Source organism: Roseovarius sp. CAU 1744, from assembly GCF_039839345.1.
GTDB lineage: Bacteria > Pseudomonadota > Alphaproteobacteria > Rhodobacterales > Rhodobacteraceae > Roseovarius.
Window position 1 is genome coordinate 113,011 of the sequence record NZ_JBDOQV010000012.1, and the last position, 56,151, is coordinate 169,161.

Below are 56,151 nucleotides of genomic sequence, written 5' to 3' on the forward strand. Positions count from 1 at the left end.
GAAAAAAACGACACCGAGGTATAGCCGATACGCAGTAGGCCTTCGCCGCCCTCACGGATGCGCGCCGCCATGACGGCAAGGTCGTCGCATTGGCGTAGCAGCGCCTGGGCATGGGGCAGGAACTGCGCGCCGGCGCGGGTCAGGCTTGTTTCACTTGAATGTCTTTCGAACAGCGCAAAGCCCAGCAGATCCTCCAGCCGGGCGATGCGCTGGCTGAAGGTGGGCTGGGCAAGATGCACCACCTCTGCGGCACGGCTGAAGCTGCGGATTTCTGCCAGCGCGATGAAGCATTGCAGGCTACGCAGGTCGAATTGCATCTGTCGCCCTTTCCAGCGGATGGCTATTGGTTTTTCCAATACGAGACAAGGTAGTTGAAATTGGAAGGTTTCGGCCTGGACCCGCATATCTGCGAGGCGCGGATAACCCCGTATCGTAGCTAGAGGATCCCATGATGCAAAGAACCATCTTACCCGTTCTGTCGATTGCACTATTTTCGCTTCCGGCGCTTGCTGCAGAGACGGCGCTGCTCGACGCGCTGGACGCCAGCAGGATCGTTGCAATCTCGGATGGTGATTTCGTCAGCAGCACCTATTCGGATGGCGCCCTCGCACCCGAGGGGGCAGGATACCGTGATCTGTTAACAGTGCTGACACGCGGGTCCGAAGGTTGGACGCGGGCCGAGGTCGAGATATCGAACTCGGTCACGGCGGCACCGGAAATCCTGGTGCTTGACCCGTCGGGCCGATGGGCTTTTGTCGCCGAACGTCTTGAGGGCAGGACTGCGAATGCCAGCGTCGCGGCGGATCTGGCACCGGGTAGCCGGGTCCTTGCCATCGACCTGTCGGATCCGTTTACGCCGCGCCTGGCCTTCGAGACCCGGGTGATGGATCTGCCGGACGCGCTGGCGCTAAGCCCGGATGGTCGTTTCCTGGCGGTTGTCGGAGGAACCGGGGCCAATGCGCGGATCGACATCCTTCCCTTCGGCGCGGCGGGGTTTGGCACGCCACAGCAGTTTCCGCTCGGCGGGCTTGGACTTGATGACGTAGCGGGCCCCCTTTCGGCCACCAATGTTCATTGGCATCCGCGCGGTGACCGTCTGGCGGTCAACCTCAACCGGCAGAACCGCGTGGCTTTGCTGTCCTTTTCGGAGGTCGAAGGATTGCGCCTGGTCGGCACACCGGAAATGGTCGGAACCGACCCGTTCGTCGGCCGGTTCAGCGCGGACGGGCGATATTACTTCACCTCAGACTGGGGGCGGAATTTCGAGGCCACCAGCCTTGAGGCCCGGTTGCCTGACCGGCCCTCGACGCTTTCTGTCCTGAGTGTCGGACAAGATGGGCTCAGCAATCTCGGCAGCGTTGACAGTGGTGAATCCGCGGAAGGGTTGGCCGTAAGTCCCGCAGGTGGCCTTGTCGCGACGGTCAACATGGATGGCACGGTTCTTGCCGGCGACAGGTTCAGCCGGCACGCAACAGTAGCGCTTTTTCAACTGGATGATACCGGCGGGCTGAACAGGCTGGGCCTCTACCCGCTTGAAGGTGTCCTGCCCGAAGGCGGCAGCTTCGACGCGTCGGGCCGGCATTTCCTGGCCACGGTGTTTGAGGGCCATGACGGAGCGGAACCCGGAAAGGGCGCGGGCCTTGAGGTATTTGCCGTGACCCCCGAATCCGGCCACGGTTCTGCACTGAAACCGCTGGGGCGCATTCCGATGCCGCACGGTGTGCATCACGTGGTCATCCATCCCTGAACAACCGTATCCCGGTCGGGCTTGGTCTGCCCTGCCGTTCTTCTGGTCCTGCGAAGTGGGACCGTACTCTCCTGATCCAAGAAAGGAAATTCAGCATGACTCGTCTTCGCATTGGTGCCACATTCCTGAGTGCCGCGCTTCTGGCCTTGGGCCTTCCGTTGGTGCAGGCCAATGCCCATCACGGGTTTTCCGGCGCCTATGATGCAACGGCCCCACTTTATATCGAAGGTAGGGTGCAGAACGTAATCCTGTCCTATCCGCACGTGGAAATGACAGTCGAGGTCGCCGAGACGGCAGAGATACCGGCCGATCTTCCAGATATCGAAAATCTGGGGATCGACGACGTACCCGGTATCATCACCGTGGTCGAGCCAGGATCATACGAACTGCAGATCGCGGGGACGGAATTCGTATCGCTGCTGGATGGCCGGATCGCCCAGGGCGATCGCATCGCCCTGGTCGCCCTGCGCAACTGTCTGCCGCCGCATGAATACCGCAGCCGCTGGATTCGTCTGGCGTCCGGTGATGTCGTCAGCAATTCCGGTCCGACCCAGGCCGAAGTTCAGGGCTGCGAAGGGGAATGAACCTGCTGGCCGAGATCGCGGGGCAACTGCCTCTGGCCGGATCCCTGCGCCGGAGCCTGCCGCTCTATGCGTTCGTCAATGCCAGCCACGTGCTGGGGCTTGGCATGCTGTTGGGGTCTGTCCTGCCGCTCGATCTCGGGATTCTGCGCGTGCCCGGCTTCGGCTGGGCGCGCGATGTTTCAGACCCGCTGCGACGGCTTGCTCTTGCCGGCTTTGCGCTGGCTGCTGTATCCGGGCTGTTGCTCTTTGCGGTTCGGCCTGAGGATTACCTGGACAACCGGGCATTTACCTGGAAGGTGGCACTGCTTGCGGCAGCGGGTATCAACGCGGTGACCTACGTGCTTCTGGCCAGGTGGCGGTTGCGTTCTGCATTGGCGGGCATGTCGGTGGGCCTCTGGCTCTCGGTGCTCCTAGCCGGCCGTTGGATCGGCTTTTCATGATCTTTCCCCGGACTGATCGGAGGTAACATGTGGCGTCTCTACGCAACAGCTGGCCTGCTTGTCTTACTCGTTCCTCTCTTCGTGATGGCACAGGACGCGCCGGTGCCCCTGCATCGCGCCGGTTTCGATACCTATGCCCGTGTGACGCGCAGCGATGGTACATGGCGGGATATCCTCATCCGCCCCGAAGATCGCCGGCGCTTTGCGTCCAGCGGAACATTCGCCACGGGCACGATCCTGATGATGGAGAGCTTCCGAAGTTCCGGCGCTCTTGGAGCCGTCTTTCTGGCCGAAAAGAAGGTGGAGGGGTGGCGTTACGCGTCACTGCCAGCAGGAGGAACGCTGGACGATGCGCGCCCAGCGCATAGCTGTTCCGCCTGCCACCGGCTTTCGACCTCCGGCAGTCCTGTTTTTACCCTTCCGCTCCTGCGCCGAAACCTGACCGACGCAGACGTCCAGTTTGTCCACTGTCCGCGCAGCGGGCGCGCGCCCTGCAGGCCGGAGGTCTATGACTAAACGGGTCGACGTGCTTACCGAGCCGCAGAGCGCCAATCATTAGCCGGGCTGGCTAAAGTTGATGGCAGATGAATGCGCTTTGCCTTGAGCTTCGGTTGGCAAAGCGTTGCGGGCAAGGCGGCCACAAGGCTCTCTTCTTCGCGACATGCCATGTAAGAGCCCGGCATTACAGCGCTGCCCACGTGATCCAAGCTCCCCAGACCAAGAGCACGATGCCGGATACAAGGTCCAACCATCGTGTGGCACGCGGCGTGATGCGTGATCGTACCGATGCCGCAGCCGTCACCAGGAACAACCACCAAAGTGCGGATCCGAAAAAGACACCCGCCACAAGAATGAACGGGGCGCTTGGTGACGAGGCGGCCGAGGCGCCAAGTCCCGCGACCAGAGCGACAAAGGCAAGGATGGTCATCGGGTTGGAAATTGTCAGCGCAAAGGTTGTCGCGTAGGCCGAAATCATGCCACGCACCTCTTTTGCGTCTGCGGCTTTTGCCCTTGCATCTCCGCTCTTCAGAAACGCGCGGATGGACATCAAGCCCAAAATGGCGATCAAGGTTCCGCCAAAGATCTGCATCGGTCCGGCATAACTGACCAGAAGACCAGTGGCCGCAAGGCCAGCGGCAACCATGAAACCATAGACTGCATCGGCGCTTGCTGCCCCGAGGCCAGACGCCAGGCCGGTCGCGCGACCATCTGCCAATGTGCGCTTTATGCACAACAGGCCGATCGGCCCGACCGGGGCGGCGACGGCAACTCCGACACCGACCCCTTTTAGAAGTACCTCTATCATCTCAACCTCCATCCGCACCGGGTGCCACCGGGACCTCCGCCGTTTCCTTGAGTGTTCTGATCGCAAAGATCGTCTCGGTGCTCTGGACCGCAGGGAGCGGCTTGATCACCTCGGCCAGAAGGGTCTCGAGGACCGCCATGTCGCGAACCCGGATTTTGGCCAGGTACGAATGTGCCCCCGAAATGTGATGTACCTCCATCACCTCGGGGCGTGCGCAGATTGTGGTAACCGCGCTTTCTTCGCCTTCGTAGCCCATGTCGATCAGGACAAAGCAGGCAAGGCCTGCACCCACGCGTTCCGCATCCAGCCTGGCGTGCCACCCCTGGATCGCTCCGGTCGATGACAGCCGGCGCAACCTGTCGTTGGCCGTGGATGTCGGCACTCCGACAGCCTTGGCAATTGCTGCGCTTGATGCGCGCCCGTCGCGCTGTACAATCTCGCAAATTTTTCGATCAAACTCATCCATAATCGGCGATTCTCCGGAAACTATCAGAATATTCGTACACTGTACGATTTAACTTGGCAATACCGTATGACCCGACATATGACTTTCCTGTCTGCTCGCCCGTGTTGCAGCGTGCAGCTTTGTTCTTTGTCTCGCAGGGGAAGGAAAACCGCCAAGGAACGAGGTCACGCGCTGAAAAACAACCGGCGCCATAGGCGGATTGGCATCACGCGCCAGTCGCGGTCAATTGGGCAATGACCGCCCGCAGCGTGACGGGCGCCGACCCGGGGATATACCGGCTGTTAACCCACCGGCAGTGCGAGGCCGCTCAAATGGGCGTGTTTGCAACAAGCACGCATCGCCCTTGGAATCGTGGCGCATCGCGTCCGACCAAGATACCGTGGTAAGTGCGGACGTTCAGACCATTCCCAGATTGGTCGCCCAGTCCGGATGCTCCATGATCGACCGTGCCCGCATCTTCTTCCACATTCCATATTTGTGGAAATCGAATTCCAGGCGCGACATCTTCAACTGGACCATCGACCATAGGCACCATTTCACATCCGCCAGCGCCCTGTACACCATGACACGGGACACGATGTCCGGTCGAATTTCGCCGAAATATTCCTCGATCAGTTCAAGCTCCCGCTGCCGGGAAAAGAACATTTCGCCAAACCAGATGCCAAGATCATAACAGCGATCGTTCATCGAGGCGTATTCATAGTCGATCAACATGATCGAGCCATCGTCGCCGATCATGAAATTGCCCGGCATCGGATCGTTGAAAGATGTCACCAGATCATAACCAGACGCCTCGATCGCCTGTTTCGCCAGCTGCGTGTTCAACATCAGCCATTCTGCGTCGTTGTACATCGGCGCCCCGAGATCGCGCACTTGATCCAGATGCTCGTCGATCATGTCGAATACGGTTTTCCTCAGGGATATCGCGGGCAATGCGTGCAAGGTGCGATAACCGGCAATTGCGGATTTGCAGATCTCGATATTTTCGAAATCCGCATTGTTCGACGGACGTCGATCCGACAGGAAATCGTTGATCTCAATCCCCTGGTCGGCAAGATCGTCGTAGACGTTCGGCCCCAGTCCGGCCGCCGCCGCCTTCTTGGATGCCTCAAGGGCTGCCACACGGTCGATGAACATCTCTGTACCCGCGCCCGGGACCTTGACGAACCAATCTCCGTGGCCATTGGTGGCCCTGACGCGCCAGTTCTCGTTCGAAATGCCTCCTGTAACGGGACCGTATTCCAACCCGTCACCGCCATCGAACAATGGCGCAGACCGGATCGCGGCCTCGATCGTTTCTTCCATCGGGTGTGTTGCGCTGCCCAGTGGTTTCATGATCATTGCGCCTCTCTGGTCATGCGAATTTTCTCTTCGTAGAGCGGGTGACTCAGGGACAGCCGTAGCCGAAGGAGCCGCCATTCGCCGTATTTGATCCATTCCACGGACTTGCGTTCCGACCGCTTGGCATTTAGCCGCGACCACAACGCGTGCAACATGTCATCGACATGCGACCAGAGGCGCGCGCGGACAAAACCGATCTGGTCGAACGTGCCGGCATACGCTTCATATCCTGCCCGCATGTCGGCCTCATGGTCCGTGATTTCGGCAAGAAGACAGCCCACATCATAAAGCGGGTCGTTCATACCGGCGCGGTCGAAATCAACCAGAAGCACCTTGCCCTTCGGACCGATCATCAGGTTCGAGGAAGACCCATCGTTACGGCATGGGGCAAGATCGGCCTTGTCCATCAGGGATTCGGCCAAGCCGATCACCCGGCGCAACCAAAGGATATCGTCAGGCAGCGCAACACCCTCGGCTTCATGCGCCTCAATCAGCCGGTCGATTTCCGCAAACGGATCAAAGCGCACGGCAAGGTCGGCGGTTCCGTGGAACTGTTTCAGCGCCTGCATCGCGCATGTGACGATCGCCGGATGCTGAAGGTCGTGCTGGCGGGCGCAGGTCCACCCGTCTCCGAGATACTCCATCAAGAGGGCGCCGGTTTCGGCATCGCTCCACAGAACGCGCGGACCTGCACCTGCGTCACCGGCCTGCCGGGCGGCCTGAATCGCCGTGACCACGTCAAAATAGTCCAACATCTCGGGGTGCATCCGCTTGACGAACCCCCCCTCGGCTATCGCCGACCTGCTTTCCAGTGCCTGATAGCTGGGCGAGGCCAAAGCCGCGGGCCCAGGCCGGGTCTTGCCCATCGCCTGACCGGCCGCTCCGAGAGTTTCCGCCAGCATCTGATCTGTCACCAATCCGTTCATGTGCCACCAACCGCTTTGTCAAGGGATCCACCGGCGCGGTCGATCCGCCGCACCATGTCCAAGAGAACATCACCGCCCGCCGTCAGATCCTCTGGGCTTGTGTATTCGTCATGCCTGTGGATCACGCCGTTCACCGACGGCACGGCGAACACAATCGATGGCACGATCGCACTGAGCGCAACCGCGTCATGCCCGGCAATGGTGTCAAGCCGCATCGTCGGATAGCCGAACGCAGTCGCCGCGGTCTCGCACAGCGATACGAGACGGCTGTCGAACCGGCCGGCCGGACGATGCTCGACGGCGATGATCTCGATGCCGACATCGGCCTTCTGCGCCAGTTGCGGCAGGGAATGACGCAACTCGGCTTCGGCCCATTCAAGCGTTTCCGGTTCGGGGGCGCGCAACTCGGCGAAAAGCTCTGCCCGGCCCGGCACGATATTGGGCGAGTTCGGAGAGATATCCATGCGTCCGACGGATGTATGCAACGTGTCCTTGGCCGTACCGGCCAGTTCGCGAAGCCGCGTCACAACGAGAGCCGCCCCAAACACCGCGTCGCGGCGTTCTGACATCGGCGTCGGACCCGTGTGATTTTGTTCGCCCGTCACTTCGATGCGCAGTTTCGCTGCGCCCCAGAACCGGATGAAAGGCGCGATCCGGGCACCGCTTTTTTCCATCTTGCTGTCGCCCTCGATATGCACTTCCAGGTAACAATCGGGGCGTGGCGCTGTATCGCCGCCCATGACACCGCAGCGGGTCAGTTCGTCGCGCACGCGCCTGCCATCGCGGTCACATCGTCCATGGGCAAAATCGCGGTCAAGCAAGCCCGCAAACACCGACGATCCCATGAGAGAGGGCTGGAACCGCGCGCCCTCCTCATTCATCCAGTCGGCGATGATGTAGTTACAGGCCGGCATTTCGCCTTGCCTCGACGCCTGAGCGCGCAGCGTCTCCACCGCGGCCAGGGCGGCCACCACCCCGTAGGCACCGTCAAAACGGCCGCCTTTGGGCTGGCTGTCAAGGTGAGAGCCCAACATGACAAGCGGCGCCTCTGGCCCGGCACAGTCGATGTGGCCGAAAACATTGCCGATATCGTCGATCAGCACCCGATAGCCCCGGTTTTCCAACTCTGCGCGGAACCAGTTTCGGGCAGCGGCGTGATCGTCGGTCAGTGCCGGACGATCCACGCCGCCATCGCCGGTGCAGCCAAATGCAGACACTTGCTCCATGAATGACTGCAGCAACTGCGCATCAATCCCCTCGGGTTTCCGGTAATCCATCATGCCGTGTCCTTTCTGGCGATTGCGCCATCAACGAGAAAACAGGCCGCAGATGAAGCGTCGCCGCGCTCGGTCAATGCCGGGTTTTCTGAGCGACAGCGATCGAAGGCGCGGGGGCAACGGCTGGCAAAGGCACAGCCGGGAGGCAGATCTATCGGAGAGGGTGGTTCTCCCTCAAGCAAACACTCCTCCGGCGCGTAGCGGCGCGCCTCCAGGGTGGGTGCGGCCGACAGTAACGCGCGGCTATAGGGATGACCCGGATCAAAGAACAACCTGTCGTTCGGGGCGACCTCGACGGTTTCCCCAAGATACATCACTGCGATCCGTGAACAGACCTTCCGAACCATCGTAAGATCGTGAGAAATGAAGATATAGGTAAAACCGTGTTTCGCCTGAAGCCGTTCGAACAGGTCCAGAAGCTTGCCCTGTTCTGTCTGGTCAAGCGCCGAAAGCGTTTCGTCCATGATCAGCAGGCGCGGCTCCAGAATCATCGCACGCGCAACATTCAGACGCTGACGCTGCCCTGCCGAGAGCCCCGTCGGAAGATGGTCATAAAGGCTGTCTGCCAGCCCCACTTCATTCAATACGCCACGGCCAAGTTCGCGCCGCCGCCTGCGGTCGCCGATGCCATGAATCTTGAGCGGCTCCTCGACGATCGAGCCGATCGTCGCCTGAGGGGGCAACGAGCCATACGGGTCCTGCAATACCAGTTGAAAACGGCGCCGCAGCGCGCGCAGCCGTTTCGAACTGGCTTCGCCCACGTTTTCGCCCTCGAAGAGAACCTGGCCGGCGTCCGGCCGCTCCAACCCAGTGAGCAGGCGCATCAACGAAGATTTCCCGCAGCCGGACTCACCCACGATGCCGAAATTGTCGCCGGGAAAGACGTCGAAATCCACGTTCCGAACCGCCTGAACAATCGCATGGCCCTGCTTGCCGCGGGTCACGTAGTGCTTGGCCACGCCGCGTACCGACATGAGAGCCGCCTGATCCTGAGCATGAGCTTGTTGCCCGTCACCCACGGGGCCGTCGGCCCAAAGCGACGGGAGTTCGTCAATCATTCCGCGCGTGTAGGCATGCTGCGGACGGGCAACCAGCGCCTCGGGCTCCTGGCGTTCGACCACGCGGCCCGAATGCAGCACCATAACTTCGTCCCCCGCATCGGAAGCCACCGGCAGCGATGAACAAATGAACAGGATCGCTGTGGAAAAGTTCTCATTCAGCTCGCGCATCAGCTTGAGGATCTGAGCCGCCACTGTGACATCGAGCGGCTGTGTGATGTTGTCGGCGATCAGCAGTTCCGGATCCGAGATAAGCGCATCGACGATCATTGCCCGCTGCATCATCCCGCCTGAATACTGGAACGGAAATTCGTGAAAACGTCTGTGGGCCGACGGAATCTTCACCGCCTCCAGCAACCGGATCGCCTTGGCCCTTGCGTCGGCGCCGGAGATTTGTGGCCGCACCGCCCGCAGCTTCTCAACCAGCTGCGCGCCGACGGTCATCGTCGGATCCAGCGCTCCTGCCGGGTTCCCGCCGACATACGCGATTTCGCGACCGGCAAGATGTCTTGCATGGGACCGGTCCGCGATCAGGTCGCGCCCTCCGAACAAGATCTCGCCTTTCGCAATTTCAAGCGGCGGAGATAGCCAGCTGGCAAGCGCCTTGGCCAGCACGGTCTTGCCGGAACCGCTTTCACCGATCACCGACAAGACCTGCCGCGGCTTGAGATCGAAACTGACCTCATCCAATACCGTGCGCGATCCGTGATCGTTTTTCACAACGACGGTGAGATCGCGCACTGACAAAAGCGTTTCGGTCGTATTTTGCAGATCAAGCGACATGTCACACCCCGCCGTAAATCTTGTTGCGCGCGCGTTCGAAGGCCGCCCCCATCAGGTTGATGGATGTCAGCGTAACCACCAGGAATACGCCGGGCATTGTTGCGATCCACCAGGCGTTCAGCAGGTATTTCCGCCCGTCCGCGATAATGTTGCCGAATGTGGGGGTCGGCGGCTGAACACCCAACCCGAGGAAGCCGAGCACGGATTCGAAAATCATCATGCGGGCGATATCCAGCACCGCGACCAGGGCCATTGGGGGCAGGACAAGCGGCAGGATCAGCGTGAACATTATCCGCCAGTCGGTGGCACCCAGAACCATCGCACCGCGGATATATTCCTTTTTGCGTTCGGACATGACACTGGATCGCATGACACGGGCGTAAACCGGCCATCCTGCAAGCCCCAACACAAGAATTATCGATGGAATTGTCGGTCGTGAAACGCCCAGGATCGTGATGGCCAGAATGATCATCGGCAGTGACAGCTGCGCATCGGTAAGGCGCATCAGCACGGTATCGACCCAGCCGCCGAAGTAGCCGGCAAACAGCCCGATCAACGCACCAAGCGCAACCATCAGAACCGTGGTGGATACGCCGATCAACAGCGAATAGCGAAGCCCCACAAGCGAGCGCGAAAGCATGTCCCGGCCAAGCTGATCGGTGCCCAGAGGGTGCATCCAGCTCCATTCTTCGCCCACGAAAACCGGCGGGGTCAGTTTGGCCGAGATGTTCATCTTGGTCGGTTCAATACCCGAGAACATCGGATAGAAAACAGCAGCCAGCACGAGCAGGATGAAAACGGCAAAGCCGAACCTGAATTCCTGCGAGCGGAATGCCTCGCTCCAGATACGAGCCGGGATGCTGAGTTCCTTGCGCGTCTCAGGAATATCGGAGTAAGTGTTCGCACGGGTCATCAGTAGTCCAATCTTGGGTCGATAGCCGTCGCACACAGATCAACGGCAATGTTGATCAGTACGAACGCGGCGGCGGTTACGATTGCGATGCCCTGGATCAGCGGGAAATCCCGTTGCATGACCGCATTGATGGTCAACAGACCAAGCCCGGGGTAATCGAAGATGAATTCGATGACGAGAACGCCACCCAGCAACATGGAAAACTGCACACCCAGCAGGTTGAGAAGAGGTACAGATGAGTTCTTGAGCGCGTGCCGAAATATGATCTGATTGCGAGTCAGACCGCGCACCGAGGCGATATCGATGAAATTCTGGCTCATTACCCCGGCGACCGAAACGGATAGTGTCCTGATGATGAAGGGGGCAATTTCGACGGCCAGAACCAGTGCCGGCAGGATCGTATAGGAAAATCCATTATACCCTATCGCAGGCAGCAGTTTCAGTTTCACGGACAGAAGCAGCGCCAGTACGATGCCGAGCCAGAAATTTGGCAAACCCACAAAGAATGACGACAAATACAATGCGAACTTGTCGGGCAGGCGGCCCGGGTTCAACCCGGCCCACACGCCTATCGGAGTGGCGATGACCAATGCGAAAACCATCGCCAAGACCGCAAGCATGAGCGTCTTTGGAGCGGTTTGCGCGATCAGGTCCCATACCTTGGCACGTTCGCCGCGGGTGCTGTCGTCAAAACTGGCGCCGCCAACTGCGGCACCATTGGCCGGGCGTACGAAGCTTTGGCCAAGATCCCCCTTGGCGATCCCCCCGACATATCGCGCGAACTGCTGATAGATGGGATCCCGCAAGCCCATATCTTCTGCAATCTGTTCGATCAGCGCCTCGGGCGCCATCCCGCCCGCCATCAGCCGCACTGGATCGCCGGGAACGACGCGCAGCAACGAGAAAATAAGCGCCGATACAAGGAAGATGATCAGGACGCCCTGTAGCAGGCGGCGGGCAAGAAATCTTGCAAGAAACATCCGGATACTCCCCTTGAATGTGGAAAAGGCGTGGGGCCCGCAGGCAAGTGAGGGCCCCACCCGAGTGACGGGAGGACGATCAGCCGAAGAACGCCTTGGAAGCGTCGGCCGTGCCGTCCGGGTAGATGAACAGGTCTTTCACGTTGGCGCGCACGCCGTGCATCAGCACCGATGTGAAGAGGCTGTAGGCCGGAACCTTTTCCGCCAGCAGCGGCATGAGATTGGTCTGCAGGCTTTCGCGGCGGGCTTCCAGCGAGGCTGCGTCGCGTTCTTCGTCCAGCGCGGCGTCGATCTCCGGGTCCACGATGCCGCAGATACGTTTGGACGTGGAATGGAAATGGGTCCGCAGGACCAGATCAGGCTCGGGCGAGGCCGATGTCCAGCCGCAGTCGATCATGTGGCCCGGTCCGCCACCCGGCCGGTCATAGAGCCGCTCGTTCCATGCCGCCGTCTCCATGACATTCAGCGTCACCGGGAACCCCTGTTCCTGCAGCAGGGCCGTGATCACCTCGCCATATTCCTTGGTTTTCGGGTAGAAACCGGTTGAGGTGATGTATTCCAGTTCCGGCAATTCCTCACCATTGGGAAAGCCCGCTTCGGCCAACAGGCGCTGACATTCTGCGGGATCGTATGCCGGATAGTTGTCCAGCTCGGTATACCCGAACTTGATCGGCGAAACGAAGTTGGAAGACGGTTCGCCCGCGGCCCCCATGATCTCGTTGATAAGTGACCGGTCGATGGCGTGGCAGGCTGCCTTGCGCACCAGCGGGTTGTCAAACGGCGGCTTGGAGCAACGGAACCACAGGTATTTGTTTTCCACCGAAACGGCGCGGTTGATGACGATATCGTCCTCGTTCATCAGTGTGTCCACCTGTTCCGGTTCCAGCCGCTCGATGACATCGGCCTGCCCGTTCAGCAGGGACAGCATGCGCGTGGTGGCATCTCCGACATAGGAAAAGACCACACCTGGAATTTTTGGCGCGCCGCGGAAGTAATCCGGGTTCGCCGCCATCACGGTGTCGTTGCCGCGCTGTTCGACGAACTTGAATGGTCCGGTACCGTTCAGGCGCTGGTTGATCACCCCGTTGGGACCGCCGGCAATGTCCTTTGCGGACAACATCGGCAGATAGGACGCGAGGAAAATGAACATCGCCGCGCCATAGCCGCCCTTGGTGGTGTCGACGACAACGGTGTAGTCGTCGGGTGTGGTCACCTCGAACGTATCGGCAAAGCCGGGATAGACCTGACGGGCGCGTTCGGGTTGGGCGCCGTACTCGAACGTCGCCTTGACATCCTTCGCCGAGAACGGCTCCCCATCATGAAAGGTTACGCCCTCGCGCAATTTGATCTCAAGATGCGTCGCATCCAGCAGATTGATCTCGGTGGCCAACTCATAGACCACCTCATCGGGGTTCTCGGGCAACATCGGCGATCGCGTCAGGAACCCCATGACGAAACCTTCGATGTTGAATTGGGACAGCGTCGTGTGCGCCATCGGGTCCCAGTTGCCGGTAATATTCTCGGCCGACAGGAAGGTCAGAGGACGCCCTTCATCCGCAAAAGCGGAACTGACAAAGAACTCGGGATTTATGAGCGGTGCAGATACCGCTGCCCCAGACATCATTCCGTAATGAAGAAACTTTCTTCTATCCATTTTCACTCTCCTGTTGCGGCCGGTTGGGCCTTTGGTTGTGCGGCGGCGGACTAAGCGCCGACGGGGTCGCGCAGGGCGTGCATCTCGGCAAGTAACTGCGCATGTAATTCCGGTGTGGCGGCCGCTAGGACATCGCCGCTGGAGGTCATGCTCAAGGCATTGCCCTCCCAATCCGTGACCACCCCTCCGGCGCCGCGAACAATCTGAACCACGGGCAGGTAGTCGTAAGGCTCAAGGTTGGTTTCCACGACCAGGTCGCAATAACCCGACGCCAGCAAGGCGTAGCTGTAGCAATCGCCGCCGAACCTGAGCAGCCGAGCGCGATCGCGTATCATTTCGAAAACCCGCTGTTTCGGGCCTGAAAACAACAAGGGATCGGTTGTGTAGGCGTAGGCGTGGGACAGGCTGCGGCAGTCGCTGGTCGTAACGTGTTCACCGTTCATAGTTGTCGGCAGGCCGGCAGACCCGCACCAGCGCTCGCCGGTGATTGGCATGTCGATCTGGCCCAGCTTGGGCTCGCCATTCTCCAACAGAGCGATCAGCCCACCAAAAAGCGGATGGCCTGTAACGAAACTCTTGGTGCCGTCGATCGGGTCGAGTACCCACACAAACCGGTTGTCCAGGTTTTCGCAGCCGTGTTCTTCGCCAAAAATCCCGTGATCGGGATAAGCGGTTCCGATCATCGCGCGCAGACGCAATTCAATCTCGCGATCAGCGACCGTAACCGGGCTGTCATCGGGTTTGTGGGCCACGTCAAGCGAGCGCCGGAAGTAGTGACGAGAGATCGGGCCGGCCTCATCCGCGATCCGGTTGGCGAATTCGAGTGCTTTGGTCAGATCGGTCATCAGAATCTCGTGATAGTGGGGCTCAGCACCAGCAAGCTCACGAAGACGCTTCTACGACCAAATCCACAAATCCACATTGTTCTTCAAAAAACACACACTTTAGCGGGAGTAGTGCAAATTTTTTGTGCTAATTTGCATAATTGAGTAGATTTTTTGCACAGAATGGTGATTAAATCCACACGATCTTAATTGAGGTGTGGATTTGTGCGAATCGACTTATGGTTTCGAAGACGAAGCAGGGACAGGGTCCATGAAGGTGCATGAACGACAGATACGCATTCTTGATGAGCTTGCGGCGCACAAGAAGGTTCACACGAATGAACTCGCCGATCTCCTCGTCGTTTCGCGGGAAACGATTCGCCGGGATCTTCTTGATCTCGAAGAGTGCGGCAGCGTAACGCGCATCCACGGCGGTGCAGTCCTTCCGAAACACGCGATCATACCAGAGCCACGGTTCTCTGACCGCCTTGAAACCCACGCCGCCGGCAAGCACGATATCGGGCGCGTTGCTTCAACGCTGGTCGAGCCGGGCTCGACGCTCTACATCGACGCGGGCACGACCACGCTGGCCTTTGCAAGAGTCCTGGCCGATCTTCAGATCAGCCTCCGGATCATCACCAATTCGATAGAGATTGCGCAACTTGTTGCCAGGAGCGAGCAATTCGAGGTCTTGCTTCTGGGCGGGGTTCCCCACATGGACGTGCCTGCGACCTACGGCGAACTGACTTTTTCCGAGATCGACCGCTTTCTTGCAGACTCTGCCGTCATTTCACCTGTCGCCTATCATTCGGTTCGAGGTGCCTCCGATTACGAGCTTCACGAGGCTGAGGTGGCACGTCAGATGATCCGCAGATCCAAATCCTGCATCATGCTGTGCAACAAAGACAAAATCGAGCAGCAAAGCCGCGTGACCATTTGCCGGCCTGAGGAAATCGATCATCTGGTTACGGATGCCGATGCCGATGCAGCAATAACGCTGCCGCGCGGGACGGTGCATTTTGCCTGACATTGCTTGCTGTCCGGCGTCGGCACCTGCAGGGCCGGGATGTTGATTGTCAACGGAGCGATGTTGAACCGGATGCCCGCAAGGCACCCCACCCTGAGCGTACTGAACAGTGGACCCGCATCTTTCCGACAGGGCCCCCCGGCGAGAAGAGCGCCTGCTTGCGGTCGATCGGCACCAAAAAGTGCATGCGGCCTCTCTTGCGAGCGTGACTTTGGGGGCCGAGTTCGGCGTGATCTGTTCGAACGCGATTTGCACCGTTTTCGGTACGGACTTTCTCTTTCGCCTTGATCGCCGTAGTAACAAAATCATGTCTGACCAGATCAAAGACCTTCATCACGCCGTCACCACGCTCATGCGGGTGTTGAAAATTGCCGAAACGGATTTGCAGGTCGAGCATCGCGCGCTGAACTTTCTTCCTGTGGATATTCAGAGCCTGCGCTTTGTCGCCGAGCATCCGGAATGCCGTTTGTCGGACCTTGCCAAGTATCTGGGCGTGGTCCCGACCACCGCAAGCAGCGTGGTCGATCGGCTGGTCGAACGCGGATTCATCGAGCGACGAAGACCCGCAAGCGACAGGCGGTCCATCGCCCTTTCGCTCACTGACCTCGGGCGGGAGGTTTTTGATCGGCTGGAAGCTGAGGAGCGCATGACGATGCTTCTCATGCTGGAGGCGCTGCCAGAGGAGGAGCGGGCTGATTTTGTGCGTCAGATGATGCGGATTGCCGAGACAGTTTTAAATTAACGATACTTGTATTATACGAAGATCGTATTATCTTCCATTCTGAAAAAATGGAGGTAGGTAGCATGCGGTTGGCTAAGTGGGTGGGTGGAACGGTTTCCGCGGTAATAGCGGTATCGTTTCTGGGCATCGCCGGGTGGAATTTTCTTGACGGGACACCGTCAGCTGCCCCGATCGATGGCGAACAAGAAGCCTTTGATCTGTCGCGACTGCTTGTGCTCGTGGATGGCGACATGGCGGCCACCGGATATGCAGACGGAAAGCTGCATCCCATCGCGGGTGCCCGCGACATGATGGTTGCTATAGACGGGCTGGGCACGGACGCACCGCAGATCACGGAGGTGCCTGCCTCCAACACGGTAATGGGCTGGCCAGGGGCCATGACGGCCGGTTCCGCGGGCCGATATGCCTATGTGGTCGAAAGTCGAAAAAACGCACCAGAGGGCGTGGCCGCGATGAACAACGTCTTTGCCGAGATGCCCGTGGGTACCTTGCTGACGACCATAGAGCTTTCGTCTGGTGAGGTTGTTGCGACAACCGAGATTTGCACACGTCCCAACAACGTAGACATCTCGCCAAGCGAGGATTGGTTGCTGATTTCCTGCGGAACGCATGAAGGAGAATTGGCGGTGGTGCCGCTGGTTGACGGACAGCCACAGACACCGCGGATCCTTGACCTTGATCTGCCCGATATTGCCACGCGGCCTGGGGTCAATGACGGGCTGACCTACGCGATGATCCACCCCGAGGGTGCCGCGGCAGGGTATATCGCTTCGGACGTCGGTGTGGGCTTGATACGGTTCAAGCTGGATGCAGACGGCGTGCCGATGGCGGCAATGGCAGAGCCACCGCTGCAAGAGGGCGACTGGTTGTCCGTGGGTCGCTGGACAAGGGCGGGTGACCATTTCCTTGTCGCCGATGTGGCCTGGGGCGCTGCCCCGACGGATGCGCTCTTTAACGGAAAAGGACAGATCCTGTCTTTCGCGCTTTCGCCAGACGACGATGTCCGTGGCGTTGTCTCGGCGGCAAAGGTCTCGAAATCGCCCGAAGCTTTCGAGTTGAACCGTGCGGGCGATCGTCTTGTGGCGGTCAACATGGAGCGCACCTATCTGCCTGGCGGCGTGTTCGGCTTGGTGCCGGGGCGCGGCGCGTCGTCCCTGTCGCTGGTGGCAATCGACGACGCGACTGGACATCTTGAAACCCTGGGCGACCCTGTCGGTTTCGAAGGCGTGCTGCCGGAAGATGCCGTCTTTGATACGGATGGCAACCAAATTGCAGTTGTGGTTTTCCAGGACCATGACGCCCCGCGCAGCGATGGCTGGATCGAGACGTTCACACTCGAAGGCGACCAAATTCGCCGAACCGGAGAACGAGTCAAGCTGCCGCGCGGTGCACATGATCTCTTTGCGCTGGACAGAAGCAATGCGGTTTCGAGAGATTGACAAAGGGCTGTTTCGCGCGACCCGCCGTGCCACAAATGTTTATCTGGCCGATCGCGGCGGGCATGGTGTCCTGATCGATACGGGAGAGCCCGACTTTGCACCCTTGATTGAACAGGCGCTTGGGCCACATCCACCTGTTCGACAGATCCTTCTGACCCATGCACATTACGACCATGCCGGCAGCGCCGCTGTTCTGTCGGAAATTCTGGGCGCGGATGTTTTCGCTGCGCCGGCAGACGCAGAACTTCTCAGATCCGGTGCCTGGCGCAGGGTTGCTGCTCCGGCACCTGACTTGATCGGGCGCCTCGCGACCCGCTTTGTTGCCGATCGTTTTCCTGACCGAGTCCAGGCGGTAAAGGACATCCGTTCCATCGTTAGCCCTGAAGACATAGCATGGGCCGATGCGCGGCTGATCACATTGCCTGGTCACTCGGCGGGGCAATCAGGGTTCGGTTTGCCCATAACCGGCGGGAAAGTCGCTTGGATGATCGGCGATGCGATTATGACGGTGCCGTGGATCCGCGAACCCGTACTTTACGAAGACCGCCAGCGTGGATTGGTCTCCATCCGTCTGCTGGCGGATTTGGTCAGGCCGGGCGATCTCATTTGTCCGGGGCACGGCATGCCAGCACGGGTTACTAACAAGATCATTGACCGCCTTCGCAAGATATCTGCCCGTTAAGAGTAACCGTCAAACAATCGCCGGAGAATTGCAAAGCTACCGGTCACAAAACACTGGCCCTCGTGCAGCGCTACACCGGGGCCGCAGGCCGCGAAGGCATGGCCGATTCCGCGATTGAGAAACTGATCCCCCGCCCAAATGGCGAGCGCAATTTGGCGAACCTTCCCAAGAGGTCCGTCAAACCCGACGACAACCCCGAGAAGGGAAGGGAAAATTTATGAGAAGTGGTGAGCCGTGCAGGATTCGAACCTGCGACCCACTGATTAAAAGTCAGTTGCTCTACCAACTGAGCTAACGGCCCACTAGGCGGCCTATCTAGAAAGACCGGCCCCAAGGGTCAAGCCCGAAAATCCAAGTAAACACGACGTAGTGCTGGATTCATCAATTCGGCGGGTTTATATGCGCCACGATGGCCGCAAACAGCGATAACACGTTGCCCTTTATGAAGATGCACGGGCTGGGAAACGACTTTGTCGTGCTGGATTCGCGTGTGCATCCGGTAGAGATGACGCCGGCACGGGTCATCGCGATCGGGGATCGGCGATTCGGCGTGGGATTCGACCAGCTTGCGGTGATCGAGCCGGGCAGGGCGGATGCGCATCTGACTTTCTACAACGCCGATGGAACCAAGTCCGACGCCTGCGGCAACGCGACCCGCTGTATCGCGCGCTATCTCATGGACGAGGCAGGGAAGGACCGCCTGCACCTGACCACCGCAAGGGGTGATATCCTCGCGCGGGATGCTGGCGGCGGGCTGACCTCGGTCAATATGGGGCAGCCACAACTGGAATGGACGGAAATCCCCCTGTCCGAGGCGATGGATACGCTGGAACTGCCGATCGAGGGGCATCCGACCGCCACCGGCATGGGCAACCCGCATTGCACGTTCTTTGTCGAAGATGCCGAAGCCATCCCGCTGGAGCAATTCGGCCCCCGCTACGAGACACATGCGCTTTATCCGCAAAAGACAAACGTGCAGGTCGCCAGCGTCATCGGTCCCGATTATATCCGGATGCGGGTCTGGGAACGGGGCGTCGGCATCACGCTGGCGTCGGGATCATCGTCCTGTGCCACGGCGGTGGCGGCGGCGCGCAAGGGGCTGACCGGCCGCAAGGTGCGGATCGATCTTGATGGCGGCAGGCTCGACATAGACTGGCGCGAGGATGGCGTGTGGATGACCGGGCCGACGATGCATGTTTGCGACGGCGTGCTGACCGCAGATTTCCTCGGGGCGGTCTGATGGGCGCCCCGCCGATCTTTGCCACGCTCGGCTGTCGCCTGAACGCCTATGAAACCGAGGCGATGAAGGAATTGTCGGACGCGGCGGGCGTGGAAAATGCCGTCGTGGTGAACACCTGCGCGGTGACGTCCGAGGCGGTGCGCAAGGCGCGGCAGGAAATCCGCAAGCTGCGGCGCGAGAACCCCGGCGCGCGGCTGATCGTCACCGGTTGCGCCGCCCAGACCGAGCCCGAAACCTTCGCCGCCATGACAGAGGTGGATGCCGTCATCGGCAATACCGAAAAGATGCAGCCTGACACCTGGAAGGGGCTTGCCGCCGATTTCATCGGCCAGACCGAGGCGGTTCAGGTGGATGACATCATGTCGGTGACTGAAACTGCGGGGCATCTGATCGATGGGTTCGGCACCCGGTCGCGCGCCTATGTGCAGGTCCAGAACGGCTGTGATCATCGCTGTACCTTCTGCATCATCCCCTTCGGCCGGGGCAACTCGCGCAGCGTACCGGCCGGTGTGGTTGTCGATCAGATCAAGCGGCTGGTTGACCGCGGCTATAACGAGGTGGTCCTGACAGGCGTTGACCTGACAAGCTGGGGTGCAGACCTTCCGGCGCAGCCCAGGCTGGGCGACCTGGTCATGCGCATCCTGAAACTGGTGCCGGATCTGCCGCGCCTGCGAATCTCGTCCATCGACTCGATCGAGGTGGACGAAAACCTGATGCAGGCCATTGCGACCGAACCGCGCCTGATGCCGCATCTGCATCTGAGCCTGCAACACGGCGATGATCTGATCCTCAAACGGATGAAGCGGCGCCACCTGCGCGACGACGCGATCCGCTTTGCCGAGGAGGCGCGCAGGCTGAGGCCCGAGATGACCTTCGGCGCCGACATCATCGCCGGTTTCCCGACCGAGACCGACGCGCATTTCGAGAATTCCCTGAAGCTGGTGGCAGAGTGCGATCTGACCTGGCTGCACGTCTTTCCCTATTCGCCCCGCCCGGGAACACCCGCCGCAAGGATGCCGCAGGTGAACGGCAGCGCGATCAAGGAACGGGCGGCGCGTCTGCGTGCCACAGGGGCGCGGCAGGTCCTGACCCATTTGCAGGGGCAGGTAGGCAAGAGCCACCGCATCCTGATGGAAAACCCGCGCATGGGCCGGACCGAGCAGTTTACCGAGGTCGATTTCACCACCGACCAAGCCGAGGGTCAGATCGTCACCGCAACGATCCAAGGTCAGAACGGGCAACGGCTTGTCGCCTGAGCCGGGGATGCGCCCGATCCTGTGGTCCTTTCGCCGCTGCCCCTATGCAATGCGGGCGCGGCTGGCGCTCGCGGCGGCAGGGGCACAGGTCGAACTGCGCGAGGTCATCCTGCGCGACAAGCCGCAGGCCTTTCTGGAAACCTCACCCACGGCGACAGTTCCCTGTCTGGATACCGGCGAGGAGATCATCGACGAAAGCCTCGACATCATGCTCTGGGCGCTGAGGAACAATGATCCGGAGCGGTGGCTGGAAATGCCGCCGCAGGGCCACGACCTGATCGACGAGAATGATGGCCCGTTCAAGACGGCGCTCGACCGGTACAAATATGCCTCGCGGCACCCAGAGGCAGACAGCGAGGCCGAGCGCGGGAACGCCAGCGCGTTCTTGATGCAGCTCGATGGGCTTCTGCGGGGGCGGGCTTTCCTGTTCGGATCGCGCGTCAGCCTGGCGGATATGGCGATCTTGCCCTTTGTCCGACAATTCGCCCATGTCGACCTGGACTGGTTCAGCGATCAGCCCTGGCCAGAGGCGCGCCGATGGCTTGAGGCGTTCAAATCATCCCAAAGCTTCACCGCGATCATGAAGAAATACCCGCAATGGCATCCCGGTGCGCCTGGGATCGCGTTTCCCTGATCTGCCCTGCCCGCCGGGCCGCAAAACGGATCAAACTGCCTCTTGCATCGGACGGGCTGATCGCCATGATGCGCGCGACCATCATCCGAGGCCCCGCAAGATGCACCCCAACACCATGTTCCGCAAGGCGACCGATGCGCAGAATATCGACTTTGCGCGCGAACAGGGTTTTGGCGTTCTGGCGGTCACCATGCCAGAGGCACCGCTTGTCAGCCATGTACCGTTTCTATTGTCCGGGGACGGTGCGACTGCCGAGTTCCACCTTGTCCGCTCGAACCCGATTGCGCGGGCGCTGAAGGCCCCGCTCAGGGCGCGGCTGGCGGTGCAGGGCGCGCATTCCTATGTCTCGCCAGACTGGTACGAAGTGGATGACCAGGTTCCGACCTGGAACTATGTGGCCGTGCATCTGGTGGGCGAGATCGAGCCACGCCCGGCCGAAGAACTGCGCGACCTGCTGGATCGTCAGTCGGCAGGCTATGAAACCCGCCTGATGCCGAAAGAGCCCTGGACGACGGCCAAGATGACACCTGACGTGCTGGAACGGATGATGCGCCAGATCGTCCCCTGCCGGATGCGCGTCGACAAGATCGAAGGGACCTGGAAGCTCAGTCAGAACAAACCCGATGCCGTCCGGCTGAATGCCGCCCGCCAAATGGAGGGCTATGGTTTTGGCAGCGAGGTACGTATCCTGTCGGCGCTGATGCGCGGTGTTGCCCCCTCTGACTGATACCTGTCATCATCGCAGTGAGCTTGATCGCACGATCAGGCCAACAATCAGGAGATTGCGCCATGAAACTTCTATCTGCCGACACTTCGCCCTTCGCCCGCAAGGTGCGGGTGTTGTTGCACGAGGCAAATCTGACCGACGATGTCGAAGTGATCTCGGCTGCGACGACGCCGTTTGACACCAATGCGGCCGTGGCCGCCGCCAACCCGATGGGCAAGGTTCCGACGCTTCTCCGCAGCGACGCGCCGGCGCTTTATGACAGCCGGGTGATCACGCGTTTCCTGGATGATTACGCAGTCTCGGGCCTCTATCCCGTCAGCCGCCTGTGGGACACGCTGACGCTGGAGGCGACAGCGGACGGGATCATGGATGCGGCCGTGGCGATGGCCTATGAAAAACGTCTGCGCCCGCCCGAGATGCAATCCGAGGATTGGCTGGATGCGCAGTGGAAGAAGGTCGCAGGCGCCACGGCGGTCATCAACCAGCGGTGGATGAGTCACCTGTCCGGGCCAATGGACATCAGCCATATCGCTATCGGCTGTGCGCTTGCCTATCTTGATCTTCGCCATGATGACCGCGGGTGGCGCAAGGGCAATGACGCGCTGGATGACTGGTTTGCGGTCTTCGCCGAGCGCGACAGCATGAAAGCCACCGCGCCCGCTTAGTGTCGCCGATCAGAAGCTGTAGCTGACGCCGACGTTGATCGCGTGAGTCAGCAGATCGGTGCTGACCCGACCGGGAAGCTGACCAATGACCGTCGGGTCGGGGTCGATCGTGATGTCGTTATCGGACCAGGTGAACTGATATTCGCTGAAAATCGCCCAACGGTCGTTGATATTGTATTTCAGACCGGCGATCCCGCGCACCGCCATGCCGGTGTTTTCATAGCCGAAGGTGCGGCCAGCGGATCCGTTCAGGGTCACGTCGACATGCGGAATCGCAACGCCAAGACCGCCACCGATATAGGGGGTGAATTTCTGATAGTTCTTGAACGCGCCGGGCCAGCGTTTCATGACATTCGCGGTGATGATGTTGTGCCCGTCCGACAGCTCGAAGCTGCTGGCGCCGATCGCGACCAGATCCGCGGTCGAGGCATAGGCCTTGGCATGTGTGCCCTCGATGCCGAAACCAATGTTGCTATCCGTCCACCAGATTGCGCGGCCGCCGTAGTAATAGGGGCTATCCAGCGGCCTGCCTTCCCAGTCGAAACTGCGGTTTACGGGGGTGCCGCCGGGCAATACGCCCGAGACCGTGCTTTCATCCACACTCTGGACACCCAGGTAAAGGCTCAGTTCCATTTCCGCAGCAGCGGGTGCGGCGGTCAGGAAGAGTGCGGCAAAGGCAGATTTCAGAAACTTTGTCATGTCGGATGACCCTTCTGGATTGAAGCGATGGTTTTCGACTGCTTACACCCGGAAAACAACACTCTCAAGCGCGACACATGCGCACCCTGATCAATTACGCGGCATTGTGCTCTGGACTGGCCGGAAAAGCACAGTTAAACATCGCGATGGAAAAGGTTGCGGGATTCCCGCGGCCCGGAATTGCATGAGCCGCATTCGGCACCAGAATGGAGTAAACCTCGTGTCCCACGCAGAAGATCACGAAGGCACCCGTAGGGATTTCCTTTATTATGCAACCGCGGGTACCGGCGCTATCGCCACCGGCGCTGCCGTCTGGCCGCTGGTCGATCAGATGAACCCGTCCGCGGATGTTCAGGCGCTCAGCTCGATCCGGGTTGACATAAGCGGTATCGAACCGGGGACGCAGCTGACGGTGAAATGGCTGGGCAAGCCGGTGTTTATCCGCCGCCGCACGCCGGAAGAGATCGAGGAAGCGCGCGCGGTAAATCTGGCCGAACTGCCTGACGGTGACGCAAGGAATGCCAACATCGATGCTGGCGCTTCGGCGGCGGATGAAAACCGTTCGCTGGACGAAACCGGTGAATGGCTGGTCCAGATGGGGGTATGTACCCACCTGGGCTGTGTTCCTCTGGGCGATGCCGGCGATTTCGGCGGCTGGTTCTGCCCCTGCCACGGGTCGCATTACGATACCTCCGGCCGCATCCGCAAAGGCCCCGCGCCGGAAAACCTGCCGGTGCCGGTAGCAGAATTCGTCGACGAAACGACGATCAAACTGGGATAAGGAAGCGCGCATATGTCCGGAATTCCGCACGATCACTACGAACCCAAGACTGGCGCTGAGAAATGGCTGCATTCGCGGCTGCCGATCGTCAGCCTGATGTATGACACATTGATGATCCCCACGCCCAAGAACCTGAACTGGATGTGGATCTGGGGTATTGTCCTGACCTTCTGCCTGGTGCTGCAGATCGTGACCGGCATCATCCTGGTCATGCACTACACACCGCATGTCGACCTGGCCTTCGCCTCGATCGAACATATCATGCGCAACGTGAATGGTGGCCACTTCATCCGCTACCTGCACATGAACGGCGCGTCGCTCTTCTTCTTTGCCGTCTATATCCACATCTTCCGCGGTCTCTACTACGGCTCATACAAGGCCCCGCGCGAGATCACCTGGATCATCGGGATGCTGATCTACCTGATGATGATGGGCACCGCCTTCATGGGCTACGTTCTGCCCTGGGGCCAGATGTCCTTCTGGGGTGCGACGGTTATCACCGGCCTCTTCGGTGCGATCCCGTTCATCGGTGAAAGCATCCAGACCTGGCTGCTGGGCGGCCCGGCGGTGGACAATGCCACGCTGAACCGCTTCTTCAGCCTGCACTACCTGCTGCCCTTCATCATCGCCGCGCTGGTTGCGGTCCATATCTGGGCGTTCCATTCGACCGGCAACAACAACCCGACGGGCGTTGACGTGCGCCGCGGATCGAAAGCCGAGGCCGAGAAAGATACCCTGCCGTTCTGGCCCTATTTCGTCATCAAGGACCTGTTCGCGCTGGCCGTCATCATGGTGGTGTTCTTCGCCATCGTCGGTTTCATGCCCAACTACCTGGGTCACCCGGACAACTATATCGAGGCCAACGCGCTGGCCACGCCTGCGCATATCGTGCCGGAATGGTACTTCCTGCCCTTCTACGCGATCCTGCGTGCTTTCACATCCGAGGTCTGGGTCGTGCAACTGGCAAGCTGGATCACCGGCGGCATCATCGATGCCAAGTTCTTCGGCGTGCTGGCGATGTTCGGCGCGATCGCGGTGATGGCGCTGGTGCCGTGGCTGGACACGTCAAGCGTCCGGTCGGGCCGCTATCGCCCGATGTTCAAATGGTGGTTCGCGCTGCTGGTCATCGACTTCATCGTGCTGATGTGGCTGGGCGCCCGCCCCGCGGAAGAACCCTATGCCACCTATGCGCTGATCGCCTCGGCCTATTGGTTCATCTACTTCCTGGTGATCCTGCCGCTCTTGGGCGTTGTCGAAAAACCGACTGCACAGCCGGAAACCATCGAAGCCGATTTCGATGCGCATTACGGCAAAGCCGAAACACCGGCTGAATAAGAAAGGATCGGGATCATGATGAAGAAACTCAGCATTGCCGCTGTCACCGCCCTGACCCTTTCGACCGGGGGCGCATTTGCAGCCGGTGCCGAAGGTCACGTGCATGACGTGGATTTCTCGTTCGAGGGGCCGTTCGGCAAGTTCGACCAGAACCAGCTTCAGCGCGGGCTGCAGATCTATACCGAGGTTTGCGCCGCCTGCCACGGGCTGCAATACGTGCCCCTGCGGACGCTGGCGGACGAAGGCGGCCCGCATCTGCCCGAAGATCAGGTGCGCGCCTATGCCGAGCAGAATTTCGAGGTGTTCGATGCGGAGCTGGACGATGTCCGCCCGGCCAGACCGACGGATCATTTCCCGAAATCCAACCTGCCAAACGCACCCGACCTCAGCCTGATGGCCAAGGCGCGGGCTGGTTTTCACGGGCCTGAAGGCACCGGGCTGAACCAGCTGTTCAAGGGCATGGGCGGTCCGGAATACATCGTGTCGCTGCTGACCGGCTATACCGGTGAAACCAAGGAAGAGGCTGGTGTGACGCTTTATGAAAACACCGCCTTCCCGGGTGGGTGGATTTCGATGGCGCCGCCGCTGGCTGGCGAAGACGTCGAATTTGCCGACGGTCACAGCAACGAGCTGCACCATGAGGCCGAAGATGTCGCCGCCTTCCTGATGTGGACGGCCGAACCCAAGATGATGGCCCGCAAACATGCCGGGCTGACCGGCGTTATCTTCCTGACGCTGCTGTCGGTGCTATTGTATCTGACGAACAAGCGCCTCTGGGCGCCGGTCAAGGGCAAGAAGAGCCACTAATCGCTTGTGCCGCGCCCAAAGCGCAGCCTGAAAACGAAGCTCGCCCTGAGACATCAGCGGCGGGCTTTTTCGTCCTGAACAAAGTCGAAGGCCGGCGGTTACTGCACCTCGACACTGCGCGCAAACGAGCGGACATGGCGCTCGCGAAGCGTCTTGCGCAAGCTGCCGCCGCCAAGCGCGATCCGGATACCGCCCGACACGTCGTTGTATTCGCTGATGCCACGATACCCGTTCAGCGCGCCGCCGAAATCCAGATAGAAGCTGTAGCGCCCCTGGCCCAAACCTGTTTCCATGCCGAAGCTGGCAATCTCTCCATCCGAATCTGCCTGCAAACCTGCGCGTAGCAGGAAATTGTCGCTCAGCCACCAGGTCGCCTCGGCGATGCCGAACGGGCTGAAATCGTCACGGCCGGGAACAGATCCCGTGACAGCCTGAAGACCCCCCACCACACGGAAATCTACCGACTGGCCGAAATGCTCGTAAATATAGGCCAGTTCGGCCGAGGTCTCGTGATCTTCCGCGTAATTCACCCGCGCCCCGAACCCGTGCCTGTAAACTCCGCGATCCTGCATCCAGACGGCTTCGATGCCCAGGTCAAGCTGGTCAAAGGAAACGCTGTCAGAGTCGGAGAAAAGGTCGATGCCCACATCGCGAAACCCGCCGAAAAACACCAATCGGGATGCGCCTGCAATGCCGGGTTCTTCCACGCCGTAGCGCAGGCGCAGAATGTCATTGTCACGCAGGTTGATCGTTTCCCGCGCATGGTAGCTCAGCGTGAAATCCGTTTGACGGCTCTGGGCCAGCGCTCGATCCGGTACCAGGATCGATATGGCAGCAATACCCGCAAGGCCGGTTTTCAGGATCATCAACACTCTCCCCCAAACAAGTGTTGGTTCAGGGTTTTCCAAAGCGCCCCGGTTTGTCAACCGCTCATACGCGGACAGTCTGGCCAGGAAATGCCCATCCACTCGTCAAAGCGGATCAAAACGCCCGGTTATCGGCGCTTGAGGGTTTGCCCGTAGCTGATCGTCGGTTCCAGCACGATGCGTTGCGGCCCGGTATCACCGGCAATGCGCTCTACAATAACCTGCGCCGCGCGCTTCCCGATCTCAAGCCGGCAGGCGTCCATCGTCGCCAGCTCCCTGGGCAGACCCTTGAGCAGGTTGACCCCGTTGAACCCTGCCAGCCCGATCTGGCCAGGCACATCAATGCCCTGGTCAAGCAGGTACAGCAGCCCGCCTGCGCCGATGATATCATTGGAATAATAGAGAAAATCGATCTCTTCGTTGCGCGCCAGGATCGCCTCTGTCATCTCGCGCCCTTTCACCAGCGCCGAGCCGCCAGTGTAGAATTCCTTGTCCACGATCTCGACCCCGGCTTTGGCAAGCATTTCGGTGAAACCTTCAAAGCGCTTCCGCGCGCGGTGATCCAGGGACATCTTGGTGCCCAGAAACCCGATTTGCCGATACCCGGCCTTGAGGATGGCGCTGGCCATTTTCTGCCCGGCGAGGCGATGCGAGATGCCAACAACGGAATCGACCGGCGTACCGTCCACATCCATGATCTCGACCACCGGGATGCCCGATGCCGCGAGCATTGCGCGCGATGCTTCGGAATGTTCCAGCCCGGCGATGATGACGCCGGAAGGCCGCCATGACAGCATCTCGTAGAGAACCTTTTCCTCCTTTTCGCGCTGATAGCCGGTGATCCCCACAACCGGCTGCAGCTCGGTGTCATCCAGGACCTGGCTGATGCCGGTCATCACCTCGGGAAAGACCATGTTCGACATCGACGGGATCACGACAGCCACCAGGTTGACCCGGTTCGACGCCAGCGCACCGGCAATCTTGTTGGGCACATATCCCAGCTCCTTCGCCGCCGCCAACACCCGCTTGCGGGTCGCGTCCGATACATCGCCACGGTTGCGCAATACCCGGCTGACGGTCATCTCGGAGACACCGGAGGCATCGGAAACATCACGAAGAGTCAGCGGGCGATTTTCATTATCTGTCACGAGGCATCTTCCTGTGTGTGGTTTGCAAAACGTTATCGCGAACGGTCTTTCAGGATCAAGCGGCTGCACACCCCACCCGCTGCCATTTTCCGAAATTCAACCGATGACAAACCAGAATCCTGCCATTATTGAGACCGCAGACGGCCCCGTGGCTCAACTGGATAGAGCAGCCCCCTCCTAAGGGGCAGGTTGCAGGTTCGAATCCTGCCGGGGTCGCCATTAACCCTGATTAAACCTATCTGCTTGTTTGGAGTGGTTTTTCTAATCGGGCTCTACCAAGGTCACATCAAGTCGCTTGGCGCAGTCCAGGGATGGTCGGGCCATCTGATCCAGTTCCCTGATCTGGCCGGGCGCCGCGGTACACATGCGGTATCGTTGCAAGTGGCCAACGCGCCGACAGCCATTGCCCGAAAATGGGCTGCGCCCGGCGACCCGGTCCTTTCCTGATTTACGATCGCGGTGTTTGGAGCGCGCGCGGCTCTGCGGGGCGCTCTGCCCGGAAATTTGGCCGGCGCCGAATGTGTTTCGGAAGTCACTACCTTTCCGCTTCTAGTTCCTGGAACGCCCGGTAGAAACGGTATTCGAGTTCCCAAAATGATCTGAGGTTCTCCAGCGCAAGGTCCGACAAGGGTGCGGCTGCTTCAGGGCTTGCGTGACGGTCCGCAGAGTCGGGCAACTGATGATCTGCGATACCCAGCTTGGCAAGGAATTCCGGCAGGTCACGGTCCATGTTCTGCACGTCGACACAGGCGACGATATTGGGCCCTTCACCGGCCAGGTTTTCGAGGCTTTCGAAATGAAAGCTGTAATCCGTCTTGATGTGGATGATCGAATTGAAGGCGAAATAGGCGGCGGATCTGGTTCTTTCACAGCTTGAGCTCAGCGCCTCTGCCAGATCATTCGCGGTATCGAAATACAGGAATGACGTCGCCTCGGCCGGCGACCACATTCGATTGTATTTCGGCCGTCCCTGCCTGCGCCTGCTCTGAAACGCGGAAACGAACCGCGCGGCCGGATCGCGAAACGTGAAGGCAAGCTTGCGATCAGAGCCAAAATCCCGGAGCGTCGACGATACCGTTTCCCGATGTGACAGCAGTTGGATCGGACGCGACCAGCGGGTCTTGTTGTGCCGGATCACCGCTTTCAGATAGGTGCCGCCTGTCTTGCCCGGGTGCAATACGCAAATCGGGGAAACATCCGGTTTGGTCGTCACGGCGGTCCTCACTGGTCATCGCAAACGGGTGCATCCAAGTATCGGCAATTGGCAGGGCTGTCGAGGGTGATGTCCGCCCCAGGGCTTGCCACCGCGAAATCAAAGATAAAATGCGGAATAAATGCTTCATGCTTTCCTAGGCCATCTTGGCAAATCATTAACTGACTTCCGCTCATAACGTGTCGGGGCGTTTTGGTGAGTGTAAGTAATGGCATACAATGTCAGTTATGATTTTCAGGGTGGCGAAACCGTGGGTTCCGTCATCGGGGCGGCGCATTTTGGAACCAATTACCTGTTTCATCATGATCGTGTGGGCTCTGACAGTACATTCCCCGAAATAATCGACCGTGTCGGCATTGACTTGATCCGCTATCCGGGCGGCACGGTAACCGAAGAATATTTCGACATCTCCAACCCGCAGGCGAGCGTTCAGTCCAGCAGCTTTGGCCGGAAGGACAAAGCGGTCACGCCGATCCATGAGTTTCTGGAATACGCGGCGGAATCCGGATCGAGGGCGATCATCGTCCTGCCGACCTACCGGTATTTCGATGAGGCCACGCGCCAGATCGACCCCGCTGCCGAAGCGATCTTCAAGGATTTCGTGCGTGCCGTGCTGGCCGGTGATTATGGCGAGGCCCAGATCAGCGGTTTCGAGATCGGCAACGAATGGTACCAGGACAAGTTCAGCTGGACCGCGACCGAGTTCGGTGAAGTTCAAAGCAAGATCGGCCTCTGGATCGACGAGGTTATCCGGGAAAACGACGATTGGGCGGACACCGGGGTCTATGTCCAGTCGGGCCGCGGCGACGATGACGGCAACGGGATCGAAGACGATCAGGAACTGGCGGCGCAATTCACCGCGCAAGAACTGGAAGCCGTCGATGGGCTGATTTCGCATTTCTATGCCTCGACCGGTTCGGGCAACCCGCTGATCCTGGGCGGCAGCGTCAACCGCCGCCTCAAGGAAACGGCAAAGCACTGGGATACCTCGGATGAAACCGGGCTGGACCTGATCGTGACCGAATGGAATATCGGCGGCGACGGGCCGGACAATACATCCGTGACCGGGCTGATGCGCAACGTGGCGCTTCTGAATGTCTTCTCGAACATGATGGAAAATGGCGTGGACATGTCGGCCATCTGGACGGCGCAGGCACCGGGGCCTGCCTCGCTGAGCAACCGTGAGGGGGACGACCACCTTACATCGACGGGGTATCTTTATCGTATGATGCGCCGCGAACTGGTGGACACCCAGGCGGTGGAAACCGTCCAGGGCGACGAAATTCTGGCCGGCGACGGTCAGGCTATCGGACGCACCTACGTATTCCAGGGTGAGGGCAAGACTGTCATCTATCTGGCCTCGGGCGTGGGCGAAACCATCAATCTGAACGTGGATTTCAGCGAATACATGACCGCAGGGTCGCATATTCATGCCACCGTTCTGGGGACGGCGGACGGGGCGTCGGCCGCTGATTACCGGGTCGAGGCGAGCATGAGAACGATCAGCAACGGTGCGATCGGTGATGGCGGCAGCCATATGTTTACGCTGGGCGATTACGAGCTCGTGCAGGTGGTGATCACGCATGGCGCTGGTGTGCGCCTCTTCGGGGATGACCAGAATGCGACCGATGACAGCTTTGACGGCTCTGCCCATGACGACGAAATCTGGGGGCTGGACGGCGATGATGAGATCAACGGATTTGGTGGCGACGATCTGATCAATGGCGGTGCCGGTGACGACGCGCTCAGCGGCGGCGATGGCGCGGACACCTTTACCGGCGGCGAAGGGTCCGACACGATCGACGGCGGTACCGGTGAGGACACGCTGGATTACTCAGACAGCGCCTCGGCGGTCCGGATCTATGCCCGCGAAGGTATTGCCGAAGAGGACGGCACCGGGGAGACCGATGAATTCGTCGGCATCGAACATTTCATCGGCAGCGATCACGCCGATACGATCTTTATCGATGAAACCACCGCCTCGGTCGACAGCGGAGCAGGCGATGATTTTGTTCGCATGCTGGGGGGTGACGATGTGTTGGTCATTACTGGCGACGGCAACGATTTCGTCCTGATCGAATCCGGTACCGCGACCGTCGACCTGGGCGCGGGCAATGACAAGCTGCTGGCGCATTCGGCCGATGTGAATGTCAATGGCGGCGCGGGCAGCGATGTCATCCACGGCGGCAGCGGCAACGACACGATCGACGGCGGGCAGGGTAATGACGTGCTCTATGGTGGCAGCGGACAGGATACGTTTGTCTACAAGAGCGACGGTGGCACAGATACGATCCTGGATTTCGATACGTCTCAGGACATTCTGGACCTGACGGATCTGGATATCACCTTCGCGGATATCGATGTGGTTTCGACCGATCGCGGTGTTGAGCTGCGTGTGGCCGGCGAAAGCATTGTCGAACTGCAATCGGTCACGGCGGATGAAGTGGCGACCGATATGTTCGCCCTATAAGCGTTCTGGCCCCCCAAACCTGACCCGCCCGACCTGCAAAATATGCAACACTGCCTGGTTTCGACCACGACAGCGTTGAAACTTGCCCGGCGTTTGGAGAGATTGGCATGAGCTACGCCGAAAACCGGTGACGAGTGGATGCCAGCAACGGGTGTGCGGATGGCCGGGAAGAAAGTACATATCCATCTGGGTCCGCACAAAACGGGCTCATCCGCGATTCAGCGCGCGCTGAAGGATAATGCCGGCATGCTGGCCGCGCGGTTCGGTCTGACCCATATCGCGACGCCGCATATTGCCAAGGCCGCCAGACTGCTGAACGCTGATCGCCCGTTCGACGCGGCGGACGCGCTGGAAGGTATCGCCGGGCTGTGCGATCAGGCGCCGGGGGACTGCATCCTGTCCTGTGAGGATCTGGCGGGACTCCTGCCGGGAACGCGCCGGGTGCGCCAGATCTATCCGAAGCTCTGGCGGAATGTCGCCGCTCTGGACGAAGCGTTGGGCGCCTTCGACACGCGTTACTATTTCTTTTTGCGCGACCCGGAGGACTGGATCAGAAGCTGCTATATCCAGAACCTCAAATACCGGCAGAAATTCAGCAGCCTGGAGGGGTTCGCGGAATTTATCGACAGCGACGGGCTTTGGCAGGGGGTCACGTCGGAAACCGCCTGCAATCTGGGATCGCGCTTCGTGATGGTTGAGTACCCGCAGGGTGAAAAGAGATCAGCAATGCAATCCCTCATGTCAGCAATTCCGGGGATGAAATCTGCCGATCTCGGCGCCATCGCAGAGCGCCAGGCCAATGTTTCGCCCAGCACGGCGGAAATCCAGCTGATGGAGCGGATCAACAGGTCCAGCGCATCCCAGGAAGCGAAACGACTGGCGAAGCTGTCACTGCTCGCACCGGAAGAAACCACGGCAGAAGCGGTTGACGTGCCGGCCGACAATGACTGGTTTGGCGTCCCCAAGCGGCCAGAAGGGTTGCCCAAAACGCTGGAGCCGCTTTGGCAGCGCGTTGAAACGCGTGTCCGGCAGCAGGATCAACCCAACCTGATGCCCGCTCTCGATGTCGATCTGCGCCCGCTGCGCACACAGATTGTCGAGGCGGATGATGAATTGCCGGATGTCGGCAGGGGGAAAATGGTCAATCAGGCCGAAATTCTGGTCTACCGGTTCCGGAACCAGCCCGAGATCTGCTTCTTGCTGGGGTTGACGATCAGCTATCTGCGCCGCGACACGCCGCACACCGCCCATGCCGCCGCACTCTTTCAGCGGCTGTGGTCCGAGGAGTATCGGCTGTTGCTGGGCCTGCTGCCCACGCGCTGGCTGATCTCAAGCTTTCAGACCTTTCTGGATCACGGCCTCAACGAAGATCAGAAGGTTATCGGCGCCAGTGCCTATTTCTACGCCAACATGCTCAAGGCCTATGAGACCGAGCGCGCGTTCGAGGATATGCCTGCGGATGCCACATATCCCAACAAGCTGCCGCAGACGAAAATGGGGTTTGCGGGGCTCGATCGCTTCAAGCTGGGTGGGTCCGACCTGATCCTGAATACCAATGCGCTGCTGCTGGAATATTCCGCCCGCGATGCCGTTGCCGGCCGGGTGGTGCAGGAATTCATGGCCCGCGCACGGGCCGCAAACACGATCTTTTCGCGGATGGACAAAAGCCGGCAGGCCCACGGGATCAACATCCAGCAATTCTCGAACTGCTGGAGCTTTTTCGACGAGCCCAAGTAGCCCGCCTGATCAGATCACCTGGATCACGTCCTTGTCGATGGCCAGCATGTAGCCACGGCGCGCAATATTCTTGACCAGCAACTCGCTGACCAACTGGTTGCCCAGCGTGTCACGCAACCGTTTGATGCGCGTGGCACCGGCGGCCTCTTCGCAATCGCTGGCGTCGCGGCCGGAAATCATCGCCTCGATCTCGGCACCTGACAAGACGTCGTCATCCATGCGCGCTTCGGCCAGGATCGACAGCGTTTCCATCGCCGCATCAGTCAGCTTGAACCCCATGTTGTTGAGATAGACGGTCTTCTCCTCGCGGCTGATCAGCAGGGAGCTGACCTGGATGCCCGATCTTTCGATCTGGGCCATGCGGCGGTTCATCGCAATCAGCATGACCAGGAACACCAGCGCCGCCACCAGCAAGGCCGCGGCAAAGACCAGCAACACGAAAATTACCATCCGGTAGCTGACCAGCGTCTCGGAAAAGGCGGTGCCGGACAGCGCAAGAATTTCCAGCAGCTTGATTTCCGCATCGGTGGTCAGCGCGTCGTTTTCCACGAAAATCCGCTCGACCCGCGCGTTGAAAGCGTTGGCATCGGGCAGGCTGAGAAACAGCAATACCGCCGCCACCGTCAGGATCAGTACCACGGCACCCATGCCGATAACCACCGCACGGTTTCCCGTGCGGCGTGCATCTGCGGCAGAATTCGTCAATTCGTGCAAAACCGATCCTTCCCGGCCCTATTGCTTTTTGACCGACAAAACCTTGAGCAAGGTGAGCCCTTTCTGCTTCAGCCTTCTTTCGAGCTTTTGCGTAACGGCGGCAATGTTACAGTCGCCACTCACCTGCGCAACTTCGTGAAAAAGCTTAAGCGGGTTATCGCGCTTGGCCTTGTATTCGACAATGCAGGCGGCGCTGGCCGCCTGGGCGCCAAGTGTCAGGGCCATGATGGCCGCGGGGATGATCAGAATGCGTTTCATGGCACGAACATGCGCGAGAGCTCACAGCTATTCAATAACATGTGCGCTCAAATGATCCCGGAGCTCGCTGTTATTAGATAACATTGTGGCGATATTGCCTGACTTTGGTGCTCTGACCCATCCTTGGATCATCGAACACGCACCCAGCTGCCCCGGGTGCCCCAGCAGATGAAGCCTGAAAGGAAATCCAATGATGTACCGCAAGTTCATAGCCTCGATCCTGGCCACGGCCGTAGCGATTACCGGCCTGACAGCGGCCCCCGCCCGTGCCGACAATGAAGATCTGCTCAAGATCCTCGGCGGTGTCGCCGCCATCGCCATCATCGGCTCTGCCATCAAGGAGGCGCGGGATGATGACAAGGTCAGTCGCAACTATCCCTATTACTACGGCCAGCGAAAGAAGGCTCATCGCAGGCATCACAAGCACCACCACCACTCACATCGTGATCGGCATCATGGCGCAAAGGATGGCCGGTACCGTGATGATCGCCATGCCCGGCCGCTGCCCCGCCGCGTGCAGCGCAAGCTGCTGCCGGCATCTTGCCAGGTACGGGCCCGCAATCGCGGCCAGAACTTCCTGGCCTATAGCGACTGGTGCCTAGACCGGAAATACAGTCACGCCAGATCCCTGCCGCGCAACTGTGCCGTCAATGCCCGCATCCTGCACAACAACAAGCGCAACACCGTCTATGGCAGCCGTTGCCTGAGCCGATACGGATACGTTGCCGCAAGGTACTGACACCGGCACTATCGAGCATGGAGGGGAAGGTTTCGGCCTTCCCCTTTGCGTTACGGGTCCGCTTGTGCTTTGTGGCAGTCATGAGCGGGCCGGATTACTCTATCGAACAATTGGCGCAGGCCGAGGGCGCGCGGCTTGTCGCCGGTGTGGACGAGGTCGGGCGCGGCCCGCTTGCCGGGCCGGTCACCGCCGCCGCGGTCATTCTGGATCCGGCGCGAATCCCCGAAGGGTTGAACGATTCCAAGCGGTTGACCGCCAAGCGGCGCGCGGCGCTGAAGGATCAGCTGATGGCCTGTGCGGACGTATCGATTGCCCATGCCAGCGTGGCCGAGATTGACGAACTGAACATTTTGCGCGCCTCGCATCTGGCGATGGAACGGGCGGTGGCGGGCCTGCGACAAACCCCCGATCTGGCCCTGATTGACGGCAACCTGATCCCCCGCGGGCTGAGCGTTCCGGCGCGGTCCGTGGTGAAGGGCGATGCGATTTCCGTGTCGATCGCGGCGGCGTCGATCGTTGCAAAAACATGCCGGGACCGGATCATGTGGGATTTGGCGCAACAGTATCCCGGCTACGGATGGGAAACAAACGCGGGCTATCCGTCAAAAAGCCACAGGGAGGCGTTGCAAAATCTTGGGGTGACCCCACACCATAGACGTTCCTTCAGGCCGGTCCACAACATCTTGTATCAAGAAAATAACTAAGCGTTTGATTCAAAAAAGAATTTGACGGCGAATCGGCTTTGAATCATCTTTGACCTCAACGAACCAGAGCGCTGAAGCGCCGGGACCAGAGGCAGAAAATGACGACGAAAACTACTTCCAAGGGCGCAAAAGCGCTCCCGTTGAACACGATTCTTGCCGGTGACTGTATCGAGATGATGAACAGTCTGCCGGCGGCCAGTATCGACCTGATCTTTGCCGATCCCCCCTATAATCTGCAGCTGAAGGGTGACCTTCATCGCCCGGACAACAGCCAGGTGGACGCGGTCGACGATGCCTGGGACCAGTTCGCGTCCTTCGCCGCCTATGACAAGTTCACCAAGGATTGGCTGACCGCCGCGCGCCGGCTTCTGAAACCCGACGGCGCGATCTGGGTGATCGGCTCGTATCACAACATCTTCCGCGTAGGCGCGGCGCTGCAGAATGCCGGTTTCTGGATTCTGAACGATGTCATCTGGCGCAAATCCAACCCGATGCCGAATTTCCGCGGCAAGCGGCTGACCAACGCCCATGAAACGATGATCTGGGCCAGCCGGGAAGAGGGCGGAAAATACACGTTCAACTATGAGGCACTGAAGGCGCTGAACGAAGGCATTCAGATGCGTAGCGACTGGGTACTGCCGATCTGCACCGGCCATGAGCGCCTGAAGGACGACAAGGGCGACAAGGCCCATCCGACGCAAAAGCCCGAGAGCCTTCTGCATCGCGTCCTTGTCGGCTCGACCAACCCGGGCGATGTGGTGCTGGACCCGTTCTTTGGCACCGGCACCACCGGGGCCGTCGCCAAGATGCTGGGCCGCAACTATATCGGCATCGAACGCGAAGAGGCCTATCGGACGGTTGCCGAAAAGCGCCTGGCGGCGACCCGCAAATTCGATCGCGAGGCGCTGCAGGTCTCGGTCAGCAAGCGCGCCGAGCCGCGCGTGCCGTTTGGCCAGCTGGTCGAGCGGGGCCTGCTGCGCCCGGGCGAAGAGCTTTATTCGATGAACAAGCGGCACAAGGCCAAGGTGCGCGCCGATGGCACCCTGATCGGGGATGACATCAAGGGGTCGATCCACCAGGTGGGCGCCCATCTGGAAGGCGCGCCCAGCTGCAATGGCTGGACCTACTGGTGTTTCAAACGCGACGGCAAGACCGTGCCGATTGACCTATTGCGGCAACAGATCCGCGCCGAGATGGCAAACTGAATTCATCCAGGGAATACCGCCGGTGCCTGTGGTCTGACTTCCATATGCACCATCAACCTGCCCCGCCGACAAGGCGGGGCTTTTTTGCGCCCTAGTTCAGCAGCCGTTGGCGCGGTCGCGGTGACGCCATACGCTTGCGGCCCAGGCGGCGGCGAAAGACCTCGGCCAGCTTGATCCTGATCTCGTCATTCTTGTCGATGATCTGGAGCCCCGCGGCATTTGCCTTGTCCCACATGAACGGAGAGGGCCAGCCCGAGACGATCACGATTGTCGTGTTGAAATAGGAGGGATCGTTGGCAAGTTGCTGGGCGAAATCGGTGCCGTTCCCGTCAGGCAGGTTGTTATCACACAGGATCATCGAAAATTTCTGCGTGGCAAGCGCCTGCCTGGCAGCCTGCAATGTCCCGGCAAAAACAAGTTCGGCCTCGACACCCGAGGCGCGCAGGGTACGTTCGATCAGCCGTTGATCGAAAAGACTGTCTTCGATCACGAGACATGTCTGGTTCTGGCCCATCGGTTTTGAGTGATCTCGCATAGGTACCGTCCTTATATGCGGCGTGAGACTGTCACAAAGGGCTTAATCAGGGCTTAACCGATATCCGCGATCATCGGGAATATGCGCCCGTTGCGGTCTATCTCGGCAGTGGATTGCATGCCTTGTTGTAGGCCTTCCAGTCGGTGATTTCGGGGTAGTACATCTGTCGCCATCTGCGCACCCGCGGGTTCATGACCCGGCGCCACAGCGGCGGGACCATCGCGGCCATTGTCATCACCGGATAGCCAAAGGGCAACTGCGGGGCGTCACCACCGGAATAGGTCTGCAGCAGCGGAAAGCGGCGGTCGGGCTTGTAATGGTGATCGGAGTGGCGCTGCAGGTTGATCAGCAACCAGTTCGAGGCCTTGTGCGCCGCGTTCCAGCTGTGACGCGGCTGGACGTGTTCATATTTGCCATCCCCCAGATGTTTCCGGGTCAGGCCGTAATGTTCGATATAGTTGACCAGTTCCAGCTGCCATATGGCGACGAAAGCCTGCCAGATGAACAGGGCCAACCCCGTCCATCCGCCCAGAAGCAGCGCCAGTATCATCATGCCGGCCTGCAGCGCCCAGTAGCGGAAGAACGGATTGCTCAGGTCTGTCCAAGGCAGCCCCTTGCGCGCCAGCATCTCTTTCTCAGCCCGAAACGCGGATTTCCAGCACGAGATCAGCACCCGCGGAAAGAATCGGTGAAAGCCTTCATTGTAGCGCGCGGTCACCGGGTCGCGCGGTGTGCCGACATAGCGATGATGCACCAGCAGATGTTCGGACCGGAAATGTGAATACAGCACCATCGCCAGCAGCAGATCGCCCATCCAGCGTTCCCGGCGGTCTTTCTGGTGCATCAGTTCATGGCTGTAATTGATACCGACCGAGCCGGTGATCACGCCGACGCCGAAAAACAGCACAATGGTTTCCAGCGGCGAAAGATGGGCGTCACCCGGGCCATTGGCATACCAGATCAACCAGTAGAGCAGCAGGAATTGGATCGGGGTCCAGATCAGCGTGATCGCCTTGTACCAGGTCAGGTGATCCTCGGAAATCTGCGGGTCGGCGTTCTCCAGCTCTAGCCCGAGGAAGACATCGAGGATCGAAAACAGGAACCAGGTCACGACCGGGATCAGGATCAGCGCCCATCCGCCCTGCATTGCGCTGAAGATGGCAACCGGGACCAGCAAGAGCGACATCCAGAACGGAAGGGCGCGCTGATAACTGGCGATCTGCTGGGAGGTGAGCATAGGGCGGGTTCCGGCGACGGTTCAAATCCTGCCCGACAGTTTAGCCCAAATTTTCCAGCGCGCCATGTGCCAGATCGAAAACCTTGCGCATTACTGTGGGCAACTCGGACGGGTTGAACCTTTCGGCGGGCAGAAAGGCGCCCCTAGACGGCATGGTCGGGGCTTCCACGCGGGCCACTTCGATTTGCAGGCGCAGGTGGAAATGCGTGAACGTATGGCGCGCCTCCTCAGTCAAACTGTGCCAATACGCATCCAATGGCGGCGCCGGTGCGGGCGCATCGGACCAGTCGCTGCCGGGCCAGCCCAACATGCCGCCCAGCAGTCCCTTGGGCGGGCGCCGTTCCAGCAGCCAGGCACCATCGCTGCGCTGAGCGACATAGGCGATGCCGTGCCGTGTGGGTTTGGCTGTCTTGGGCGATTTCCGCGGCAGGTCGGCCTGATTGCCTGCGGCGCGCGCACGGCACGGAACCCGCCAGGGGCAGATCCCGCAAGCTGGCGCGCGGGGGGTACAGATCGTGGCGCCCAGGTCCATGACCGCCTGCGCATAGTCGCCGGGGCGAACCGATGGGGTCAGCTGCGATGCCGCTTGTGTCAGCTCGGGCTTGGCAGCAGGCAGCGGGGTGTGGATGTCGAAGAGCCGCGCCATGACCCGTTCCACATTGCCATCCACGACCGTTTCTGCGCGGTCAAAGGCAATGGCCGAAATCGCGGATGCAGTATAGGGTCCGACGCCGGGCAGGGTCAGCAGGGCGTCGCGATTATCGGGAAACCTGCCGCCATGATCATGCGTGACGACGCGCGCACATTTCAGCAGGTTGCGGGCGCGGGCATAATAGCCCAGCCCGGCCCATTCGCCCATCACCTCACCATCATCGGCGGCGGCAAGGGCCGCCACCGTCGGCCAGCGGCGTGTGAACCTTTCGAAATAGGATTTCACGGTGGCAACCGTGGTCTGTTGCAGCATCACCTCGGACAGCCAGACACGGTATGGATCGGGCACCACACCTTTTGCCCGCGCCGCCGGACCAACCCGCCACGGCATCACCCGCGCATGGCGATCATACCAATCCAGCAGGTCCGTGGCTCTGGCGGTTTCACACATTCGTTATCCTCGTGCCGGATTAGGGGCTGGCATGCCCCGTCACATGCCTTAAATTAGCACCCGAGTACAGGAGGTCACCCATGTCAGAGCGCAAGGCCACGACGCGCGGTTTCACCCGCACATCGTCGCTGCTCAAGAAATCCATCCGGCGCGCATCGGAAAGCCGCGGTTTCTCTGAATCGCGTGTCCTGACCCATTGGGCGGAAATTGTCGGCGCGGACATCGCCGCCATTTCGCGCCCGGTCGAGGTCAGCTATGGCCGGCAGGGCCTGGGTGCGTCCCTGACGGTGCTGACGACCGGTGCGCAGGCCCCGATGCTGGAGATGCAGAAGGAAAAGCTGCGAGAAAAGGTGAACGCCGTCTACGGGTATAATGCGATCTCGCGGGTTCGGATCACCCAGACGGCGCCGACGGGCTTTGCCGAGGGCAGGGTCAGTTTTGATCATCGCCCGGCCGAGAAGAAACCTGCCGAGCGTGACCCGGCATTGCGCGAAGCGGCCGCAAAGCTGACCGCACCAATCGGCGATACATCGCTCAGGTCTGCCCTTGAAGCCCTGGGACAGAACGTTCTATCCAGACGCAAACACTGATCACCGGAGGTGAGCTTGATGAATCGACTGATAATTATCGGGGCCGTTGGCCTTGCCATTGCCGCGGGCGCGATCTACTGGATCACCGGTTCCGGCACCGGGGCGCGCAACGGGGCAGAGGCAATACAGGCGGCGGATGTCGACACCTCGTCCATCGTCGAGATGTCGATGGGCCCGGCGGATGCCAAGGTGACGGTCATCGAATACGCGTCGTTCACCTGCCCGCATTGCGCCAATTTTCACAAGGGCCCGTTCAAGGATCTCAAGGCGGAATACGTCGATACCGGCAAGGTGCATTTCATCTATCGCGATGTGTATTTCGATCCGCTGGGCCTGGCCGCCTCGCAATTGGCGCGCTGTGACGGGCCGGACCGGTTTTTCGGCATTTCCGACATGCTCTATAACCGGCAGAACGTCTGGGCGGACAGATCCGCGTCGCGTGCCCAGGTCTTCGATAACCTGACCAAGATCGGCAAGGTTGCCGGCCTCAGCGAGGAACAGATTCAGGCCTGTCTGAACGACGAGGAGAAATCCAAGACACTCGTCGCCTGGTACCAGCAGCACGCCGGCGCACATGGGGTCGATTCCACCCCGACGCTTATCATCAACGAACAGAAATACGCGAACATGAACTATAGCGACCTCAAGGCCATCATCGAAGAGAAGCTGGCCGAGTAATGGCTGCCCCGCTTGCCGGCCTTCGGGTCGTAGAACTGGCACGTATCCTGGCCGGTCCCTGGACCGGTCAGATGCTGGCCGACCTGGGCGCCGAGGTCATCAAGGTCGAAAGCCCCGAAGGTGACGATACCCGCAGATGGGGCCCGCCCTTCATCGAACGCGACGGCGATCGGACCGCTGCCTATTTCCATTCCTGCAATCGGGGCAAGGCCAGCGTCACCGCAGATTTTCGCACCCCCGAAGGTCAGGCGGTGGTCCGCGATCTGGTGCGCGGCGCCGATATCCTGATCGAGAATTTCAAGCTGGGCGGGCTTGCGAAATACGGGCTGGATTACGCCAGCCTGTCCGAAATCAACCCCGGGCTGATCTATTGTTCGATCACCGGGTTCGGCCAGGACGGTCCTTATGCGCACCGTGCTGGTTATGATTTCATCATTCAGGGCATGTCCGGCCTGATGTCGATCACCGGCGATCCGGATGGCCAGCCGCAGAAGGCTGGCATTGCCACCACGGATATCTTTACCGGTGTCTACGCCAGCACGGCCATCCTTGCCGCGCTGCATCAGCGGCAGACGACCGGCAAGGGCCAGCATATAGACATGGCGCTGCTGGACGTGGCCGTGTCGGTGACGGCCAACCAGGCGATGAACTACCTCTCGACCGGCAAGCCGCCGCAGCGGATGGGAAAATACCATCCCAACCTGTCGCCCTACCAGGTGTTCGACTGCGCCGATGGCCACATCATCGTCGCCGTGGGCAATGACCGGCAGTTCCAGCGGTTTTGCGGTCTGCTTGGCCTGGAGGATCTGGCCGAGGCGCCCGATTACCTGACCAATTCCGACCGGGTGCAGAACCGCGACCGCCTGACCGTGCTGCTGACCGAAAAGACCGTCACCATGTCCAAGGCCGAGCTCCTCGCCGCCTGCGAGGGTCAGGGCGTGCCCGCCGGTCCGATCAACGACATGCAAGAGGTATTCGACGACCCGCAGGTCCGGGCGCGCGAAATGCAGATAACGCTGGATGGCGTGCCCGGCGTACGCTCGCCGTTCCGGTTCTCGGACGCGGATCTGGTGCTGGACCGGCCGTCGCCGAAACTGGGCCAGGATAACTGAGGCGCCGCGCGCTCAGGCTTTGACGATACCCGCCCGGGCCAGTGCCTCGGTCAACGGCATCCAGTCGTCCAGTTCCAGGCGAACCGGCAGGGTGATGACTTTCGCGCGGAATTCCGGCGGCAGGCGCACGGCGTCTTTCTCGGTTGTCACCAATTGCGCGCCCAATTGCCCGGCGTCATTTTCCAGCCGCGCCATCAGGCCAGGTGTCAGGGGCTGATGGTCATCCAGGGCCTCGGTCGCGGCCAGGTCGGCACCCAGCGATCTGAGCGTGGCAAAGAACTTCTCCGGATGGCCGATCCCGGCAAAGGCCAGGAACCGTGTATCGTGCCAGTCCATCCCGGTCTGAAGCGGCGCCAACCGGCCTTTCAGATGGGGCAGGGCAAGGTGATCGCCCCAGATGGCGGCGAAGCGGTCCTGGGCGCCCTCCGGCCCGATGGATAGCAGCAGGTCGGCCCGAGCCAATCCTGTCGGCACCGGCTCCCGCAGGGGGCCGGCGGGCATGCAGCGCCCGTTGCCAAAGCCCATCTGGGCATCGACCACGACGATCGAGAGATCCTTGACCAGGGACGGATTCTGAAACCCGTCATCCATCACGATCACCTCTGCGCCATCTGCCTGTGCAGCCCGTGCGCCGGCGGCGCGATCGCGTGAAACCCATACCGGCGCAAACGCGGCAATCAGCAGGGGTTCGTCGCCAACCTGATCGGGACCATATGCCGAAGGGTCCACTCTGACCGGACCTTCCAGCGATCCGCCATGCCCGCGCGAGACCACATGCGCCGCAAGCCCGGCCTCTTGCAGATGCTGAACAAGGGCGATGACGGTTGGCGTCTTGCCGGTGCCCCCCGCATTCAGGTTGCCGACGCAGATGACCGGGCAGGCGGGCCTGAACCCGTCTGCGGCCGCCAGCCGGCGCGCCGTTGCGCGTGCATAGAGCGCCCCAAGCGGGGCCAGCAACCGTGCGGCGATTGTCAGCCGGTCAGGGGCGGAATACCAGAACAGGGGCGGTTTCATGGCCGTTTTTCCACAACGTCCAGCGTGTCCTGCACCAGGTCGAGGATCTGGTCCATGACCGCCGCCCCCTGCGAGGCCACGTCCCAGGCCGCGCGCGCCATTTCGGCCGATTGATCGGGCGCGATCAGCCATTCAACCGCGGTCGCCAGCGTCTCTGCGTCCCGCACCAGCCGCGCGGCCCCGGCCTTGGCGTAACGCGAATAGCCCGCCAGGTAGCGGCCGACATTCGGCCCGTAGAGAATGGCCGAGCCATGCGCCGCCGGTTCGTTCGGGTCGCGCCCGACCTGGCCAGCGGCCAGGGAACTGCCCATGAATGTGACCGATGCCAGCAGGTACCACAGCCCCAGTTCGCCCCGCGTATCCGCCAGCAATACCTGCGTCGCTTCCTCGGGCAGATCGCCATCGGACCAGATCGCGTGTCGCCAGCCGCCCTCGGCAAGTTGCCGTCGAAAACGCGCGGTCTCCGAGATGTCGTCGGGCACGATCACCAGCAGTGCCCGGTGCGCCAGCCGGCTGACATTCTTGTGTGCGTGCAGGATCACCGGCAGCTCATCCACCTGCGCCATCGCCGCCAGCCAGACATGGCGGCCGCGCAGCAGGCCCGACAGCTCGTCATGGTCGGACTGGTTGTAGGGCAGGGCGACAGCACCTTCCAGGAACGGCCCGGTCACGGTAACCTCGGTATCGCCGGTGCCAATGCGGCGAAGCTCTCGCGCGGCATTTGCCGACCGGGCCATGATGACGGAAAACCGGGAAAAAAGCGCCTTGGGCAGATCGGGAAACCAACGCCAGCCGGGGCGGATCAGCAAGTTTTCATCCGCGTCGATCAGATAAAGCGGCGTATCCCGCGCGTCCGCGGTACTGATCAGCGCGGGCAGCAGGTTGCCCCCGGTCCACAGGCATAGATCGGGCGACCAGTGGGAAAGAAACGCCTCGGACGCGGCCACGGAATCCTCGGGCACGGTCTGCCAGATGACCCCACCTTCCTTTGCATCGCGGTGCAGCTCTTTCGCGCCGGTCAGCAGGACGGTCACGCCGGGCCGTTGCTGGATCAGCCGGTCGGCCAGTTGTTGCAGCGCATCCGCCCGTCCGGCATCCACCGCATGCCCCCAGATCAGCTCTCCGGCCGGCCTGGGTGTCGAGGGGTGCGGGCTTGCCCGGGATGTCCCGCGGGCATAGGCCAGATAGGCCGCCAGGCTAAGCGAACGCCCCATCGCTCAACTCACCTCTGTCCGCTCGTGTCGTGGCAAACCGCCCCGCCCGGATCAGGTGGCGTATGACCAAAGACCGAGTGCAGACATTTGATCATCGGGTTTCCTTGTGCGGGTAAAGCTGGCGCGCAGCGTATTCGATTGCAGAGCGGGGTCAAGGCCGGGGAGGTCACGCCCCCGACGGCGGACCCAGCTTGACGACAGGGACAGAAAGGGGCAACCAGCATCCGGTGAATATCGAAAGCGGCCCATGTCGAAACCTTTCCTGATCCTTCAACTGCGCCCTGAAACCGAAGCGGCGGATGATGAATATGCCGCGATCCTGCGCAAGGGCGGGCTGACGGCGGACCAGACCCTGCGCGTCCGGCTGGATCAAACGGCGCTGCCCGATGACCTGAGGCTTGATGATTTCGCTGGCGTCATCGTCGGCGGCGGGCCCGGCTGCGTCAGCGATCCCCCCGAACAGAAAAGCGAGGTCGAGGCGCGGATCGAAACCGCGATCCTGTCATTGATGCCCGAGATCACCGGGCGCGATTTTCCGTTCCTGGGGTGCTGCTATGGCATCGGCATCCTGGGCAAACATCTTGACGGCGATGTCAGCAAGGCTGCGTATTCCGAACCGGTTGGCACGTCGGATTGCCAGGTAACCGCCGATGGCAGGAACGACCCGCTGCTTCGGGGTGTTCCGGACCGTTTCCAGGCGTTCGTCGGCCACAAGGAAGCGATGCAATCCCTGCCCCAAGAATGCACGCATCTGGTCAGTTCTTCCGCCTGTCCCTACCAGATGGTCCGGTATGGGCGGAATGTCTATGCAACGCAGTTCCATCCCGAAGCGGACGGTGACGGTTTCAGAACCCGCATCCTGATCTACAAACATCGCGGCTATTTTCCGCCCGATGCGGCCGAGGAGCTGATCGAGATGTGCGCCACCGCCGATGTATTCGCGCCGGAGATCGTCCTTCGAAACTTCGTCGCGCGCTACGGCTCGTAACCGGTCCACCGGTCAGGCGCGCGGAAAGATGGCTCCTTGCGCGCTCAATGGGGTATCGGTTCCGCCGCCATCAGCCCCGAGACCCATTCGACCTGCCGCGGCAGGCATATCGACTGCAGGTCAAACCGATTGCGCGCCAATGCGCGGGCGGCCCGCCCCAGGCGCTTGCGGGCGGCGGCGTCTTCGAGCAATGCGGTGATTTCGTCCACCAGCGCATCGCGGTCGAAGAAATCCACCAGCCTGCCGGTTTCGTCATTGGTGATGACCTCGCGCACGGGGGCGGTGTCGCTGGCCACGATCGCTGCCTCACAGCTCATCGCCTCCAGCAGGCTCCAGCTCAGCACGAAAGGATAGGTCAGGTAGACATGCACACGGCTGACCTGCAGCAGCTGCAGGAACTGGTCATAGGGGATGCGGCCCAGGAATTTCACCCGCGCCCAATCGGCATCGGAAATCTTCCCGCGCACCTCGTCGATAAAGATCTGTTTCCACGTCTTGTCCTCTTTCGGTCGCGCGCCATAGCTTACCTCGTCGCCGCCGACGATCAGAACCTGCGCCGCCGGCCGTTCCCGCAGCAGCCGTGGCAGGGCCCGCATGAAGACATGATAACCGCGGTAGGGTTCCAGGTTGCGATTGACGAAAGTGATCACCTCGTCGGACGCGGTGACGTCACAGATCCCGTCAATTGCCAGCCGCGCGTTCGGGTCGGGGACCGCGCGGCTCGTGTCTATCCCGTCATGACTGATCGTGATCTTGTCGCGAAATTCCTCCGGGAACGTATCGGCCTGAAACCGCGTTGGGCTGATACCGGCCTCGGCATGCGGGAAATGCAGATGGTTGTTCAGGTTCTTCAGCCGCATCCGCAGCACCTCGGTGGCCGGATCGGCCTGGTCGAACTCGGGATCGAAATTCAGGTGCGGATATTCCGCGTGATGATAAAGCTCGCAATACAGCCCCATCCGCGCCCCCGGCCAGACATCGCGCAGGAACATCGCCTCGCCCCAACCGGGATGCGCCAGGATCAGATCAGGCAGGAACCCGGCGTCTTTCAGCTTTATCGCCGCGCGATAACAGGCCTCGGCCCGCGTGACCTTGCTGTCCAGGTCCAGAATCCACGGATGCACGTTCTGACCGGATCGTTCCGGCAGCTTGTAGGGCAGAACCCGCACGCCATTCCATGTGACCGCCTCGTCCACGCGCAGCGTCAATGCCACGCAGTGATGCCCCTTGGACGCCAGCAAAGGCGCGAGATGTTTGTATTGTCCCGGAAAATTCTGGTGGATGAAAAGGATTTTCAACTATGGTGCCGCCTGTTTGCCCCTCATCCGCTTATAGGCGGGCTGTTGGCGCCTGCAAAGGCCGGTTTTTGCCCTTTAATCGCTGGACCCTGCGCGCCCATGCGCCTATCACGCTCTGGACCGATCAGATGACCAGAGGATCCGACGCCGATGTCGCGCTATTCCGCCGCCGAAATCGAAGCCAAGTGGCAACAGGCCTGGGACGAGGCCGGGATTTTCCGGGCCACCCACACGGATGACAAACCGAAATACTACGTGCTCGAGATGTTCCCCTACCCCTCGGGCCGCATCCATATGGGCCATGTGCGCAACTACACGATGGGCGACGTGATCGCGCGTTACAAGCTGGCCACGGGGCATAACGTGCTGCACCCGATGGGCTGGGACGCGTTCGGGATGCCTGCGGAGAACGCGGCAATGGCCATCGGCGGCCACCCCAAGGACTGGACCTATCAGAACATCGACGACATGCGCGCGCAGATGAAGCCGCTGGGATTGTCGATTGACTGGAGCCGCGAATTCGCCACCTGCGACCCGGAATATTACGGCCAGCAACAGGCGCTGTTCCTCGACATGCTGGACAAGGGGCTGGTCTACCGCAAGAACGCCGTGGTCAACTGGGACCCGGTCGACATGACGGTGCTGGCCAATGAACAGGTGATCGACGGCAAGGGCTGGCGCTCGGGCGCCGAGGTGGAACGCCGCGAGCTGACGCAGTGGTTCTTCAAGATCAGCGATTTCTCCGAGGAATTGCTCGAGGCGCTGGACGGCCTTGATAACTGGCCCGCCAAGGTGCGGCTGATGCAGGAAAACTGGATCGGCAAGTCGCGCGGCATCGAAATCCCGTTCCACCGCACCGATGGCGGCGAGCCGGTACTGTGCTACTCGACCCGCCCCGACACGATGCGCGGCGCCAGCTTCATCGCGATCTCGCCCGAACATCCGCTGTCGCGCGAACTGGCCGAGCACAATGCCGAACTCGCCGCCTTCATCGCCGAAACCCGCAAGATGGACACCACCGAGGCCGCGATGGAAAAGGCCGAGAAGAAGGGGATCGACACCGGCATCACCGTGCGCCACCCGATTTACCCGGATATCGACCTGCCGGTCTGGGTCGGCAATTTCGTCCTGATGGATTACGGCACCGGCGCTGTCTTTGGCTGCCCGGCACATGACCAGCGCGACCTGGATTTCGCCCGGAAATACGGCCTTGATGTGCGCAACGCCTTCTACATGCCCGGTGACGAGACCGAGGTTGAAAACGAGGCGCTGGTCCCTGCAAAATCCGAGAAGGTTGTCTATATCGACCATTTCGCAGGGATCGCCGACGTCACCAGCCAGGAAGGTATCGACGCCACGATTGACTGGTTCGAAGCCAAGGATCTGGGCAAAGGTCAGGTCAAGTATCGCCTGCGCGACTGGGGGCTGAGCCGCCAGCGCTATTGGGGCTGTCCGATCCCTGTGGTGCATTGCGAGGCCTGCGGCGTGGTGCCCGAGAACAAGGAAAACCTGCCCGTCCAACTGCCCGATGACGTCAGCTTTGACATCCCCGGCAACCCGCTGGACAGGCACCCGACATGGCGGGACTGCGCCTGCCCGAAATGCGGCAAACCGGCGAAGCGCGAGACCGACACGATGGACACGTTCGTGGACAGTTCGTGGTATTTCGCGCGCTTCACCGCGCCCCGCGCCGAGACGCCGACCGACATGGCCGAGGCCAAATACTGGATGAATGTCGACCAGTATATCGGCGGCATCGAACACGCGATTCTGCACCTGCTCTACAGCCGGTTCTTTGCCCGCGCGATGCATATCACCGGCCACTTGCCCTCGACAGCCATCGAGCCTTTCGATGCGCTCTTCACCCAAGGGATGGTCACGCACGAGATCTACCAGACCCGCGATGCCAGGGGCCGGCCGGTCTATCACCTGCCCGAGGATGTGACAGACGGGAAGCTGGCAGATGGCACTGAGGTGGAAATCATCCCCTCGGCCAAGATGTCGAAATCCAAGAAGAACGTGGTTGATCCGGTCAACATCATCGGTTCTTACGGGGCCGATACCGCGCGATGGTTTGTCCTTTCCGACAGCCCGCCGGAACGCGACGTGGAATGGACGGCCAGCGGGGCCGAGGCGGCGTTCAAGCACCTTTCCCGCGTCTGGAACCTTAGCGACCGGGTCAGCGCGATGGAGGCGGATGCCACGGGCGACGGCGATGACGACCTGCTGCGCGAGATGCACAAGACCATCCGCGACGTGACGCTTGGCGTGGAAAGCTTCGGCTTCAACGCGGCGATTGCAAGGCTCTACGCCTTCACCAACACCCTGTCCAAATCCAAGGCCGGTCACGCGGCGCAGAAACAGGCGATCATGGTGCTGGCGCAGCTGATGTCGCCAATGACCCCGCATTTGTCCGAGGATATCTGGGCGCAGCAGGGCGGCGAGGGGCTGGTGGTGAACGCACCCTGGCCGCAGGCGGACGAGGCGATGCTGGTGGATCAGGCGATCATCCTGCCGATCCAGATCAACGGCAAGCGCCGGGCTGAAATCAGCGTGCCGCCGGACATGGCCAAAGACGAGGTTGAAAAAACCGCGCTCGCCACCGATGCTGTGCAAAAGGCGCTGGACGGGGCCCAGCCCAAGAAAGTCATCGTTGTTCCCGGTCGGATCGTGAATGTGGTCATCTGACAAATCCCGGCACCGCGCGGGCCGCGCATGAAGCTTTCGACCCGCGACGCGCCCGGCTATTTTGCCCGGCCTGAGCCGGGCCGCACCGGGCTGTTGATCTATGGTCAGGACGCGATGCGTATCGCGCTCAGGCGGCAGGAGGTGATCGCCGCGCTGATCGGCCCCGCAGGCGAGGATGAAATGCGGCTGACCCGCATTCCGGCGGCGGATCTGCGCAAGGATCCGGCCATGCTGCTGGACGCGATCAAGGCGCAGGGGTTCTTTCCCGGGCCCCGCGTGGTCTTTGTCGAAGAGGCCACCGACGCGATGACGCCACCGATCACCGATGCCCTGTCAGAATGGGCCGAAGGCGACGCGCAGGTGATCGTGACCGCCGGAGCGCTCAAGGCGTCATCGAAACTGCGCAAGCTCTTCGAGGGACATGAAAACGCTTATGCCACTGGGATTTACGACGATCCGCCGTCACGACAGGAGATCGAGGCGACGCTGAACAAGGCGGGCCTGACCGGCGTGGGCACGGACGCAATGACTGACCTGACGGCATTGGCGCGCGATCTGGATCCGGGTGATTTCCGCCAGACGATGGAGAAACTGGCGCTGTACAAGCTGGGGGACGACGCGCCGGTGACTTCCGAGGACATTGGCGCCTGCGCGCCGACCTCGACCGAGGCCGATCTGGACGACGTGCTGAATATCGTGGCCGAGGCGCGATCAGGCGAAATCGGCCCGGTGATGAAAAAACTGAAGGCGCAGGGCGTTCAGCCGGTGAGCCTCTGTATCGGGGCCACGCGGCATTTCCGGGCGCTCTATACGGCGGCGTCAGATCCGGGCGGTGCGGCGCAGGGGATCGCGCGGATGCGGCCGCCTATTTTCGGGCGGCGCCGTGACCGGATGCTGCGGCAGGCGCAGAAATGGGGCGCGCCGCGGCTGGAACAGGCGCTGAGCCTGTTGACGGATACGGATCTGCAACTGCGCTCTGCCGGTCAGAGCGCCCCCACGATGGCCCTGGTCGAGCGAACGCTGATCCGGCTGGCGATGTTGGCAGCGCGGTAATGCGCGCCTGGCCGGTCGCGCGTGGGGCGCGCGGCTAGCTGTCCCCGCCGGCATCGGCGAACATTGCCATCACCTCGGCCTCTGTCTTCCCCTTCAGCTCGCCGGCAAAGGCATACCCCCGGGGCCTGAGATCGGTGAAGATCTCCTCGGTCACCTCGACGCCCGAGGCATCATCAAGCGTGCCCATGCCGATATGGTACGTGCCGTGATGCGGCCCCGGCGCGGTGACCCGGTAATACAGGCTGCTGCCGCAGGTGCTGCAAAACGCCCGCTCGGCCCAATCGGAAGAGGTGAAGACCGACAGGTTTTCCGCGCCCTCGATCTTGAGCGCGTCGGCCGGAACCCGAATGCCGATATAGACCCCGCCGGACCATTTCCGGCACATGCTGCAATGACAGGCGCCGGCCTCGGCGATCTCGGAGATTGCGGTGTATCTTACGGCGCCACACAGGCACGATCCGGTTTTTGGCATGCGTTTTCCCTCCGGGCATGGCGTTGTTACCGACACTATCCAATTTCTGGCACAGAAGTGCGACAGGAATTGTCAGCAGATGCGATTGGGGGCGGAGGGCGGGCGCCTCCGGCGGGAGTATTTTGGGAACCATGAAGGCAGTCAGGGGTAATCCGCGGCGGCCCGGCCCGCCCAGCGACCGGTGGCGAGGCAGGCGGTCAGCAGATAGCCGCCGGTGGGCGCCTCCCAATCCAGCATTTCGCCGGCGGCGAAGGTACCGGGCCGGGCGCGCAGCATCAGGCGCGCGTCCAGCGCGTCGAAGCGCAGCCCGCCAGCGGTCGAGATCGCCTCGTCCAGCGGACGAATGGCGGTGTGCTGGATGGGCAGCGCCTTGAGCGTTTGTGCCCAGTCCCTGCGCGGCAGCGCCCGGCCCTGGGCATATTCCAGGAAGAGGGCGCATTTGGCCGGTGACAACCGCAGCGCGTTCTTCAGCCAGCGGGACAGGCGCAGGGTTTCGGGCTTGGCAGACAGTTGCGCGGCCAGCCTGGCCAGAGGAACATCGGGCGCGAGGTCCACGGTCAGGGCGCCTCCGGCCCGCATTGCCGGCGTCAGGGTATAAAGCCCGCCGCCTTCGAGCCCGCGTTCCGTGATGACAGCTTCCCCGCGCGAGCTCAGCGTCCCGGCGGACCAGCGCACCGCCTTGAGCGCGGTACCGAAATGAGGACGCATATGCGGGCTCCAGTTCACCGACAGGGCGGCATTTGCGGGCTGGAACGGGGTGAGGGCCGATGCGGGAACATGCGCGGCCCAGGCACCGTCAGAACCCAGCCTGGCCCAGCTTGCGCCGCCACAGGCCAGAACCGTGACGGCGGGTGCCAGGAGCTGCGCGCCACCGGGCGTATCAAAGATTACGCCATCCGCGTCCCATCCCTGCCAGTGCCAGCGGGTTCTGATCTCAACGCCAAGGTCTGACAGCCGCGCCAGCCATGCCCGCAGCAGGGGTGAGGCTTTCATGACGGTGGGAAAAACGCGTCCGGTGGAGCCCGTGAACAGGCTCTGTTCCAGCCCGGTTGCCCAGTTCTTTACCTGTTCCGGCCCGAATGCGCGCAACATTGGATCCAGCACAGTGGCGTCCCGGCCATAGGCGGCAAGGAACCGGTCGAAGGGTTCATCGCGGGTCAGGTTCAGGCCTGATTTTCCGGCCATCAGCAGTTTTCGCGCCACCGAGGGTTTGGCCTCGGCCACCCGCACGCGGTGGCCTGCACGGGCCAGCTCCTCGGCCGCCATCAGACCGGCGGGGCCTGCACCGATGACAAGCGCGTCCATCATGAGCCGGGCGGCAGACCCTTGTGATGCACGACACGCTGCGGGAAGGGAATTTCGATGTCGTGCTCTTTCAGCGCGTTCCAGATGGCAAACAGTACCTGCGGTGTGAACCGGTTTTTGCCGTCGTCGATGCCATTGACCCAGAATTCCACCGCGAATTCTACGCCGCTATCGGCGAAGGCGCGCAGTTCGCAATCGGGTTTGTCGGGTTCCTGCAGCACGAAATCCAGCTTGGAGACCGCCTTTTCGATGATGTCGGGCACCCGATTGATATCGGTGTTGTAGCTGACGGAAAACGGCGCCTCGTAGCGGTTGGCGCTGCCCTGATCGGAATAATTGACCACCCGCGTGGTGATGAAATCCTCGTTCGGGACCACGATCCAGCGGCCATCGAAGGTTTCAAGGATCATCGCGCGGGCGGTGGTCTTGACGATGGTGCCGGCCTCACCATTGTCCAGCTCGACATAGTCGCCCACCGTCGCCTGCCCTTCGAGCAGGAGGATCACGCCGGAAATGAAATTGGCCGCGATCTTTTGCAGACCGAACCCCAACCCCACGCCGATCGCGCCACCCAATACCGCAAGCGAGGTGAGCGAGATACCGAGGATGTTCATCAGGATCAGGAAGGCGGCGCCAAAGATGGCGATTTCCGCTGCCTTCACGGCAAGTTGCCGCGTGGCCGGGCGCATTTCCTTCTGCTGTTCGATAAAGCTGGCCGATTGGTCATTGGACCAGCGCCCCAGCCAGAAGATCACCCCGCCGGTGACAACCGCCTTGATCAGCCACAGCACGCTGAAGGACATGTTGCCGAGGGGCACGACCGTGCCCTCCAGCCAGGTCGTAAGCGCGCCCAGCAGGCCGACGGCGTAAATGGCGGCCACCGGGACCAGGATATATTTGCCCACGGCCTTGAGGAACGGATCCTGTATGATGCGATGTACAAGGATGCGCACCGCCAGAAACAGGAAGACGCGCTTGCCGAAGGCGATCACCTCGCCGGAACCAAAGACGGAACGGGTGATGTTTTCACCCATGCCGGTAAAGCCATAGGCAAGCAACGGCAGCAGGAGCGGGACAAGCAGCAGCAGAAAGCGGCGCGCGCGGGCGATGGCGTGATCCTGCCCCTCGGGCGGGGTCAGCAATTGGCGCAGGACCGGCTTGAGCTTGCGCGAGACTACCAGGGCGACCAGATAGGCCACGACCAGCAAGGCGAATTGCGACCAGGCGGCAGGCGACAGGAGCCACTCTCGCGCAAGATCCCAACCCTGAAGCGCATAATCATGGGCCTGCCGGATAATCTCGGGCTGGGTTTCCCAATCCATCACGCACCTCTTGCCATTTTTCCCGATACACTCAAACTCATGCCCCGCGAAGCCAAAAGGATCAAGCCATACCGACCAAGACACCCATATGCCCCCTGTGCGGCCGGCCCGTTCCCGCTGATGCAAGCCAGAGCCTGCACCATCTGATCCCCAAGCTGAAAGGCGGCAAGGGCGGGCCGGTCGTGTTGCTGCACCAGATCTGTCATAATGAAATCCATGCGACCTTGACCGAGGCGGAACTGGCGCGGGATTATGCGACGATTGACGCATTGCGGGCCCATCCGCGGTTGGAGAAATTCATCAACTGGGTGCGCAAACGGCCGCCCGGGTTTCATTCCAAGACACCGGGGCGGCGGCGAAAAAGGTAAGTTCCGGGCTGGATCAGAGACTTGTAAGGAGGAGATATGCAGATCAGGCGACGAGGGTTTCTGGCCGGGATGGCGACCCTGCCGATGCTGCAATCCGCCGGGGTGGCGCAGGCCGGTGAAGGTGTCGCGCTCAGCGCTGCCGAGACGCTCTTGCAGATCGCACCGCCGGATTACCCGCGGACACAGGTTTGGGCCTATAACGGCGCGGTACCCGGCACGCCGCTGCGGTATCGCCAGGGCGGGACGTTGAATGTGCGCCTGGTTAATCGGTTGGAGCAGGGAACGACGGTGCACTGGCACGGGCTGCGGCTGCCTAACGCGATGGATGGCGTGCCGGGCATGACCCAGCCCCTTGTCGCGCCGGGCGCGGCGTTCGAATATCGCTTCAGACTTGGGGACGCAGGCACATACTGGTATCACCCCCACGCCAATTCGCTGGAGCAGGTGTCGCGCGGGTTGGCCGGGGTACTGGTTGTGGATGAGGCCGATCCGCCCGATGTGGATGGCGATGCGACGCTGGTGTTGGATGACTGGCGGATGACCCAAGAGGCGGTGATAGACCCGTCCTTTGACAATCGTCATGACATGTCCCACGCGGGCAGATTGGGAAATTACATCACTGTCAACGGGTTGCCGGAACTGACCGGCAGTTTGCAGCGCGGTACGCGGCACCGGTTGCGGCTGGTGAATACGGCGACAGCGCGGGTGTTCCGGCTGCGTTTCGATGGATTGCGGGCGTGGGTCGTGGCGCTGGACGGGATGCCGCTGGTTGCTCCTCAGGAAAGTGTCGAGATCGTGATTGCACCGGCGCAGCGGGTCGATCTGCTGGTGGATGTGACCGCCGAGGCCGGGGGCGAGGCACTGATCGCATCGGTCGAGCGCGAAGCCGCCTATGCAATGGCCATCTATGACGTGGCCGGCCCCGGCGGCGCCTTTCGTGACGGGCCCAGGCCCCTGCCGCCCAATGACATGCCCGCGATTGACCTTACCGCGGCGCGCCGTGTGCCGCTGGTAATGGAGGGCGGTGCGATGCGGGGATTGCCCGGGGGGGCCAGCTGGGAAGGCACCCGCATGGATATGCGCCAACTGGCCGAACTGGGCCAGTTCTGGGCATTTAACGGGGTTGCCGGGATGCCCACAGAGCCCATGATTCAGGCCGCGCTGGGGGAAAGCATCCGCGTGCCCATCAGCAACCGGACTGCCTTTCACCATGCGATGCACTTGCACGGCACCCATTTCCGCGAGGTGCTGGCCGAAGGCGGCCTGGGACCGTGGCGCGATACGCTATTGATCGACCCGGGCACGACCCGCGAGGTTGCCTTTGTCGCGGAAAACCCCGGTGACTGGATGTTTCATTGTCACATGCCGGCACATCAGATGTCGGGTATGATGAACTGGATCCGCGTGACATAAGGGTGTCGTCCGACCATCTTGGTCAACATTCAGGTGGGATAGGGTCTGATTTCATTGCTGGCATCACCCGCAAGCCGCCGGGCAAGACCCGCGACACCGATCCCGGCATAACCGGAATTCGCGGTCGCAACCAGCCCGTCGACACATTGGATTTCAAGCGTGGTATAGGGACGTTTCCAGAGCCACGCGCGGTTTTCGACGGCGTCAAGCTCGGGATTGGGCGGCGTGTCCTGGGTGAAGGCCCAGAAATGCAGGACAAACCCCAGATCCTTCACCGGCTGAACCGACAAGTGCCGCATGCCGAGTTTTTTGAACGGCTCCGGCAGAATCTCATCTGCGGTGCTGCGCAGCGTGATCTGGCCGATACGGGCGCCT

The 56,151-nt window shown here is 61.1% G+C and carries 56 protein-coding genes and 2 tRNA genes (2 of these 58 cut by a window edge); 30 read left to right on the top strand and 28 right to left on the bottom strand.

The genetic code is table 11. The annotated features are described in order from the left end of the window. A protein-coding gene (locus AAFO92_RS21210) for a LysR family transcriptional regulator (RefSeq protein WP_347538698.1) crosses the window boundary here: on the bottom strand, positions 1-317 show its 5' portion. It extends 610 nt beyond the left edge of the window; 317 of the gene's 927 nt are visible here — the first part of the coding sequence; the start codon lies at positions 315-317; its stop codon lies beyond the left edge, outside the window. A gap of 131 nt (positions 318-448) precedes the next feature. Between AAFO92_RS21210 and AAFO92_RS21215 the strand changes: the two genes are divergently transcribed. From AAFO92_RS21215 to AAFO92_RS21230, 4 genes are all read left to right on the top strand, one after another. Beyond that, on the top strand, positions 449-1,747 hold the full coding sequence (locus AAFO92_RS21215) for a hypothetical protein (RefSeq protein WP_347538700.1): 1,299 nt from the start codon (positions 449-451) through the stop codon (positions 1,745-1,747). A gap of 95 nt (positions 1,748-1,842) precedes the next feature. Beyond that, entirely contained in the window at positions 1,843-2,331 is a 489-nt protein-coding gene (locus AAFO92_RS21220; protein WP_347538702.1) for a hypothetical protein, read from the top strand. Beyond that, positions 2,328-2,771, top strand: a complete 444-nt coding sequence (locus AAFO92_RS21225; RefSeq protein ID WP_347538704.1) for a DUF2214 domain-containing protein — start codon at positions 2,328-2,330, stop codon at positions 2,769-2,771. The genes AAFO92_RS21220 and AAFO92_RS21225 overlap by 4 nt, the downstream gene beginning before the upstream one ends. A gap of 27 nt (positions 2,772-2,798) precedes the next feature. Beyond that, the gene (locus AAFO92_RS21230; protein WP_347538706.1) at positions 2,799-3,287 is read left to right on the top strand and encodes a hypothetical protein; all 489 of its coding nucleotides are present in this window, start codon (positions 2,799-2,801) and stop codon (positions 3,285-3,287) included. Between the two features lie 166 nt (positions 3,288-3,453). Here the strand turns inward: AAFO92_RS21230 and AAFO92_RS21235 are convergent, their stop codons facing one another. From AAFO92_RS21235 to hisN, 10 genes are all read right to left on the bottom strand, one after another. Beyond that, positions 3,454-4,089 (bottom strand): LysE family transporter, encoded by a 636-nt coding sequence (locus AAFO92_RS21235; RefSeq protein ID WP_347538708.1) that lies wholly within the window; start codon positions 4,087-4,089, stop codon positions 3,454-3,456. Beyond that, entirely contained in the window at positions 4,079-4,543 is a 465-nt protein-coding gene (locus AAFO92_RS21240) for an Lrp/AsnC family transcriptional regulator (RefSeq protein ID WP_347538711.1), read from the bottom strand. The genes AAFO92_RS21235 and AAFO92_RS21240 overlap by 11 nt, the downstream gene beginning before the upstream one ends. Before the next feature lie 396 nt (positions 4,544-4,939). Further along, the gene (locus tag AAFO92_RS21245) at positions 4,940-5,884 is read right to left on the bottom strand and encodes a choline kinase family protein (protein WP_347538713.1); all 945 of its coding nucleotides are present in this window, start codon (positions 5,882-5,884) and stop codon (positions 4,940-4,942) included. After that, a complete protein-coding gene (locus tag AAFO92_RS21250; RefSeq protein WP_347538715.1) occupies positions 5,881-6,798 on the bottom strand; it encodes a phosphotransferase in 918 nt (305 codons plus the stop codon). The genes AAFO92_RS21245 and AAFO92_RS21250 overlap by 4 nt, the downstream gene beginning before the upstream one ends. 8 nt (positions 6,799-6,806) lie before the next feature. Beyond that, complete coding sequence (locus tag AAFO92_RS21255; protein WP_347538717.1) at positions 6,807-8,090, bottom strand: Zn-dependent hydrolase; 1,284 nt, start codon at positions 8,088-8,090, stop codon at positions 6,807-6,809. Further along, positions 8,087-9,928: an ABC transporter ATP-binding protein gene (locus AAFO92_RS21260; protein WP_347538719.1), complete on the bottom strand. Its 1,842-nt coding sequence runs from the start codon at positions 9,926-9,928 to the stop codon at positions 8,087-8,089. The genes AAFO92_RS21255 and AAFO92_RS21260 overlap by 4 nt, the downstream gene beginning before the upstream one ends. 1 nt (position 9,929) lies before the next feature. Continuing rightward, a complete protein-coding gene (locus AAFO92_RS21265; protein ID WP_347538721.1) occupies positions 9,930-10,841 on the bottom strand; it encodes an ABC transporter permease in 912 nt (303 codons plus the stop codon). Then, complete coding sequence (locus tag AAFO92_RS21270; RefSeq protein WP_347538723.1) at positions 10,841-11,821, bottom strand: ABC transporter permease; 981 nt, start codon at positions 11,819-11,821, stop codon at positions 10,841-10,843. The genes AAFO92_RS21265 and AAFO92_RS21270 overlap by 1 nt, the downstream gene beginning before the upstream one ends. A gap of 79 nt (positions 11,822-11,900) precedes the next feature. Next, entirely contained in the window at positions 11,901-13,475 is a 1,575-nt protein-coding gene (locus AAFO92_RS21275) for an ABC transporter substrate-binding protein (RefSeq protein ID WP_347538725.1), read from the bottom strand. Between the two features lie 50 nt (positions 13,476-13,525). Beyond that, positions 13,526-14,320, bottom strand: coding sequence for a histidinol-phosphatase (gene hisN, locus AAFO92_RS21280; RefSeq protein ID WP_347538727.1), 795 nt, complete (start codon positions 14,318-14,320; stop codon positions 13,526-13,528). 250 nt (positions 14,321-14,570) lie between these two features. Between hisN and AAFO92_RS21285 the strand changes: the two genes are divergently transcribed. The 4 genes from AAFO92_RS21285 (at position 14,571) to AAFO92_RS21300 (ending at position 18,189) form a co-directional block, all read left to right on the top strand. Then, a complete protein-coding gene (locus AAFO92_RS21285) occupies positions 14,571-15,326 on the top strand; it encodes a DeoR/GlpR family DNA-binding transcription regulator (RefSeq protein WP_347538729.1) in 756 nt (251 codons plus the stop codon). 109 nt (positions 15,327-15,435) lie between these two features. After that, complete coding sequence (locus tag AAFO92_RS21290) at positions 15,436-16,068, top strand: MarR family transcriptional regulator (protein WP_347538731.1); 633 nt, start codon at positions 15,436-15,438, stop codon at positions 16,066-16,068. A 62-nt stretch (positions 16,069-16,130) separates the two neighbouring features. Beyond that, positions 16,131-17,507 (top strand): hypothetical protein, encoded by a 1,377-nt coding sequence (locus tag AAFO92_RS21295; protein WP_347538733.1) that lies wholly within the window; start codon positions 16,131-16,133, stop codon positions 17,505-17,507. Beyond that, positions 17,488-18,189 (top strand): MBL fold metallo-hydrolase, encoded by a 702-nt coding sequence (locus AAFO92_RS21300; RefSeq protein ID WP_347538735.1) that lies wholly within the window; start codon positions 17,488-17,490, stop codon positions 18,187-18,189. The genes AAFO92_RS21295 and AAFO92_RS21300 overlap by 20 nt, the downstream gene beginning before the upstream one ends. 225 nt (positions 18,190-18,414) lie before the next feature. Here AAFO92_RS21300 and AAFO92_RS21305 read toward each other — a convergent pair. Beyond that, positions 18,415-18,490: transfer RNA gene (locus tag AAFO92_RS21305), tRNA-Lys, on the bottom strand. 108 nt (positions 18,491-18,598) lie between these two features. Between AAFO92_RS21305 and dapF the strand changes: the two genes are divergently transcribed. The 5 genes from dapF (at position 18,599) to AAFO92_RS21330 (ending at position 22,711) form a co-directional block, all read left to right on the top strand. Continuing rightward, on the top strand, positions 18,599-19,429 hold the full coding sequence (gene dapF / locus AAFO92_RS21310; RefSeq protein WP_347538737.1) for a diaminopimelate epimerase: 831 nt from the start codon (positions 18,599-18,601) through the stop codon (positions 19,427-19,429). Further along, complete coding sequence (gene mtaB, locus AAFO92_RS21315) at positions 19,429-20,685, top strand: tRNA (N(6)-L-threonylcarbamoyladenosine(37)-C(2))-methylthiotransferase MtaB (RefSeq protein WP_347538739.1); 1,257 nt, start codon at positions 19,429-19,431, stop codon at positions 20,683-20,685. Before dapF ends, mtaB begins: the two co-directional genes overlap by 1 nt. A gap of 7 nt (positions 20,686-20,692) precedes the next feature. Beyond that, positions 20,693-21,319, top strand: coding sequence for a glutathione S-transferase (locus AAFO92_RS21320; RefSeq protein ID WP_347538741.1), 627 nt, complete (start codon positions 20,693-20,695; stop codon positions 21,317-21,319). A gap of 100 nt (positions 21,320-21,419) precedes the next feature. After that, a complete protein-coding gene (locus tag AAFO92_RS21325) occupies positions 21,420-22,046 on the top strand; it encodes an FMN-binding negative transcriptional regulator (RefSeq protein ID WP_347538743.1) in 627 nt (208 codons plus the stop codon). 62 nt (positions 22,047-22,108) lie between these two features. After that, a complete protein-coding gene (locus AAFO92_RS21330; RefSeq protein ID WP_347538745.1) occupies positions 22,109-22,711 on the top strand; it encodes a glutathione S-transferase in 603 nt (200 codons plus the stop codon). Between the two features lie 9 nt (positions 22,712-22,720). Here the strand turns inward: AAFO92_RS21330 and AAFO92_RS21335 are convergent, their stop codons facing one another. Then, the gene (locus AAFO92_RS21335) at positions 22,721-23,410 is read right to left on the bottom strand and encodes an outer membrane beta-barrel protein (RefSeq protein WP_347538747.1); all 690 of its coding nucleotides are present in this window, start codon (positions 23,408-23,410) and stop codon (positions 22,721-22,723) included. 220 nt (positions 23,411-23,630) lie between these two features. Between AAFO92_RS21335 and petA the strand changes: the two genes are divergently transcribed. From petA to AAFO92_RS21350, 3 genes are read left to right on the top strand one after another with little or no spacing between them, the layout of a single operon-like run. Beyond that, positions 23,631-24,191, top strand: a complete 561-nt coding sequence (petA, locus tag AAFO92_RS21340) for a ubiquinol-cytochrome c reductase iron-sulfur subunit (protein WP_347538749.1) — start codon at positions 23,631-23,633, stop codon at positions 24,189-24,191. A gap of 12 nt (positions 24,192-24,203) precedes the next feature. Next, a complete protein-coding gene (gene petB, locus AAFO92_RS21345; protein WP_347538750.1) occupies positions 24,204-25,526 on the top strand; it encodes a cytochrome b in 1,323 nt (440 codons plus the stop codon). Positions 25,527-25,541: 15 nt separating this feature from the next. Then, positions 25,542-26,333, top strand: a complete 792-nt coding sequence (locus AAFO92_RS21350; RefSeq protein ID WP_347538752.1) for a cytochrome c1 — start codon at positions 25,542-25,544, stop codon at positions 26,331-26,333. A gap of 98 nt (positions 26,334-26,431) precedes the next feature. Here AAFO92_RS21350 and AAFO92_RS21355 read toward each other — a convergent pair whose 3' ends face one another. Next, positions 26,432-27,199, bottom strand: coding sequence for a hypothetical protein (locus tag AAFO92_RS21355; protein ID WP_347538754.1), 768 nt, complete (start codon positions 27,197-27,199; stop codon positions 26,432-26,434). 128 nt (positions 27,200-27,327) lie between these two features. Next, positions 27,328-28,347, bottom strand: coding sequence for a LacI family DNA-binding transcriptional regulator (locus AAFO92_RS21360; RefSeq protein WP_347538756.1), 1,020 nt, complete (start codon positions 28,345-28,347; stop codon positions 27,328-27,330). 142 nt (positions 28,348-28,489) lie between these two features. On the opposite strand from AAFO92_RS21360, the gene AAFO92_RS21365 reads away from it, so the two are divergent. After that, positions 28,490-28,566, top strand: a tRNA-Arg gene (locus tag AAFO92_RS21365). Positions 28,567-28,882: 316 nt separating this feature from the next. Here the strand turns inward: AAFO92_RS21365 and AAFO92_RS21370 are convergent. Next, positions 28,883-29,560: a hypothetical protein gene (locus tag AAFO92_RS21370; protein WP_347538758.1), complete on the bottom strand. Its 678-nt coding sequence runs from the start codon at positions 29,558-29,560 to the stop codon at positions 28,883-28,885. Between the two features lie 208 nt (positions 29,561-29,768). Between AAFO92_RS21370 and AAFO92_RS21375 the strand changes: the two genes are divergently transcribed. Both AAFO92_RS21375 and AAFO92_RS21380 read left to right on the top strand, forming a co-directional pair. Then, on the top strand, positions 29,769-32,030 hold the full coding sequence (locus AAFO92_RS21375) for a cellulase family glycosylhydrolase (RefSeq protein ID WP_347538760.1): 2,262 nt from the start codon (positions 29,769-29,771) through the stop codon (positions 32,028-32,030). Positions 32,031-32,189: 159 nt separating this feature from the next. Beyond that, positions 32,190-33,767 (top strand): hypothetical protein, encoded by a 1,578-nt coding sequence (locus AAFO92_RS21380; protein ID WP_347538762.1) that lies wholly within the window; start codon positions 32,190-32,192, stop codon positions 33,765-33,767. A gap of 9 nt (positions 33,768-33,776) precedes the next feature. Here AAFO92_RS21380 and AAFO92_RS21385 read toward each other — a convergent pair whose 3' ends face one another. After that, entirely contained in the window at positions 33,777-34,481 is a 705-nt protein-coding gene (locus tag AAFO92_RS21385) for a hypothetical protein (protein ID WP_347538764.1), read from the bottom strand. An 18-nt stretch (positions 34,482-34,499) separates the two neighbouring features. Further along, the gene (locus AAFO92_RS21390; RefSeq protein ID WP_347538766.1) at positions 34,500-34,739 is read right to left on the bottom strand and encodes a hypothetical protein; all 240 of its coding nucleotides are present in this window, start codon (positions 34,737-34,739) and stop codon (positions 34,500-34,502) included. Positions 34,740-34,929: 190 nt separating this feature from the next. Between AAFO92_RS21390 and AAFO92_RS21395 the strand changes: the two genes are divergently transcribed. The 3 genes from AAFO92_RS21395 (at position 34,930) to AAFO92_RS21405 (ending at position 37,387) form a co-directional block, all read left to right on the top strand. Further along, positions 34,930-35,478, top strand: a complete 549-nt coding sequence (locus AAFO92_RS21395) for a hypothetical protein (RefSeq protein WP_347538768.1) — start codon at positions 34,930-34,932, stop codon at positions 35,476-35,478. 80 nt (positions 35,479-35,558) lie between these two features. Next, complete coding sequence (locus AAFO92_RS21400) at positions 35,559-36,182, top strand: ribonuclease HII (protein WP_347538770.1); 624 nt, start codon at positions 35,559-35,561, stop codon at positions 36,180-36,182. A gap of 98 nt (positions 36,183-36,280) precedes the next feature. Further along, positions 36,281-37,387 carry a site-specific DNA-methyltransferase gene (locus tag AAFO92_RS21405; protein ID WP_347538772.1) on the top strand — a complete coding sequence of 369 codons (1,107 nt, stop codon included), beginning with the start codon at positions 36,281-36,283 and terminating at the stop codon, positions 37,385-37,387. A 91-nt stretch (positions 37,388-37,478) separates the two neighbouring features. On the opposite strand, the gene AAFO92_RS21410 is transcribed toward AAFO92_RS21405, so the two are convergent. The 3 genes from AAFO92_RS21410 to mutY all read right to left on the bottom strand — a co-directional run bounded on the left by AAFO92_RS21410 (position 37,479) and on the right by mutY (position 40,261). After that, positions 37,479-37,922, bottom strand: coding sequence for a response regulator (locus AAFO92_RS21410; protein ID WP_347538774.1), 444 nt, complete (start codon positions 37,920-37,922; stop codon positions 37,479-37,481). A 97-nt stretch (positions 37,923-38,019) separates the two neighbouring features. Continuing rightward, on the bottom strand, positions 38,020-39,159 hold the full coding sequence (locus AAFO92_RS21415; protein ID WP_347538776.1) for an alkane 1-monooxygenase: 1,140 nt from the start codon (positions 39,157-39,159) through the stop codon (positions 38,020-38,022). A 40-nt stretch (positions 39,160-39,199) separates the two neighbouring features. Then, on the bottom strand, positions 39,200-40,261 hold the full coding sequence (gene mutY / locus AAFO92_RS21420; protein WP_347538777.1) for an A/G-specific adenine glycosylase: 1,062 nt from the start codon (positions 40,259-40,261) through the stop codon (positions 39,200-39,202). Between the two features lie 80 nt (positions 40,262-40,341). On the opposite strand from mutY, the gene AAFO92_RS21425 reads away from it, so the two are divergent. From AAFO92_RS21425 to AAFO92_RS21435, 3 genes are read left to right on the top strand one after another with little or no spacing between them, the layout of a single operon-like run. Next, entirely contained in the window at positions 40,342-40,851 is a 510-nt protein-coding gene (locus AAFO92_RS21425; protein ID WP_347538779.1) for a DciA family protein, read from the top strand. An 18-nt stretch (positions 40,852-40,869) separates the two neighbouring features. Further along, a complete protein-coding gene (locus tag AAFO92_RS21430; protein ID WP_347538781.1) occupies positions 40,870-41,529 on the top strand; it encodes a DsbA family protein in 660 nt (219 codons plus the stop codon). Then, positions 41,529-42,641, top strand: coding sequence for a CaiB/BaiF CoA-transferase family protein (locus AAFO92_RS21435; protein WP_347538783.1), 1,113 nt, complete (start codon positions 41,529-41,531; stop codon positions 42,639-42,641). Before AAFO92_RS21430 ends, AAFO92_RS21435 begins: the two co-directional genes overlap by 1 nt. 12 nt (positions 42,642-42,653) lie before the next feature. On the opposite strand, the gene lpxK is transcribed toward AAFO92_RS21435, so the two are convergent. Then, positions 42,654-43,655 carry a tetraacyldisaccharide 4'-kinase gene (lpxK, locus tag AAFO92_RS21440; protein ID WP_347538785.1) on the bottom strand — a complete coding sequence of 334 codons (1,002 nt, stop codon included), beginning with the start codon at positions 43,653-43,655 and terminating at the stop codon, positions 42,654-42,656. Continuing rightward, positions 43,652-44,869 carry a glycosyltransferase N-terminal domain-containing protein gene (locus AAFO92_RS21445; protein WP_347538787.1) on the bottom strand — a complete coding sequence of 406 codons (1,218 nt, stop codon included), beginning with the start codon at positions 44,867-44,869 and terminating at the stop codon, positions 43,652-43,654. Before AAFO92_RS21445 ends, lpxK begins: the two co-directional genes overlap by 4 nt. A gap of 247 nt (positions 44,870-45,116) precedes the next feature. Here AAFO92_RS21445 and AAFO92_RS21450 point away from each other — a divergent pair, with 247 nt between their 5' ends. Next, positions 45,117-45,857, top strand: coding sequence for a glutamine amidotransferase (locus tag AAFO92_RS21450; RefSeq protein ID WP_347538789.1), 741 nt, complete (start codon positions 45,117-45,119; stop codon positions 45,855-45,857). A gap of 44 nt (positions 45,858-45,901) precedes the next feature. Here AAFO92_RS21450 and AAFO92_RS21455 read toward each other — a convergent pair whose 3' ends face one another. After that, positions 45,902-47,155, bottom strand: a complete 1,254-nt coding sequence (locus tag AAFO92_RS21455) for a glycosyltransferase (RefSeq protein ID WP_347538791.1) — start codon at positions 47,153-47,155, stop codon at positions 45,902-45,904. A 150-nt stretch (positions 47,156-47,305) separates the two neighbouring features. Between AAFO92_RS21455 and leuS the strand changes: the two genes are divergently transcribed. Together leuS and holA are read left to right on the top strand one after the other, a co-directional pair. Next, on the top strand, positions 47,306-49,843 hold the full coding sequence (gene leuS, locus AAFO92_RS21460; protein ID WP_347538793.1) for a leucine--tRNA ligase: 2,538 nt from the start codon (positions 47,306-47,308) through the stop codon (positions 49,841-49,843). A gap of 27 nt (positions 49,844-49,870) precedes the next feature. Next, positions 49,871-50,896, top strand: a complete 1,026-nt coding sequence (holA, locus tag AAFO92_RS21465; RefSeq protein WP_347538795.1) for a DNA polymerase III subunit delta — start codon at positions 49,871-49,873, stop codon at positions 50,894-50,896. A gap of 34 nt (positions 50,897-50,930) precedes the next feature. Here the strand turns inward: holA and AAFO92_RS21470 are convergent, their stop codons facing one another. The 3 genes from AAFO92_RS21470 to AAFO92_RS21480 form a co-directional block, all read right to left on the bottom strand. Continuing rightward, a complete protein-coding gene (locus tag AAFO92_RS21470) occupies positions 50,931-51,368 on the bottom strand; it encodes a GFA family protein (protein WP_347538797.1) in 438 nt (145 codons plus the stop codon). Between the two features lie 141 nt (positions 51,369-51,509). After that, positions 51,510-52,676, bottom strand: coding sequence for a TIGR03862 family flavoprotein (locus AAFO92_RS21475; RefSeq protein WP_347538799.1), 1,167 nt, complete (start codon positions 52,674-52,676; stop codon positions 51,510-51,512). Next, positions 52,673-53,995, bottom strand: coding sequence for a mechanosensitive ion channel domain-containing protein (locus AAFO92_RS21480; RefSeq protein WP_347538801.1), 1,323 nt, complete (start codon positions 53,993-53,995; stop codon positions 52,673-52,675). Before AAFO92_RS21480 ends, AAFO92_RS21475 begins: the two co-directional genes overlap by 4 nt. 68 nt (positions 53,996-54,063) lie before the next feature. Between AAFO92_RS21480 and AAFO92_RS21485 the strand changes: the two genes are divergently transcribed. Beyond that, the gene (locus tag AAFO92_RS21485; protein ID WP_347538851.1) at positions 54,064-54,363 is read left to right on the top strand and encodes an HNH endonuclease; all 300 of its coding nucleotides are present in this window, start codon (positions 54,064-54,066) and stop codon (positions 54,361-54,363) included. Positions 54,364-54,399: 36 nt separating this feature from the next. Further along, positions 54,400-55,776: a multicopper oxidase family protein gene (locus AAFO92_RS21490; RefSeq protein WP_347538803.1), complete on the top strand. Its 1,377-nt coding sequence runs from the start codon at positions 54,400-54,402 to the stop codon at positions 55,774-55,776. A 29-nt stretch (positions 55,777-55,805) separates the two neighbouring features. On the opposite strand, the gene AAFO92_RS21495 is transcribed toward AAFO92_RS21490, so the two are convergent. Next, positions 55,806-56,151 carry the 3' end of a VOC family protein gene (locus tag AAFO92_RS21495; RefSeq protein ID WP_347538805.1) on the bottom strand. The gene runs 404 nt beyond the window's last position, so the window shows 346 of its 750 coding nt (coding positions 405-750); its start codon lies beyond the right edge, outside the window; it ends in the stop codon at positions 55,806-55,808.

What these genes read in the sequence shown, in the direction of transcription:
- holA (WP_347538795.1), top strand. Translation starts at nt 49,871, where the DNA reads ATGAAGCTTTCGACCCGCGACGCGCCCGGCTATTTTGCCCGGCCTGAG.
- AAFO92_RS21355 (WP_347538754.1), bottom strand. Translation starts at nt 27,199, where the DNA reads ATGATCCTGAAAACCGGCCTTGCGGGTATTGCTGCCATATCGATCCTG.
- AAFO92_RS21260 (WP_347538719.1), bottom strand. Translation starts at nt 9,928, where the DNA reads ATGTCGCTTGATCTGCAAAATACGACCGAAACGCTTTTGTCAGTGCGC.
- dapF (WP_347538737.1), top strand. Translation starts at nt 18,599, where the DNA reads ATGGCCGCAAACAGCGATAACACGTTGCCCTTTATGAAGATGCACGGG.
- AAFO92_RS21320 (WP_347538741.1), top strand. Translation starts at nt 20,693, where the DNA reads ATGCGCCCGATCCTGTGGTCCTTTCGCCGCTGCCCCTATGCAATGCGG.
- AAFO92_RS21285 (WP_347538729.1), top strand. Translation starts at nt 14,571, where the DNA reads ATGAAGGTGCATGAACGACAGATACGCATTCTTGATGAGCTTGCGGCG.
- AAFO92_RS21220 (WP_347538702.1), top strand. Translation starts at nt 1,843, where the DNA reads ATGACTCGTCTTCGCATTGGTGCCACATTCCTGAGTGCCGCGCTTCTG.
- AAFO92_RS21300 (WP_347538735.1), top strand. Translation starts at nt 17,488, where the DNA reads ATGCGGTTTCGAGAGATTGACAAAGGGCTGTTTCGCGCGACCCGCCGT.
- AAFO92_RS21445 (WP_347538787.1), bottom strand. Translation starts at nt 44,869, where the DNA reads ATGGGGCGTTCGCTTAGCCTGGCGGCCTATCTGGCCTATGCCCGCGGG.
- AAFO92_RS21215 (WP_347538700.1), top strand. Translation starts at nt 449, where the DNA reads ATGATGCAAAGAACCATCTTACCCGTTCTGTCGATTGCACTATTTTCG.
- AAFO92_RS21255 (WP_347538717.1), bottom strand. Translation starts at nt 8,090, where the DNA reads ATGATGGATTACCGGAAACCCGAGGGGATTGATGCGCAGTTGCTGCAG.
- AAFO92_RS21245 (WP_347538713.1), bottom strand. Translation starts at nt 5,884, where the DNA reads ATGATCATGAAACCACTGGGCAGCGCAACACACCCGATGGAAGAAACG.
- AAFO92_RS21475 (WP_347538799.1), bottom strand. Translation starts at nt 52,676, where the DNA reads ATGATGGACGCGCTTGTCATCGGTGCAGGCCCCGCCGGTCTGATGGCG.
- AAFO92_RS21415 (WP_347538776.1), bottom strand. Translation starts at nt 39,159, where the DNA reads ATGCTCACCTCCCAGCAGATCGCCAGTTATCAGCGCGCCCTTCCGTTC.
- AAFO92_RS21235 (WP_347538708.1), bottom strand. Translation starts at nt 4,089, where the DNA reads ATGGAGGTTGAGATGATAGAGGTACTTCTAAAAGGGGTCGGTGTCGGA.
- AAFO92_RS21265 (WP_347538721.1), bottom strand. Translation starts at nt 10,841, where the DNA reads ATGACCCGTGCGAACACTTACTCCGATATTCCTGAGACGCGCAAGGAA.
- AAFO92_RS21395 (WP_347538768.1), top strand. Translation starts at nt 34,930, where the DNA reads ATGATGTACCGCAAGTTCATAGCCTCGATCCTGGCCACGGCCGTAGCG.
- AAFO92_RS21350 (WP_347538752.1), top strand. Translation starts at nt 25,542, where the DNA reads ATGATGAAGAAACTCAGCATTGCCGCTGTCACCGCCCTGACCCTTTCG.
- AAFO92_RS21400 (WP_347538770.1), top strand. Translation starts at nt 35,559, where the DNA reads ATGAGCGGGCCGGATTACTCTATCGAACAATTGGCGCAGGCCGAGGGC.
- AAFO92_RS21430 (WP_347538781.1), top strand. Translation starts at nt 40,870, where the DNA reads ATGAATCGACTGATAATTATCGGGGCCGTTGGCCTTGCCATTGCCGCG.
- AAFO92_RS21380 (WP_347538762.1), top strand. Translation starts at nt 32,190, where the DNA reads ATGGCCGGGAAGAAAGTACATATCCATCTGGGTCCGCACAAAACGGGC.
- AAFO92_RS21405 (WP_347538772.1), top strand. Translation starts at nt 36,281, where the DNA reads ATGACGACGAAAACTACTTCCAAGGGCGCAAAAGCGCTCCCGTTGAAC.
- petB (WP_347538750.1), top strand. Translation starts at nt 24,204, where the DNA reads ATGTCCGGAATTCCGCACGATCACTACGAACCCAAGACTGGCGCTGAG.
- AAFO92_RS21425 (WP_347538779.1), top strand. Translation starts at nt 40,342, where the DNA reads ATGTCAGAGCGCAAGGCCACGACGCGCGGTTTCACCCGCACATCGTCG.
- AAFO92_RS21435 (WP_347538783.1), top strand. Translation starts at nt 41,529, where the DNA reads ATGGCTGCCCCGCTTGCCGGCCTTCGGGTCGTAGAACTGGCACGTATC.
- AAFO92_RS21490 (WP_347538803.1), top strand. Translation starts at nt 54,400, where the DNA reads ATGCAGATCAGGCGACGAGGGTTTCTGGCCGGGATGGCGACCCTGCCG.
- leuS (WP_347538793.1), top strand. Translation starts at nt 47,306, where the DNA reads ATGTCGCGCTATTCCGCCGCCGAAATCGAAGCCAAGTGGCAACAGGCC.
- AAFO92_RS21230 (WP_347538706.1), top strand. Translation starts at nt 2,799, where the DNA reads ATGTGGCGTCTCTACGCAACAGCTGGCCTGCTTGTCTTACTCGTTCCT.
- AAFO92_RS21410 (WP_347538774.1), bottom strand. Translation starts at nt 37,922, where the DNA reads ATGCGAGATCACTCAAAACCGATGGGCCAGAACCAGACATGTCTCGTG.
- AAFO92_RS21325 (WP_347538743.1), top strand. Translation starts at nt 21,420, where the DNA reads ATGCACCCCAACACCATGTTCCGCAAGGCGACCGATGCGCAGAATATC.
- AAFO92_RS21450 (WP_347538789.1), top strand. Translation starts at nt 45,117, where the DNA reads ATGTCGAAACCTTTCCTGATCCTTCAACTGCGCCCTGAAACCGAAGCG.
- mtaB (WP_347538739.1), top strand. Translation starts at nt 19,429, where the DNA reads ATGGGCGCCCCGCCGATCTTTGCCACGCTCGGCTGTCGCCTGAACGCC.
- AAFO92_RS21390 (WP_347538766.1), bottom strand. Translation starts at nt 34,739, where the DNA reads ATGAAACGCATTCTGATCATCCCCGCGGCCATCATGGCCCTGACACTT.
- AAFO92_RS21335 (WP_347538747.1), bottom strand. Translation starts at nt 23,410, where the DNA reads ATGACAAAGTTTCTGAAATCTGCCTTTGCCGCACTCTTCCTGACCGCC.
- AAFO92_RS21270 (WP_347538723.1), bottom strand. Translation starts at nt 11,821, where the DNA reads ATGTTTCTTGCAAGATTTCTTGCCCGCCGCCTGCTACAGGGCGTCCTG.
- AAFO92_RS21240 (WP_347538711.1), bottom strand. Translation starts at nt 4,543, where the DNA reads ATGGATGAGTTTGATCGAAAAATTTGCGAGATTGTACAGCGCGACGGG.
- mutY (WP_347538777.1), bottom strand. Translation starts at nt 40,261, where the DNA reads ATGTGTGAAACCGCCAGAGCCACGGACCTGCTGGATTGGTATGATCGC.
- lpxK (WP_347538785.1), bottom strand. Translation starts at nt 43,655, where the DNA reads ATGAAACCGCCCCTGTTCTGGTATTCCGCCCCTGACCGGCTGACAATC.
- AAFO92_RS21480 (WP_347538801.1), bottom strand. Translation starts at nt 53,995, where the DNA reads ATGGATTGGGAAACCCAGCCCGAGATTATCCGGCAGGCCCATGATTAT.
- hisN (WP_347538727.1), bottom strand. Translation starts at nt 14,320, where the DNA reads ATGACCGATCTGACCAAAGCACTCGAATTCGCCAACCGGATCGCGGAT.
- AAFO92_RS21375 (WP_347538760.1), top strand. Translation starts at nt 29,769, where the DNA reads ATGGCATACAATGTCAGTTATGATTTTCAGGGTGGCGAAACCGTGGGT.
- AAFO92_RS21330 (WP_347538745.1), top strand. Translation starts at nt 22,109, where the DNA reads ATGAAACTTCTATCTGCCGACACTTCGCCCTTCGCCCGCAAGGTGCGG.
- AAFO92_RS21275 (WP_347538725.1), bottom strand. Translation starts at nt 13,475, where the DNA reads ATGGATAGAAGAAAGTTTCTTCATTACGGAATGATGTCTGGGGCAGCG.
- AAFO92_RS21470 (WP_347538797.1), bottom strand. Translation starts at nt 51,368, where the DNA reads ATGCCAAAAACCGGATCGTGCCTGTGTGGCGCCGTAAGATACACCGCA.
- AAFO92_RS21295 (WP_347538733.1), top strand. Translation starts at nt 16,131, where the DNA reads ATGCGGTTGGCTAAGTGGGTGGGTGGAACGGTTTCCGCGGTAATAGCG.
- AAFO92_RS21225 (WP_347538704.1), top strand. Translation starts at nt 2,328, where the DNA reads ATGAACCTGCTGGCCGAGATCGCGGGGCAACTGCCTCTGGCCGGATCC.